The organism is Massilia sp. 01N417, assembly GCF_056399645.1.
Window position 1 is genome coordinate 1 of the sequence record NZ_JBFTRS010000002.1, and the last position, 57065, is coordinate 57065.

At 66.1% G+C, this 57065-nt stretch carries 48 protein-coding genes, 3 tRNA genes and 1 riboswitch (1 of these 52 running past the window's edge); of the genes, 23 read left to right on the forward strand and 28 right to left on the reverse strand.

Features of this window, described 5'->3' with window-relative positions; translation table 11 throughout:
- The 4 genes from tuf to AC1DOQ_RS02130 all read right to left on the reverse strand — a co-directional run.
- A partial coding sequence (gene tuf, locus AC1DOQ_RS02115; protein ID WP_477359834.1) for an elongation factor Tu occupies positions 1-1169 on the reverse strand: 1169 nt, incomplete at its 3' end.
- 82 nt (positions 1170-1251) lie between these two features.
- A tRNA-Thr gene (locus AC1DOQ_RS02120) sits at positions 1252-1326 on the reverse strand.
- Between the two features lie 11 nt (positions 1327-1337).
- A tRNA-Gly gene (locus AC1DOQ_RS02125) sits at positions 1338-1411 on the reverse strand.
- Positions 1412-1466: 55 nt separating this feature from the next.
- Positions 1467-1551 (reverse strand) — tRNA-Tyr (locus tag AC1DOQ_RS02130).
- 197 nt (positions 1552-1748) lie between these two features.
- Here AC1DOQ_RS02130 and AC1DOQ_RS02135 point away from each other — a divergent pair.
- Entirely contained in the window at positions 1749-5006 is a 3258-nt protein-coding gene (locus AC1DOQ_RS02135) for an EAL domain-containing protein (RefSeq protein WP_477359836.1), read from the forward strand.
- Here the strand turns inward: AC1DOQ_RS02135 and AC1DOQ_RS02140 are convergent.
- The 4 genes from AC1DOQ_RS02140 to AC1DOQ_RS02155 form a co-directional block, all read right to left on the reverse strand.
- On the reverse strand, positions 4972-6534 hold the full coding sequence (locus AC1DOQ_RS02140) for an HDOD domain-containing protein (RefSeq protein WP_477359838.1): 1563 nt from the start codon (positions 6532-6534) through the stop codon (positions 4972-4974). The genes AC1DOQ_RS02135 and AC1DOQ_RS02140 overlap by 35 nt on opposite strands.
- Before the next feature lie 6 nt (positions 6535-6540).
- Positions 6541-8184 carry a response regulator gene (locus tag AC1DOQ_RS02145; RefSeq protein ID WP_477359840.1) on the reverse strand — a complete coding sequence of 548 codons (1644 nt, stop codon included), beginning with the start codon at positions 8182-8184 and terminating at the stop codon, positions 6541-6543.
- 141 nt (positions 8185-8325) lie between these two features.
- A complete protein-coding gene (locus AC1DOQ_RS02150; RefSeq protein ID WP_477359842.1) occupies positions 8326-9282 on the reverse strand; it encodes a J domain-containing protein in 957 nt (318 codons plus the stop codon).
- A gap of 72 nt (positions 9283-9354) precedes the next feature.
- Positions 9355-10503 (reverse strand): class I SAM-dependent methyltransferase, encoded by a 1149-nt coding sequence (locus AC1DOQ_RS02155; RefSeq protein WP_477359844.1) that lies wholly within the window; start codon positions 10501-10503, stop codon positions 9355-9357.
- Positions 10504-10533: 30 nt separating this feature from the next.
- Here AC1DOQ_RS02155 and AC1DOQ_RS02160 point away from each other — a divergent pair, with 30 nt between their 5' ends.
- From AC1DOQ_RS02160 to AC1DOQ_RS02175, 4 genes are read left to right on the forward strand one after another with little or no spacing between them, the layout of a single operon-like run.
- A complete protein-coding gene (locus AC1DOQ_RS02160; protein ID WP_477359846.1) occupies positions 10534-11331 on the forward strand; it encodes an SDR family oxidoreductase in 798 nt (265 codons plus the stop codon).
- Between the two features lie 9 nt (positions 11332-11340).
- Positions 11341-11739, forward strand: a complete 399-nt coding sequence (locus tag AC1DOQ_RS02165) for a dihydroneopterin aldolase (RefSeq protein ID WP_442124495.1) — start codon at positions 11341-11343, stop codon at positions 11737-11739.
- A complete protein-coding gene (gene ttcA / locus AC1DOQ_RS02170; protein ID WP_477359848.1) occupies positions 11736-12647 on the forward strand; it encodes a tRNA 2-thiocytidine(32) synthetase TtcA in 912 nt (303 codons plus the stop codon). The genes AC1DOQ_RS02165 and ttcA overlap by 4 nt, the downstream gene beginning before the upstream one ends.
- Before the next feature lie 20 nt (positions 12648-12667).
- Complete coding sequence (locus AC1DOQ_RS02175; RefSeq protein WP_477359850.1) at positions 12668-13165, forward strand: SixA phosphatase family protein; 498 nt, start codon at positions 12668-12670, stop codon at positions 13163-13165.
- Here AC1DOQ_RS02175 and AC1DOQ_RS02180 read toward each other — a convergent pair.
- The 4 genes from AC1DOQ_RS02180 to AC1DOQ_RS02195 are packed head-to-tail and all read right to left on the reverse strand — an operon-like array spanning position 13162 to position 16770.
- Entirely contained in the window at positions 13162-13860 is a 699-nt protein-coding gene (locus tag AC1DOQ_RS02180) for a YoaK family protein (RefSeq protein ID WP_477359852.1), read from the reverse strand. The two genes, AC1DOQ_RS02175 and AC1DOQ_RS02180, sit on opposite strands and share 4 nt — an antisense overlap.
- A gap of 9 nt (positions 13861-13869) precedes the next feature.
- Positions 13870-15753 (reverse strand): amidohydrolase, encoded by a 1884-nt coding sequence (locus AC1DOQ_RS02185; protein ID WP_477359854.1) that lies wholly within the window; start codon positions 15751-15753, stop codon positions 13870-13872.
- Positions 15754-15772: 19 nt separating this feature from the next.
- The gene (locus AC1DOQ_RS02190; RefSeq protein ID WP_477359856.1) at positions 15773-16477 is read right to left on the reverse strand and encodes a hydrolase; all 705 of its coding nucleotides are present in this window, start codon (positions 16475-16477) and stop codon (positions 15773-15775) included.
- 29 nt (positions 16478-16506) lie between these two features.
- Complete coding sequence (locus tag AC1DOQ_RS02195) at positions 16507-16770, reverse strand: XapX domain-containing protein (RefSeq protein WP_477359858.1); 264 nt, start codon at positions 16768-16770, stop codon at positions 16507-16509.
- A gap of 461 nt (positions 16771-17231) precedes the next feature.
- On the opposite strand from AC1DOQ_RS02195, the gene AC1DOQ_RS02200 reads away from it, so the two are divergent.
- Positions 17232-20084, forward strand: a complete 2853-nt coding sequence (locus AC1DOQ_RS02200; protein WP_477359860.1) for a TonB-dependent receptor plug domain-containing protein — start codon at positions 17232-17234, stop codon at positions 20082-20084.
- 66 nt (positions 20085-20150) lie between these two features.
- Here the strand turns inward: AC1DOQ_RS02200 and AC1DOQ_RS02205 are convergent, their stop codons facing one another.
- Positions 20151-20618: a YciI family protein gene (locus AC1DOQ_RS02205; protein ID WP_477359862.1), complete on the reverse strand. Its 468-nt coding sequence runs from the start codon at positions 20616-20618 to the stop codon at positions 20151-20153.
- 143 nt (positions 20619-20761) lie between these two features.
- On the opposite strand from AC1DOQ_RS02205, the gene AC1DOQ_RS02210 reads away from it, so the two are divergent.
- Positions 20762-22045 carry a sugar MFS transporter gene (locus tag AC1DOQ_RS02210; RefSeq protein WP_477359864.1) on the forward strand — a complete coding sequence of 428 codons (1284 nt, stop codon included), beginning with the start codon at positions 20762-20764 and terminating at the stop codon, positions 22043-22045.
- On the opposite strand, the gene AC1DOQ_RS02215 is transcribed toward AC1DOQ_RS02210, so the two are convergent.
- The 5 genes from AC1DOQ_RS02215 to AC1DOQ_RS02235 all read right to left on the reverse strand — a co-directional run bounded on the left by AC1DOQ_RS02215 (position 22046) and on the right by AC1DOQ_RS02235 (position 31206).
- Positions 22046-22918, reverse strand: a complete 873-nt coding sequence (locus AC1DOQ_RS02215) for a glycosyltransferase (RefSeq protein WP_477359866.1) — start codon at positions 22916-22918, stop codon at positions 22046-22048.
- Between the two features lie 149 nt (positions 22919-23067).
- Complete coding sequence (locus AC1DOQ_RS02220) at positions 23068-24828, reverse strand: M14 family metallopeptidase (protein ID WP_477359868.1); 1761 nt, start codon at positions 24826-24828, stop codon at positions 23068-23070.
- A 124-nt stretch (positions 24829-24952) separates the two neighbouring features.
- On the reverse strand, positions 24953-26515 hold the full coding sequence (locus AC1DOQ_RS02225; protein WP_477359870.1) for a S41 family peptidase: 1563 nt from the start codon (positions 26513-26515) through the stop codon (positions 24953-24955).
- A 78-nt stretch (positions 26516-26593) separates the two neighbouring features.
- A complete protein-coding gene (locus AC1DOQ_RS02230) occupies positions 26594-27580 on the reverse strand; it encodes a questin oxidase family protein (RefSeq protein ID WP_477359872.1) in 987 nt (328 codons plus the stop codon).
- Between the two features lie 62 nt (positions 27581-27642).
- Positions 27643-31206 carry an indolepyruvate ferredoxin oxidoreductase family protein gene (locus AC1DOQ_RS02235; protein ID WP_477359874.1) on the reverse strand — a complete coding sequence of 1188 codons (3564 nt, stop codon included), beginning with the start codon at positions 31204-31206 and terminating at the stop codon, positions 27643-27645.
- 213 nt (positions 31207-31419) lie between these two features.
- Here AC1DOQ_RS02235 and AC1DOQ_RS02240 point away from each other — a divergent pair, with 213 nt between their 5' ends.
- On the forward strand, positions 31420-31920 hold the full coding sequence (locus tag AC1DOQ_RS02240; RefSeq protein ID WP_442124480.1) for an Lrp/AsnC family transcriptional regulator: 501 nt from the start codon (positions 31420-31422) through the stop codon (positions 31918-31920).
- 4 nt (positions 31921-31924) lie between these two features.
- On the opposite strand, the gene AC1DOQ_RS02245 is transcribed toward AC1DOQ_RS02240, so the two are convergent.
- The 5 genes from AC1DOQ_RS02245 to AC1DOQ_RS02265 form a co-directional block, all read right to left on the reverse strand.
- Positions 31925-32587 carry an N-acetyltransferase family protein gene (locus tag AC1DOQ_RS02245; protein ID WP_477359876.1) on the reverse strand — a complete coding sequence of 221 codons (663 nt, stop codon included), beginning with the start codon at positions 32585-32587 and terminating at the stop codon, positions 31925-31927.
- A 114-nt stretch (positions 32588-32701) separates the two neighbouring features.
- Entirely contained in the window at positions 32702-33790 is a 1089-nt protein-coding gene (locus AC1DOQ_RS02250) for a tRNA nucleotidyltransferase/poly(A) polymerase-related protein (RefSeq protein ID WP_477359878.1), read from the reverse strand.
- A complete protein-coding gene (locus AC1DOQ_RS02255) occupies positions 33787-34500 on the reverse strand; it encodes a glutathione S-transferase family protein (protein WP_477359880.1) in 714 nt (237 codons plus the stop codon). The genes AC1DOQ_RS02250 and AC1DOQ_RS02255 overlap by 4 nt, the downstream gene beginning before the upstream one ends.
- A 9-nt stretch (positions 34501-34509) precedes the next feature.
- Positions 34510-35499: a complex I NDUFA9 subunit family protein gene (locus AC1DOQ_RS02260; RefSeq protein WP_477359882.1), complete on the reverse strand. Its 990-nt coding sequence runs from the start codon at positions 35497-35499 to the stop codon at positions 34510-34512.
- A 23-nt stretch (positions 35500-35522) separates the two neighbouring features.
- Positions 35523-37532, reverse strand: a complete 2010-nt coding sequence (locus tag AC1DOQ_RS02265; protein ID WP_477359884.1) for a lytic transglycosylase domain-containing protein — start codon at positions 37530-37532, stop codon at positions 35523-35525.
- 94 nt (positions 37533-37626) lie between these two features.
- On the opposite strand from AC1DOQ_RS02265, the gene AC1DOQ_RS02270 reads away from it, so the two are divergent.
- Positions 37627-38190, forward strand: coding sequence for a 5-formyltetrahydrofolate cyclo-ligase (locus AC1DOQ_RS02270; RefSeq protein WP_477359886.1), 564 nt, complete (start codon positions 37627-37629; stop codon positions 38188-38190).
- 52 nt (positions 38191-38242) lie between these two features.
- Here AC1DOQ_RS02270 and metF read toward each other — a convergent pair whose 3' ends face one another.
- The 4 genes from metF to metK form a co-directional block, all read right to left on the reverse strand.
- Entirely contained in the window at positions 38243-39088 is an 846-nt protein-coding gene (gene metF, locus AC1DOQ_RS02275) for a methylenetetrahydrofolate reductase [NAD(P)H] (RefSeq protein ID WP_477359888.1), read from the reverse strand.
- Positions 39075-39428, reverse strand: a complete 354-nt coding sequence (locus AC1DOQ_RS02280; RefSeq protein ID WP_477360415.1) for a phage holin family protein — start codon at positions 39426-39428, stop codon at positions 39075-39077. The genes metF and AC1DOQ_RS02280 overlap by 14 nt, the downstream gene beginning before the upstream one ends.
- An 87-nt stretch (positions 39429-39515) precedes the next feature.
- Complete coding sequence (gene ahcY, locus AC1DOQ_RS02285) at positions 39516-40931, reverse strand: adenosylhomocysteinase (RefSeq protein ID WP_477359890.1); 1416 nt, start codon at positions 40929-40931, stop codon at positions 39516-39518.
- 28 nt (positions 40932-40959) lie between these two features.
- A riboswitch (S-adenosyl-L-homocysteine riboswitch) is annotated at positions 40960-41031 on the reverse strand.
- 76 nt (positions 41032-41107) lie between these two features.
- Complete coding sequence (gene metK / locus AC1DOQ_RS02290) at positions 41108-42277, reverse strand: methionine adenosyltransferase (protein ID WP_477359892.1); 1170 nt, start codon at positions 42275-42277, stop codon at positions 41108-41110.
- A gap of 182 nt (positions 42278-42459) precedes the next feature.
- Between metK and AC1DOQ_RS02295 the strand changes: the two genes are divergently transcribed.
- Genes AC1DOQ_RS02295 through dapF form a run of 3 tightly spaced genes read left to right on the forward strand, consistent with a single transcriptional unit; the run spans position 42460 to position 45047 of the window.
- Positions 42460-43311, forward strand: coding sequence for a lysophospholipid acyltransferase family protein (locus tag AC1DOQ_RS02295; protein ID WP_477359894.1), 852 nt, complete (start codon positions 42460-42462; stop codon positions 43309-43311).
- Positions 43308-44171, forward strand: coding sequence for an LpxL/LpxP family acyltransferase (locus AC1DOQ_RS02300; RefSeq protein ID WP_477359896.1), 864 nt, complete (start codon positions 43308-43310; stop codon positions 44169-44171). Before AC1DOQ_RS02295 ends, AC1DOQ_RS02300 begins: the two co-directional genes overlap by 4 nt.
- Positions 44172-44183: 12 nt before the next feature.
- The gene (gene dapF / locus AC1DOQ_RS02305; RefSeq protein ID WP_477359898.1) at positions 44184-45047 is read left to right on the forward strand and encodes a diaminopimelate epimerase; all 864 of its coding nucleotides are present in this window, start codon (positions 44184-44186) and stop codon (positions 45045-45047) included.
- 21 nt (positions 45048-45068) lie between these two features.
- On the opposite strand, the gene AC1DOQ_RS02310 is transcribed toward dapF, so the two are convergent.
- Positions 45069-46688 (reverse strand): tetratricopeptide repeat protein, encoded by a 1620-nt coding sequence (locus AC1DOQ_RS02310; RefSeq protein ID WP_477359900.1) that lies wholly within the window; start codon positions 46686-46688, stop codon positions 45069-45071.
- Positions 46689-47152: 464 nt separating this feature from the next.
- On the opposite strand from AC1DOQ_RS02310, the gene AC1DOQ_RS02315 reads away from it, so the two are divergent.
- The 11 genes from AC1DOQ_RS02315 to AC1DOQ_RS02365 all read left to right on the forward strand — a co-directional run.
- A complete protein-coding gene (locus AC1DOQ_RS02315) occupies positions 47153-48217 on the forward strand; it encodes a porin (protein WP_477359902.1) in 1065 nt (354 codons plus the stop codon).
- A gap of 189 nt (positions 48218-48406) precedes the next feature.
- Positions 48407-49675 (forward strand): porin, encoded by a 1269-nt coding sequence (locus AC1DOQ_RS02320; protein ID WP_477359903.1) that lies wholly within the window; start codon positions 48407-48409, stop codon positions 49673-49675.
- 100 nt (positions 49676-49775) lie between these two features.
- A complete protein-coding gene (locus AC1DOQ_RS02325) occupies positions 49776-50453 on the forward strand; it encodes a DUF484 family protein (RefSeq protein ID WP_477359905.1) in 678 nt (225 codons plus the stop codon).
- Position 50454: 1 nt separating this feature from the next.
- Positions 50455-51393 carry a tyrosine recombinase XerC gene (gene xerC / locus AC1DOQ_RS02330; RefSeq protein WP_477359907.1) on the forward strand — a complete coding sequence of 313 codons (939 nt, stop codon included), beginning with the start codon at positions 50455-50457 and terminating at the stop codon, positions 51391-51393.
- Between the two features lie 113 nt (positions 51394-51506).
- Complete coding sequence (locus tag AC1DOQ_RS02335) at positions 51507-52562, forward strand: CobW family GTP-binding protein (RefSeq protein WP_477359909.1); 1056 nt, start codon at positions 51507-51509, stop codon at positions 52560-52562.
- A gap of 203 nt (positions 52563-52765) precedes the next feature.
- Positions 52766-53218 (forward strand): RNA polymerase-binding protein DksA, encoded by a 453-nt coding sequence (gene dksA, locus AC1DOQ_RS02340; RefSeq protein WP_442122998.1) that lies wholly within the window; start codon positions 52766-52768, stop codon positions 53216-53218.
- A gap of 193 nt (positions 53219-53411) precedes the next feature.
- Complete coding sequence (locus AC1DOQ_RS02345; RefSeq protein ID WP_477359911.1) at positions 53412-54785, forward strand: STAS domain-containing protein; 1374 nt, start codon at positions 53412-53414, stop codon at positions 54783-54785.
- A 100-nt stretch (positions 54786-54885) separates the two neighbouring features.
- Positions 54886-55422: an ATP-dependent protease subunit HslV gene (gene hslV / locus AC1DOQ_RS02350; protein ID WP_442122996.1), complete on the forward strand. Its 537-nt coding sequence runs from the start codon at positions 54886-54888 to the stop codon at positions 55420-55422.
- 35 nt (positions 55423-55457) lie between these two features.
- Positions 55458-56792, forward strand: coding sequence for an ATP-dependent protease ATPase subunit HslU (gene hslU / locus AC1DOQ_RS02355; protein ID WP_477359913.1), 1335 nt, complete (start codon positions 55458-55460; stop codon positions 56790-56792).
- Positions 56793-56842: 50 nt separating this feature from the next.
- A complete protein-coding gene (locus tag AC1DOQ_RS02360; RefSeq protein WP_477359915.1) occupies positions 56843-57004 on the forward strand; it encodes a hypothetical protein in 162 nt (53 codons plus the stop codon).
- A gap of 18 nt (positions 57005-57022) precedes the next feature.
- Positions 57023-57065: the 5' portion of a helix-turn-helix domain-containing protein gene (locus AC1DOQ_RS02365; protein ID WP_442122993.1), read on the forward strand. The gene runs 689 nt beyond the window's last position; 43 of the gene's 732 nt are visible here — the first part of the coding sequence; its start codon is at positions 57023-57025; its stop codon lies beyond the right edge, outside the window.

Consider the following 57065-nt stretch of genomic DNA (forward strand, 5'->3'; position numbering starts at 1 on the left):
ACGCCGGCGCCGACGGTACGGCCGCCTTCGCGGATTGCGAAGCGCAGACCTTCTTCCATCGCGATCGGGGCGATCAGCTTGACGGTGATCGACACGTTATCGCCCGGCATCACCATTTCTTTGTCGGCCGGCAGAACGATCGAGCCGGTCACGTCGGTGGTGCGGAAGTAGAACTGCGGACGGTAGTTGTTGAAGAACGGGGTGTGACGACCACCTTCGTCCTTCGACAGCACGTACACTTCGCCGGTGAAGTCGGTGTGCGGCTTGATCGAGCCCGGCTTGGCCAGAACCTGRCCACGCTGGACGTCTTCACGCTTGGTACCGCGCAGCAGCAGGCCGACGTTGTCGCCAGCTTGACCCTGGTCCAGCAGCTTGCGGAACATTTCCACGCCGGTGCAGGTGGTCTTCACGGTGTCGACGATACCGACGATTTCGATCTCTTCGCCGACCTTGATGATGCCGCGCTCGACACGACCGGTCACCACGGTACCGCGGCCCGAGATCGAGAACACGTCTTCCACCGGCATCAGGAAGGCGCCGTCGACGGCACGTTCCGGGGTCGGGATGTAGCTGTCCAGCGCGTCAGCCAGTTGCATGATGGCTTCTTCGCCCAGCGGACCAGCCTGGCCTTCCAGCGCCATACGAGCCGAACCCTTGATGATCGGCAGGTCGTCGCCCGGGAACTCGTACTTCGACAGCAGTTCGCGCACTTCCATTTCGACCAGTTCCAGCAGTTCTGCGTCGTCGACCAGGTCGCACTTGTTCAGGAACACGATGATGTAYGGAACGCCAACCTGACGCGCCAGCAGGATGTGCTCGCGGGTCTGCGGCATCGGGCCGTCAGCGGCCGAGCACACCAGGATCGCGCCGTCCATCTGCGCAGCACCGGTAATCATGTTCTTGATGTAGTCGGCGTGGCCCGGGCAGTCAACGTGAGCGTAGTGACGGTTTGCGGTCTCGTACTCGACGTGCGCGGTGTTGATCGTGATGCCGCGTGCTTTCTCTTCCGGAGCCGCGTCGATCTGGTCGTAGGCCTTGGCTTCGCCGCCGAATTTCTTCGACAGAACGGTTGCGATTGCAGCCGTCAGGGTGGTTTTGCCGTGGTCAACGTGACCAATGGTGCCGACGTTGACGTGCGGCTTGGTCCGTTCGAATTTACCTTTTGCCATTCTTGACTCCTAAGATCCTAACGATGTTTGAAATTACCAGGCACGCCTGACGGTCGAAGACTACGACTGCCGTACTAAATTCTGGTGCCCTTGACGTGGATTGAACACGTGGCCTCTCCCTTACCAAGGGAGTGCTCTACCACTGAGCTACAAGGGCTGATTTGAAACTGGAGCGGGTGAAGGGAATCGAACCCTCGTCATAAGCTTGGAAGGCTTCAGCTCTACCATTGAGCTACACCCGCACGAGGCACTTCTCAACTCAACTGCTTTCGATTCACAACACGATCAACGCTTTTTTGGTGGTGGGGGCTGGATTCGAACCAGCGTACTCAGAGAGGGCAGATTTACAGTCTGCTGCCTTTAACCACTCGGCCACCCCACCGCGAAGAACCGCAGAGTATGAAGCACGGACAAACTACTGTCAACTATTGTTTTATCAGTACTGATCTGACTCACATAGTGTCGTTGCTTCGGGGCGTGATTGTAGCGACCCAAGTGCAAGTCTGCAAGGGCTGTTTTGCAAATAAGCGCCCGGCCCTCGTCCACGGCGCTAGACTGGCTTCATCGGCGAGGACGAACATGGCGCGCTCAGCAGCAAGCAAAGCACGGTGGCACTGGCCGCAACTCCTGCTGGCCGGGCTGGTGACCGTCGGTGTGTACGGGGCCGCGCGCTTCCTCACCGACCTGCTCGCCCTTCCGCCCGGCTATGCCACGCCGGTCTTCCTGCCGGCCGGCGTCGGCCTCGCGCTGGCGGTAACCAGCGGCTGGTGGGTGCTGCCGGCCATCGCGCTGGGTGCCGCCCTGCTGCACCTGCCCGGCGGCTGGCTGTCCCCGGATGCGGCGCCGGCCGCCGCATGGACGGCGATGGCGCTCACCACCATCGGCTCGGTGCTGCAGGCCTGGCTCGGCGCGCTCTGGTTCCGGCGCCTGATCCGCCCTGCCCTCGACTCGGCGCGCGACGTCGGCCGCTTCCTGATGCTGGCCCCGGTCATGAGCCTGATCAACGCCACCCTCAGCGTCTCCGCCCTTTATCTGCTGGGCCTGATTCCGCCCGCCGAACGCGCTGCGAACTGGATCAACTGGTGGGCCGGCGACACCATCGGCGTGCTGCTGGCCGCGCCGCTGGTCTGGATCGCCTGCGGACGCCCGCGGCCGCTGTGGCGCCAGCGCGCGCCGCTGGTGGGAATTCCGCTGGTGCTGGCGGCCGGCGCCGTGGTGGCGGTCTACGAGCAGGCCGTGCACTGGGAAACCCAGCAGCACCTGCAGCCCTACCGGGTAAAAGCCCAGGAGGTGGCCGACGGTTTGCAGGCCGAGATGAACGAACACGAGCGCTTCGTCGGCACCTTCGCCCGCACCCTCGGCGCCGACGAAAAATACATGGCGCGCGACAAATTCCTGCGCATCGCCAGCGGCTATGTGGGTGGACGCAACGACATCCTTGCCATCAACTGGATCGTGCCGGTGGTCCGCGCCGAACGCAGCGCCTTCGAAGCCTGGGTGCGCGCCGAGGTCGACCCCGATTTTCCCGGCCTGCGCGACCTCGGCCTGGGACGGACGATGTATCCGGCCGCCGAACGCGACCAGTACCTGCCGGTGCTGTACACCTGGCCGCCCGCCAACAGCTCCTTCCGCGGCGTCGATTACCTGACCGCGCCCGGCCGCGCCGACGCCGCCGAGCGCGCCCTGCACAGCGACCAGGCGGTGGCGACGGCGCCGCTCGAACTGGTCCGCAACGGCGCCCCCGGCATCACCCTGTTCCGTTCGGTGGGGGACCACAGCCGGCCGTCGGTCGGGCTGCTGGCCCTGGTGCTCGACGCGCCCGCCTTCGTTGCGCAGGAGGTGCGGCGCAGCGGCTTCGGCGGCTTCGAGCTCAGCCTGACCGACGTCACCGATCCCATCCCGCACCCGCTGCTGGGCGACATGCGGCGGCCGTTCCGCCCGTTCGACTATCCGGTCAAGCTGAGCTTCGGCGGACGCAGCTACATGCTGCGCTTTTCGCCGACCATCGCCTACCTCGAAGAGCAGCGCGGCCTGGTAAGCTGGACGGTGCTGACCTCGGGCCTGCTGCTGACCGCGCTGCTGGGCGCGCTGCTGCTGCTGACCAGCGGTGAGCGCGCCGCGGTCGAGGCCCAGGTGCGCGACCGCACCACCCGCCTGCGCGACCGCGAGGCGCGCCTGCAGGCGATCCTCGACAACGCCGGCGACGCCATCGTCACGGTCGATGCCGGCGGCGTGGTGGTGTCGGCGAATCCGGCCACGGCGGCGCTGTTCGGCTATCCGCAGACCCACCTGCAGGGCCTGGATTTCACCACCCTCGTGCCCGGTACCGACGGCGAGGACGGCGCCGCGCTGCTGACGCGCCTGGCCCGGGCGCCGTCCGACGAACGCGAACTCGACGGCATCAATGCGCGCGCCGAACCCTTGCCACTGGCGGTCACGGTGTCGCAGGTGGAGCTGCCGGCCGAGCAGCTGTACGTCTGCATCCTGCGCGACCTGACCGAGCAGTACCGCTCGCAGGCCCACATCCACCGCCTGGCCCACCACGACCCGCTCACCGGCCTGGAGAACCGCGCCGCGCTCGGCATGCGGCTGGAGCAGCAGCTGGCCCAGGCGCGCCGCTCGAACCTGCCGCTGGCGGTGCTGTTCATCGACCTCGACCACTTCAAGAAGATCAACGATTCGCTCGGCCACCAGGCCGGCGACCAGCTGCTGGTGGGCGCCAGCGCGCGCATGAAGGACCTGCTGCGCGACGTCGACACCCTGGCCCGCCTGGGCGGCGACGAATTCATCATCGTGCTGGGCGGCCCCCTGAGTCCGGACAGCGTGACGGCGGTGGCGGTGCGCCTGGTCGAATCGCTGCAGCAGCCCTACTACCTGAACGGCATCACCGCGCACAGCGGCGCCAGCGTGGGCGTGGCCCTGTTTCCGGACGACGGCCTGGATGCCGAGACCCTGGTGCGCCACGCCGACATGGCGATGTACGCCGCCAAGCGCGACGGCCGCGGCAATTTCCGCTTCTTCTCGCCGGCCATGAACGCCGCCACCCACGAGCACCTGATGCTGGAAAACCGGATGTGGGCGGCGCTCGAGAATGGCGGCTTCGAGGTCCACCTGCAGGCCCAGGTCGCGCTCGATACCGGCCGCGTGATCGGCGCCGAGGCGCTGCTGCGCTGGCACGATCCGGAGCTGGGCAATATCGAGCCGGGCCGCTTCATCCCGATCGCCGAGGAGTCCGGCCTGATCCTGCCGCTCGGCGACTGGGTGCTGGGGCGCGCCATGGCCCTGCTGACCGAATGGCAGCGCGAGGGCCTGGGCGGGCTGCGCCTGGCGGTCAACCTGTCGGCGCGCCAGTTCGGCGGCGGCGCCCTGCTGGCGCGCCTCGACCAGCTGCTGGCCGAGCACCCGATCGACCCGTCGCGGCTGGAACTGGAGATCACCGAGACGGCCGCCATGCGCGACCCGGAAAACACCCGCGCCCTGCTGCGCCAGCTGCGTGCGCGCGGCTTCAAGCTGGCGATCGACGATTTCGGCACCGGCTATTCCTCGCTGGCCTACCTGAAGCTGTTCGCGATCGACCGCATCAAGATCGACCGCGGCTTCGTGAAGGACATCGAGCACGACCCGAACGACGCCGCGATCGTCGGCGCGACCATCGGGCTGGCGCACTCGCTCGGCTTATCGGTGGTGGCGGAAGGGGTGGAGACGCCGGCGCAATGGGGCTTCCTGCGCGACAAGCGCAGCGACGAAGCCCAGGGTTTCCTGTTCGGGCGGCCGATGCCGGCGCGCGAGTTCGGCGACTTCGTCAGGGCGCAAGCGCAGCCAGTACCTGGCCCTTGAGCGCCTTGATCAGCGAGGTCTCGTCCGGCGGCACGCCTTCCGGCGCGGTCTGGGTGCGGTCGGCATAGAACAGGCCGAGCTGGGCCTGGCCCACCACCAGCGGCAGCACGATGAAGCTCTTCGCATCCGGCAGCAACTGGCGGTGCCAGCTTGGCAGCAGGTCGCGGATCTTCGGACTGGAGGCATCCGAGATCATCAGGTCGGCATCGTTCGCCATCGCCAGGAAGAACAGGTCGCGGCCGGCGTTGCCGGCGGCCGGCGCCGCCGCGAAGGCAAAGCCGGCCTGGGTGGCGGCCTTGTCGGCGCCGAAGGACACGCGGGCGCGGTACTGGCCGCTCCTCACGTCCTTCAGGACCACGGTGGCGAAGCGGAAGCCCAGCGCCGTGTACAGCGTCTCCAGCACGGCCAGGACCACGTCGTTGACCTTGTGCTGGCCGGAGGCGCGCATCTGGGTCACGTCCTGGACCCCGGCCAGCAGCAGCTCGCGCGCATTCTTCGGCTTGCCGCTCGGGTAGCTGCCCAGTTCCTCCTCGCCGGCGCCCAGGGTCGCCAGCAGCAGCACGTTGGGCAGGCCGTCGCCTTCCGGCTCTTCGCGGCGCCGCACCGGCTCCAGGTTCATGCTCTCCAGCAGGCCGGTCATCTCCTGGGCCACCGCGGCGAACAGCTCGCCGAGCTGGGTGGCGTCGATGTTCAGCGCATGGCCGTAGCGCACCAGCAGGGCCTGGGCTTCCGGCGTGCCGGCCGGTTCGGCGGACGCCGCCAGCAGGCGCGCCACGTCCAGGCTGAACGAGGCCACCTGGCGCATCCATTCGCCGCGGTTGAGCGCTACCTTCAGCGTGCCCTCCGGCAGCGGGCGCTGGGCGCGCATGATCACGTCCGGGATCGTCCATTCGCCCAGCACCGCCTCCGTCAGCGCGTCGTAGCTGCAGCCGATGATCATCTGGGCCGCCTGCGCCAGCTTGTGCTTGCCCGAGGCGACCAGGGCCTTGATCTCGCGGTAGCGTTCGTGTTCGTGGGAAGCCACCAGCAGCGGACCCAGGTTCTTGAACAGGGCGCCGATCGAGGCTTCTTCGGCGCCCTGGTAAAAGCTGTGGCGCGCCATCTCGCGTCCGACCAGGCTGGCGCACAGCGAGGCTTCCAGCTCCACCCGCACGCTCCAGGCATGCTCGCTGCTGGCGAGGGCGTCCACCAGCAGCATGGCCAGCGCGGTGGTCTTGACGTTGTCGAAGCCCAGCAGGGAGATGGCGCGCGAGATCGTGGTGACGGCGGTGCCGGACGCGGTGCGGTACTTGACCGTATTCGCCAGCCGCAGGATGCGCTGGGTGAGGGCGACGTCGGACAGCACGTAATAGGCCAGCGCATGGGTGCCTTCGTCGTCCGAGGACGCCATCTGGACCACGCGCGCCACCGAGCTGCCGAGCGCGAACATGTCTTCGTCGCCGCAGACCTTGTTCAGGAGGGCGGCGCGGACCCGGCGGCCATCGGGGATGTCGTCCGGCGCCAGTGGCGCAAGGGGTACTGCTTTCATGGAAACTTATCCGGCTTTCTTTTGCTGCGAGGCGCGCGGCCCCTTGTTGTATTTCCTCAGCACCTGCTGGTGCAGGCCGGCCAGGGCCGGCAGCTTCGGGTTGACCGGATCGAGGCGGCGGACGCCGGCAATGTAGGCGACCGCCTGCTGGCCGAGGCGCTCGTCCCAGCCGCCGTTGTCGAGGCATTTGAGCACCGCCAGCGCCGCGTTGAACACCACCTGCGGATTGTCGGGCAGCTTGGCGACGGCTTCCTGCATCAGCGCCACCGCGCCCTTGAAGTCGCCGTCCTTCGCCTTCGCGGCGCCGCCGGCGACCAGGTCGACCACCTGCTGGCGGCTCTCGCGCGCAAGCTGCTGGGCCAGGTCGGCGCGGCCGGCCTTCTCGAACACCGCCATCGCGCGGCCCATGGCGGCGCCGTTGTGGGTGTTGCGCATCACCTCGCGCATCACCTCGGCCGCGCCCTCTTCCATGTCGTTCTCGATCGCCACCCGCGCCAGTTCCAGCTTCAGGTCGGGCGCCAGCGGGGGCGCGTCCTTGCTGGCGGCCAGCGCGGCCAGCAGCGACTCGTTCAGGCGCGGCTCGTTGCCGGTGTATTCATGCACCATGCTGGACGCGATCGCGCTGCACAGCGCGGTGCCCTTCTGGAAGGCCATCGACTTGTCGAGGTCGCGGATCACGGCCGCCGCCTGCACCGGATCGCCCTTGCGCACCAGGGTCTGCACCAGGCGCACATGGTCCTGGGGGTCGCGGAATTCGGAATACTTGGCCTTGCTGACCACCTGCTTGAGCACCTTCTCGGCGGTGTCGTGGTCGCCCGCCTCGAGGGCCGTCTCGCCCAGCTTGCGCAGGCGCCGCACCGCATGCGGCGACACCGCCACCGCGTCGCTCAGCACCGACTGCGCCTTGTCCAGCGCGCCGACCGCCTCGTGGGTGCGGGCCAGCCAGTCGTAGGCGTCGACGAAGTTCTTGTTGGTCTCGACCAGGTCCTCGAGCAGCGCCTGGGCTTCCTGGAAGCGCTCGCGCAGGAACAGGGTCTTGGCCAGGCCCAGGCGCGCCCAGGCGATCGCCTTGGCCTCGACCAGGCGCCGGTAGATCGGTTCGGCCAGCTCGGCCTCGCCCAGGAACATGTGCAGCTCGGCGCGCAGGCGCATGAAGTCGATCGCGTGGCGCGGATGCTGTTCCTCGCCCTCGATGCAGGCCTCGATTGCCTCGCGCTGGCTGCCGGATTCCATCAGCTCGTACACCGGCAGGAAGACGTTGCGCTTGTCCAGGGCGCGGGCGATGCGCTCGAGCAGGCGGTCGGCGGTGAAGGGTTTGAGGATGTAGTCGGTCGGGCCGAGTTCGGCGGCGCTGACGACCTTGCCGTAGTCGCCCTCGGCGGTCACCATGAAGAACATGGTCGCCAGCGGCATCAGCTTGTGGTGGCGCACGTCTTCGAGCAGCTGCTGGCCGTCCTGGCCGCCCTCCAGCGCGTATTCGCACAGCACCAGGTCGTACTGCTTGAGTCCAAGATGCTTGACCGCCTGGTTGGAGCTGCCAGCGTGGTCGACTTTGGTCAGGCCGCACATTGTCAGCATGTTATGGATCGTCGCGCGCATCCCGGCATGCGGCTCGATGATCAGGGCGGTCAGCCCGTCTAGTTCGTTCATATCCCGGTGTTTTTCCGTGTCTGCCTGCGTTGGGCGGGCGGGCTGCATGGGCCCGCGGTTGTCCGAGTATATTACGTCCAGGGAACAAAATACTTAAATCCACGGCTGAGCAGTCGCATGAACTGTCTCGAAAAACCACACTCAGTGAGTGGCGGCCTGGCGGATCGAGGAACGGCGGCCATTCACGCATTCGGCGCGCGAGCCGCCCACCAGGATGTTCTGGTAGCGCACCTCATACTTGCCGGCCGAGAGCTTGTCGACCAGGAACCTGGCGCGTCCCAGCACATAGGCGTGGCGCACGTTCGAGCGGCGGTCCAGGTCGTAGACCTTGACCAGCACCGGCGAGGGATTGTTGCTGTTGTCGATGAGGATCTGCATTTCCTCACCCTGGTTACCGACCGGGAAACTGTCGATGTACCCGGACTGGGCCGGCCACGGATCGCCGTTCGGCGAGACCTGGCTCTGCAGATCGGTATCGCAGTCGGGCGCGCGCGGCGGTACCACCAGCTGGGTCACGCCGAGGGCCTTGATGTCGGCCGGGGCGTCGGATTGGCCGGCGGGACGGGCCCAGCCGTCGTTGCTGGCATCGGCGCCCAGCGGGTCGGGCGGCGAATTCGGCGTGCCGGCGGCCGCCGCGGGCGGCTTGCCGACCCAGGCCAGGGCCGCAGGCAGCACCTTGGGCGGATCGACCAGCAGCGCGGTCAGCCCGACGCCGGCCGCGAAGAAGGCCAGCATCCCGCCCCACCAGCGCGGCGCCAGCAGGAAGCGCCAGCGCGCCGGCGCCTCGACCTGGCGCGGCTCCCACTGCGCTTCGCCACGCGGCTTGTCGCGGCCGTCGTCGCCATGGCTGCTTTCCAGCCACTCGACTTCCCACTCTTCCGAAGCGATCCAGTCGTCGTGCTCCTTGCGGCGCACGGGGTCGGACAGGATGTTGTAGGCGGTATTGACGATCGCCATGATGCGGGCGGCGCGCTCGTCGCCCGGATTCTTGTCAGGATGGTATTTCTGGCTCAGCGCCTTGTAGGCCGCACGAATGACTTCCTGCGGCGCATGACGCGACACCTTCAGGTTGTCATAGTGTGTGTGGATCTTGGCCATAGGTCGGAGTATGCCAAACAAAGCGGCAGCACAGCATAGCCGGGTTTGTATCCTGCGCGCAAGATGTCTAAATTACAACTTATGCGAGCGGTCGCTGCGGACGATCGCAGGATCCAGCTCCACACCTTTACCGACCAGCAGCACCTTGAACAGTTCACCCATCTCGGCCGGCGACACCAGTTTCTGCACCGCCTTCGACTGCGGCAGGTAGCGCAGCGCGTCTTCGGGATCGGTGCGCAGCAGCAGTTCGCCGATGCCGGCCGCCAGCAGGAAGGAGGCCTGGTTCATGTAGCCGAGCACGTCCAGGCCGGCGTCCTGCGCGGCCAGGGCCATGGCGGTGAAGTCGACGTGGGCGGTGATGTCCTGCAAGCCCGGCAAATAGAAGGGGTCCGGGTGCGCATGGTGGCGGTAGTGGCACATCAGGGTGCCGCCGGTACGCTCGTCGAAATAGTATTCGTGGGCCGGGAAGCCGTAGTCGAACAGCAGCGCCGCGCCCTTCCCGTTCTCGAACATCTGCGCCAGCGAGCGCATGAAGCCGCAGGCGACCGGGTGGATTTCGGTCAGATAGCCGTCCTGCAGCTGCCCGGCATCCGGAATCTGGCGCGCGACCTGCTCCTGCAGCGCGGCATCGATCCGGCCCGGAATCAGGGTGAAGGCGCCGTCGGCGATGGTGACGTACTGGCGGGCCCAGCTTGTGCCCTCCTTCACGACCAGTTCGACCGGCATGGCGTCCAGCACCTCGTTGGCCAGCACCACGCCGTGGAAGGCGTCCGGGAAACCGTTCAGCCAGCGCACCTGGGAGAAGTCCTTCAAGGCTTCCTGCTGGCGCGCCCGCAGCTCGCCGGACAGTTCGACGATCGTATAGCTGTCGACGGCCACGCCCATCTCCGCCAGCGCGGTGAGCACGTCGCGCGCCAGCTTGCCGGTGCCGGCGCCGAATTCGATGATGTTGGGGCCACTTTGGGCCATAATAGCGGCGCTTGCCCGCGCCAGCGTGGCGCCGAACAGCGGACTGATCTCGGGCGCGGTGGTAAAGTCGCCGTCCCTGCCCAGCTTGGCCGCGCCGCCGCTGTAGTAACCCAGGCCGGGCGCATACAGCGCGAGCTCCATGAAACGCGAAAACGGGATGGCGCCGCCTTGTTCGGCGATCTCGGCAGCGATCAGGCGCTGCAGGGCTTGGGACGCGGCCAGCGCGTCGCTATTCGGTGCGGGTAGAGACATCCGGCCATTGTAGGACATATCACGTAGAACATGACAGACACCGCTTCCAAGGACCTCCCGCCCCACGCCGGCCGCGCCCGCGTGGCCCTGGTGACGGGCGCCGGACGCCGCATCGGGCGCGAAATCGCGCTCGGCATGGCACGGGCCGGCTGGGACGTGGCCGTCCATTACCGCGCTTCGCAGGCCGAGGCCGAAGAAGTCGTGCACGCGATCCGCGCGCTGGGCCGGCGTGCCGTGGCGCTGCATGCCGACCTGGCGAACGAGCACGCCGTGCGCGAACTGCCGCGCGAAACGGTCCACCTGCTGGGCGGCCTGGATTGCATCGTGAACAACGCTTCGTTGTTCGAATACGACAAGCCCGACGCCTTCTCGCCAAGCCTGCTGGCCGTCCACATGCAGTGCAACGTGGCCGCGCCGCTGCTGCTGGCGCAGGAACTGCACGCGCTGGTGCCGGAAGGCGGCCAGGCCGTGGTGGTCAACCTGCTCGACCAGAAACTGTACAATCTCAACCCGGATTTTTTGTCGTACACGCTGTCCAAATCGGCACTGCTCACGGCGACGACGATGCTGGCCCAGGCCCTGGCGCCGAAGCTGCGCGTGGTCGGCGTCGCCCCCGGCATCACGATGGTGTCCGGCGACCAGACCGAGGACGGCTTCGAGCGCGCCCATACCGTCACGCCGCTGGGGCGCTCGTCCACCCCGCAGGACATCGTCGACGCCGTCTGCTATGCGGCGAATGCGCGCGCCCTGACCGGCACCACCCTGCTGGTCGATGGCGGCCAGCACCTGATGCCGCTGAACCGCGACGTGATGTTTTTAACTAAATAAAAGGTTTCTATGTTGTCCGCCCTGTCCCACCCGCAGCTGCGCGATTGCCGCCGCCTGTTCCTGCGCAATTACGAAGTCATGATCAACATCGGCGTGCACGACTTCGAGAAGAAGGGCGAGCAGCGCGTCCTGATCAACGTCGAGCTGTACATCCCGCTGGCGATGTCGACCCCGAAGGACGACCAGCTGCACGAAGTGGTCGACTACGACTTCATGCGCGAAACCATCGCCAGGCGCATCGCGCAAGGCCACGTCCACCTGCAGGAAACCCTGTGCGACGACGTGGTCAAGGCCATGCTGGCCCACCCGCGCGTGCGCGCCGCCGGCGTGTCGACGATGAAGCCCGACGTGTACCCCGACTGCGAAGGCGTCGGCGTCGAAGTATTCCAGATCAAGGATGAAGCATGAGTGAAGTTTTAGAAGTGGCCGACAAGCAGGCCGAGAAAGCCGCGTACGAGAACAACAAGCTGCACAAGCGCCTGTGCCGCCTGGTCGGCCAGGCGATCGGCGATTTCAACATGATCGAGGACGGCGACAAAGTGATGGTCTGCCTGTCCGGCGGCAAGGACAGCTACGCCCTGCTCGACATCCTGATGACCCTGCGCGAGCGCGCGCCGATCCATTTCGAGATCGTCGCGGTGAACCTCGACCAGAAGCAGCCGAACTTCCCGGCCGAGGTGCTGCCGGCCTACCTGGACAAGCTGGGCGTTCCGTACCACATCGAGAACCAGGACACCTACAGCATCGTCAAGCGCCTGATCCCGGAAGGCAAGACCACCTGCTCGCTGTGCTCGCGCCTGCGGCGCGGCATCCTGTATCGCGTCGCGGACGAGCTCGGCTGCAACAAGATCGCCCTCGGCCACCACCGCGACGACATCCTCGAAACCTTCTTCCTGAACATGTTCTTCGGCGCGAAGATCAAGGGCATGCCGGCCAAGCTGGTCTCCGACGACGGCAAGCACATGGTGATCCGTCCGCTGGCCTACGTGAAGGAAGCGGACACCGAGCGCTACGCCGAAGTGAAGGGCTTCCCGATCATCCCGTGCGACCTGTGCGGCTCGCAGGAAAACCTGCAGCGCAAGCAGATCAAGGCCATGCTGCGCGAGTGGGAAAAGAAGCATCCGGGCCGGGTCGAGAACATCTTCTCGTCGCTGAGCACGGTGGTGCCGTCGCACCTGATGGACAGGGACCTGTTCGGCTTCGTCGACCTGAAGACCGACGGCATCGCCAATCCGGACGGCGACATCGCCTTCGACGAGGAGCCGTGCTCGACGCCGTCCAGCCTTCCCGGCATCATTCCGCTGCAGCCTTTATAAAATTAAAGAAAGCGCTCACCATGCCCATGTTCCGCCGTTTGCTGTGCGCCGCGCTGGCGGCCATGTCCCTGCTGCCCGGCCTGGCGGCGGCGGAACCCAGCGCCATCTATCTGGTGCGCCATGCCGAGAAGATGGCTGAGGGCAAGGATCCCGACCTGACGCCGCAAGGCCGGGTGCGTGCGCAACACATCGCCGCCATCCTGCGCCACGCCGGCATCACGGCCATCTTCAGCACCCCCACCGCACGCACCCGGCAGACCGCGGCGCCGCTGGCGCAGCAGACCGGCCTGGCGGTTCAACTCTATGATCCGCGCACACCCAGCGCGCTGGTCGAGAAGGTGCGCGCCCTGAACGGCGCGGTGCTGGTGGTCGGCCACTCGAACACTCTGCCGGAACTGGTGAAGCTGTTCGGCGGCGCGCCCGGCAGCGACATCCTCGATGACGAATTCGACCGGCTGTACCAGCTGCTGCCCGGCGCCGATGGACAGGCCAGAACCATCCTGTTAGGCACGCCCTAAGCCGCCTTCTGCGCCGCCGCCGCCTCCGGCTCCGGCAGCCACAGGTGCAGGCAGAGAATCGCCACCGGCGCGATCAGGGCCATGAATCCCACCGCCAGGTAGGCGAATGCGGCGAGGCAGCAGCCGAGCGCAAAGGCCAGGATGGTCCAGAAGAACTTGGCGCAGCGCGTACGGACCGTGGCGTCGGCGGCGCCGCGCAGCCAGTCCACCGCGTCGATCGTCAACTGGGTCACGTTCCCGGTCATCATCGAGGTCGGCGCCAGGTGGGTCAGCAGCAGCTTGCTGGCGGCGCTGTGGGCGCCCATCGCCGCGGCGCCGAGCAGGCCCGCCGCCATCGCCAGCGCACCGACGCTCCTGCCGACCGGCTCCGCCAGTATCCCGCACACCATGAAACCCAGCAGCAGCACCAGCTGCAGCAGGTAGACCGGCCTGGTAGCGCCGGTGCCGCGGCGCTCGCAGCGCGCCACCAGCAGCCTGGCGGCGGCCACGCCCAGAATGAAGGCCGGGAAGGCCAGCAGCTTCAATAGCGAAGGCGTCTGCCGGGTGTCGGCCAGCGATACCGCGATCAGCACGAAGTTGCCGGTGACGTGGGCGGTGAAGAGGCCGAACAGGGCGATGAAGCCGAGGGTATCGACATAGCCCGCCAGGAAGCCAAGGCTGGCGCCCTGCAGGCGCTGGAATTGCGGGGTTTTCATGGCGATTCCTCAGAACGCGAAGCAGCTGCAGCCGAAGGCGCCCCAGAAGCCGCCGACATCCGACACCGGTACAGTCGACTTGCGCGCCTTGTCGTGCTGGTGGGCGTGCACGCCGCAGGGACCGCTGCACTGGTGGGCCAGTGCAGCGTGCGATTGCTGCGGCTGGGGCGCGGCACGGCGCCAGTGGCCGGCCACCTTCCGTACCGGCGACCACTCGGGCAGTACGGGAATCGGCGGCGGGCCCAGGCGCGTGAACTCGGCGGCGCCATACACGACCTTGCCGCCGACCACGGTCAGCACCGATTCGATCGCCTTGATGTCCTCTTCCGGCACGCTGAAGAAATCGTCCGACAAGGCCACCAGGTCGGCCAGCATGCCTTCCCGGATCCTGCCCTTGCGCCCCTGCTCGTTCGAGAACCAGGCGCTGCCCGCGGTCCACAGTTCGAGCGCGACCTCGCGCGGCAGCTGGCCCTCGGGACCGTAGAGCTGCAGGCCGCCCACGGTGCGCCCCGACACCAGCCAGTACAAGGCCGTCCACGGGTTGTAGCTGGCGACGCGGGTCGCATCGGTGCCGGCGCCCACCGGCACGCCCGTCTCCAGCATCTGCCTCACCGGCGGCGTGGCTTTCGCCGCCTCGCTGCCGTAGCGGTCGACGAAGTACTCGCCCTGGAAGGCCATGCGGTGCTGGATCGCGATGCCGCCGCCCAGCGCCTTTACACGCTCGATGTTCTTCCGGCTGATGGTCTCGCAATGGTCGAACATCCAGTGCAGGCCGTCGAAGGGAATCTCGCGGTCCACCTTCTCGAACACGTCCAGCATGCGGGTGATCGATTCGTCATAGGTCGCGTGCAGGCGGAAGGGCCAGCGGCTCGCCACCAGGTGGCGCACCACTTTTTCGAGTTCGTCTTCCATGCCGGCCGCCAGTTCCGGGCGCGGTTCCAGGAAGTCCTCGAAGTCGGCCGCCGAAAACACCAGCATCTCGCCGGCGCCGTTGTGGCGGTAGTAGTCGCTGCCCTGGCCCGGCGTCACCATCTTCGTCCAGCGCTGGAAGTCTTCCAGCTCCGCGCCCTTGTTCTGGGTKAACAGGTTATAGGCGATGCGGATGGTGAGCTGCTCGTTGCGGTCGAGTTCCTCGATGACGGAATAATCCTCGGGGTAGTTCTGGAAGCCGCCGCCGGCGTCGATCGCGCTGGTGATGCCGAGGCGGTTCAGCTCGCGCATGAACTGGCGCGTCGAATTCACCTGCAGGTCGTAGGGCAGCTTCGGCCCCTTGGCCAGGGTCGCGTACAGGATCATCGCGTTCGGGCGCGCGATCAGCATGCCGGTCGGGTTGCCGGCGGCATCAACCTGGATCTCGCCGCCCGGCGGGTTCGGCGTGTCCTTCGTATAGCCGACAGCGCGCAGGGCGGCGCGGTTCAGCAGCGCGCGGTCATACAGGTGCAGGATGAACACCGGCGTATCCGGCGCGGCGGCGTTGATCTCGTCGAGGGTCGGCATGCGGCGCTCGGCAAACTGGAATTCGCTCCAGCCGCCCACCACCCGCACCCACTGCGGATTCGGGGTGCGCCCGGCCTGCTCCTTCAGCATCCGCAGCGCGTCGGCCACCGACGGCACGCCTTCCCAGCGCAGCTCGAGGTTGTAGTTCAGTCCACCACGGATCAGGTGCAGGTGCGAATCGTTCAAGCCGGGGATCACGGTGCGGCCGTTCAGGTCGATCACCTGGCTGTCCTCTTCGCGGTAGCGCATCACGTGTTCGGCATCGCCGACGGCCAGGAAGCGGCCGTCGCGGATCGCCACCGCGCTGGCCCGGGGCCGTTCGCGGTCGAGGGTGGCGAAGCTGCCGTTGACGAGGATGAGCGCCGGCGCCTTGCGGGTGGTGGACTGTGCTTGCATGCTTCTTCTCCCGAATGAATCAGCGGACCGGTGCCGAGGTGGGGGCAGCCGCGGGCGCCAGCACTTCGTTGCGGCCCTGGTTGCGCGCCGGCGCCTTGTGCACCATGGTGTAGGCATAGTCGACGCCCATGCCGTAGGCACCCGAGTGCTCGGTGACGATCTTCATGACCGCATCATAGCTGTCGCGGCGGGCCCAGTCGCGCTGCCATTCCAGCAGTACCTGCTGCCACGTCACCGGGACCACGCCGGCCTGCACCATGCGCTGCATGGCGAAGTCGTGGGCATCCTTCGAGGTGCCGCCCGAGGCATCGGCCACCATGTAGATCTCGTAGTCGCCTTCCAGCATGGCGGACAGGGCGAAGGTGGTGTTGCAGACTTCGGTCCACAGGCCGGCCACGATGATCTTCCTGCGGCCATTGGCCTTCAGGGCGTCGCGCACTTTCTGGTCGTCCCAGGAATTCATCGAGCTGCGCTCGAGGATGGGGTGGTCCGGGAACACGTCCAGGATTTCCGGATAGGTCTTGCCGGAGAAGGAATCGGATTCGACGGTGGTGATCACGGTCGGGATGCCGAAGGCCTTGGCCGCCTTGGCCAGGCCGACCACGTTGTTCTTGAGGGTCTGGCGGTCGATCGACTGCACGCCGAAGGCCATCTGCGGCTGGTGGTCGATGATGATCAGTTGCGAGTTTTGCGGGGTCAGGACTTCCAGTTTCGGGTTGTTCATGGTGTTCTCCTTTATGTATGAATGATGGTTCAGGCCTGGCGGGATTCGCCGTCGGCATGCTTGTCGGCGCCGGGATTCAGGCCGGTAATCCTTGGCTGGCATTCGCTGGCAAACCAGGCACGCGTCAGCGGTGCGCCTTCGATCACGCGCTTGGCGACCGGCACGATCTGTTCGCCGACCAGCATGCCCAGCAGGCCGATCAGGGCGATGGCCGGCGGCGCCGGCGAACGCACATTGATCAAACCGTAAAGCACGCTTGCCAGGATGCCGGCGCCCAGGGAAATCAGGTACATGGCTCGCTCCTCCTTGTTGATCATCGACTGCGTCGATATATCGGCCCTCGCGTCGCTACCGCCTGGCTGCTGCGTTTCCGATGCGATGGAGTGAGTATGCGTGTTTAGATGGGCAATGAAAAACGGATAATTTACGGATTTTTGATCGAAATTTTCGAACATTGGCGAGGGGTGTCGCTGACATACCCTCGGCGCGGCTGTCTCGGCGGCAGTCGTTGCCCAGCCAAATGATCGCGACATGGGCGGGGAGTGGCCTTACTGTCGCTAAAAGTGCGCATTTTGCCGACACTAGATTACATCTTGGTAATAAGCCTTTCCTCGTGTTGACGCTTATATATGCATATGTTCAGATGCCTTCCACTTCCGTTTCTACCCGGAACGGATGTTCACTGCATTGAGCCCGGTGCTCGTATACGTGCTGGTGCTCGCGCAGATCTTCATACAAAAAAGAAAGGAACAATATGTTCAAGGAGACAATGCTCGCGCGCTCGCTGCGAGTCATCTATTCGGGCGGTATCGCCGCCGGCGTCGGCCTGCTGGCCTTGCCGGCAGCGGCGCAGGATGCGTCGGTCGGCACTCCCGCACCGGCCATGCAGCGCGTGGAAGTCACCGGCTCGGCGATCAAGCGTACCGAATCCGAGACCGCCCTGCCGATCTCGGTGCTGACCCATGCCGACCTCGAGCGTACCGGCGCCACGACGGCCCAGGACCTCGTCAGCCTGATCCCGTCGAACTTCGGCGGCGGCGTGCTGGCGCAGAACGTCGGCTCGACCGGCAACCCCTCGACCGCCAACCTGCGCGGCCTCGGCCCGCAATACACCCTGGTGCTGCTCAACGGCCGCCGCGTGGCCAACTACGCCTTCGGCAGCAACCCGGTCGACCTGAACTCGATTCCGCTGTCGGCGATCGAACGCGTCGAGGTGCTGCGCGACGGCGCCTCGGCAATCTATGGCGCCGATGCGGTCGCCGGCGTGATCAACTTCATCCTCAAGAAGGACTACCAGGGCGCGGAAGTCTCGGCCTACGACACCAAGGTCCAGAAAGGCGGCGGCAACACGCGCAGCTTCAATTTCACCGGCGGCTACGGCGACCTGTCGACCCAGGGCTTCAACATCCTGCTGAGCGCGAACCACGAGAACGACGAGGCGCTCAAGGCCACCCAGCGCGATTACGCCAGCACCGGCGTGCGTCCGGACCTCGGCCTGATCAAGAATTCGCCGCGCAATGGCATCCCCAACTTCAACTTCACGGATTCCAACGGTAACCACTACACCACCGTCAACCCCTTCCGTTACAAGAACTGCGACAACGCCGCCTTCGCGCTGATCCCGATCGGCAGCCCGACCACCTGTGGCACCGATTACGTCCGCTTCATCGACCTGATCCCGAAAGCCAAGCACGACAACGTCGTCGCACGCGGCGTGCTGCAGCTGAACGACGACAACCAGCTGTACGCCGAAGCCATCCGCACGAAGGACGAGACCACGGCCCACTACTCGCCGGCGCCCTACACCAAGCCGATGATCTACCCGGCGAACGGCCGCTTCTATCCGAAGAGCATCACGCTGCCGAAAGGCATGACCATGCCGGACGGCTCGGTGCTCGCCGCCGACACCGCCGTCACCCCGGTCGGTCCGATGAGCGGCACCTGGCGTACCGTGGCCGGCGGCGGCCGTGCCGACATCACCGACACCACCAATACCCGTTTCCTGGTTGGCGCGCGCGGCACCATCGCCGGCTGGGACTACGACACCGCCATCTCGTACTCCAGGAACGAAGGCGTGATCTCGTTCGGCGACGGCCAGTACAGCTATGCCAAGCTGACCCCGCTGATCGCCGCCGGCTCCATCAATGTGTTCGGCGACCAGGACGCGAACAGCCTGTCGGCGCTGCAGGGCGCGCGCCTGACCGGCATGGAAAACAGCGCGACCTCGACCGCCCAGGAATTCGATGCCCGCGTGTCCAAGGAACTGATGCAATTGCCGTACGGCGCGCTCGGTTTCGCGGTCGGCGTCGACATGCGCCACGAAAAGCTGGAGCAGGTGTCGTCCGATGCCCTCGCTTCCGGCGACCAGGTCGGCGGCAACGGCCCGGTGCCGGGCGTGACCGGCAGCCGCAAGGTCTACTCGGCCTACTCCGAAGTGTCGGTGCCGCTGTACACCCATCTCGACCTCGACATGGCGGCGCGCTACGACAAGTACAAGAACGACTTCGGCACCTCGTTCTCCCAGGTCAGCCCGAAGGTCTCGCTGCGCTGGCAGCCGATCAAGGAAGTCATGGTGCGCAGTTCCTTCGCCGAAGGCTTCCGCGCGCCGACCCTGTACCAGAACCTGCTGCCGTACTCGTACGGCCAGAACACCAACGGCAGCTTCAGCGACCCGGTGCGCTGCCCGGGCGGCAAGCCGATCAATAGCGTCAACCCGGTCGGCGCGCTCGAGGACGAGTGCAACGTGCAGCTGAGCGCCGCACGCGGCGGCAATGCGAAGCTGCAGCCGGAAAAATCGAAGCAGTACTCGCTGGGCATGGTGTTCCAGCCGACGAAGTACATCAGCGGCTCGCTCGACTACTGGAACATCAAGATCAACAATTCGATCGTCCAGACCTCGGAGATCGGCGTGCTCGGCAATCCGGCGGTGTACCAGGCCAATTACTGGCGCGTCGATCCGAAAACCCTGCCGCTGGATTCGATCGGCAAGCCTTTCCTCGATCCGACCTTGCTCAACAAGACCAACACGATCCAGGGCAGCACCAATCCTGACTTCCCGCTGGCCTTCGTCGATCTGCCTTATGCCAACTCGTCGCGCTTCTTCGCCTCGGGCCTGGACCTGAACCTGAACTACAAGCAGAACTTCGCCGACATCGGTGCCGTCGGCGTCAACATGGATGGCACCTACTATCTGAAGCACGGTTACCAGTATGCGGGCGTGGCCAGTGTCAGCGATCTCGGCAAGTATGAGGACTTCGGCGCGACGCCGCGCTGGCGCCACATCCTGACCTTCAGCCTGAAGCACGGCGCATGGACCGCGTCCCTGACGCACAACTACACGGCCGGCTACCAGGACTATACGAACGCCGACCTGATCGGTCCGGACTACCCCCCGATCCGCCACGTGTCGTCGAGCAGCACCTTCGACACCCAGCTGGTCTGGAGCCCGATCAAGGCCGTGGACGTGGCGTTCGGCATCAAGAACCTGCTGAACCGGGACCCGTCAAGCTCGCGTAACGACCAGGGCTTCCAGGTCGGCTACGACCCGCAGTACGGCAATCCGCTGGGCCGCATGTTCTACCTGCGCGCCAAATACAAGTTCCTGTAATTCGCATCCGCGGAACGCGTACGCAAGCGCCGGCCGGGCCAGTCCCGCCGGCGCTTTTTCATGGCTTCAGTCCTTCGGTTTCTGGATCTTCGCGTGGAGTTCGTTCACCGCCATCAGCGCCGCCGAGGCGAAGAACTTGTGGTACTCCGCCACCATCTCGCCATTCACGATCACCGGATCGGTGGCGACGAATTTCTTCGCTTCCTCGATATCCGGCGTATTGAACACAAAGATGCCGCGCCGTCCCTCGACGCCGTCCAGCGGTCCGGCCAGCACCAGCTTCTTCTCGAGCCCGAGGCGGCGCATGTTCGCGAAGTGCCCTTCGAACATCTGCTTGCGCCCTTCCCCGTCGGGCATCCGGTTCGGTCCGGTCTTCAGGATCACGAGCACGTAGTTGCGCATGCCCATGTCGTTGGCGCCGAGCGATTTCGCCAGTTCGGCATCGTAGGCCACGGCGGGCTTGTCCTGGGCGGCCGCGGGGCCCAGGGCGCCCATCAGGGCGGCGGCAAGGAAAAGGCGCTTCATTATGAACATGACATTCTCCGACATTAAGATTGTCAGATTAGCACGCGATCCAGATGAAGGAAACCTGTAGCTTTCATACGCCCAGGCGGGTTTTTCGCGCGAATGCGATGTAATATTCCTACCTGCCGCATCAACCCACCTGGACTACTCTCATGCAAATCGGCCATCCTGCCGGCGCTGCGCACAGCGACGCCCCCGTCAACTCGAATGTCGCCAGCCTGCGCGTCTTCGTGTTCGCCCTGTTCTTCATCTTCGGCGGCATCACCAGCCTGAACGACGTCATCATCCCGAAACTGAAAGACCTGTTCACCCTCAGCTACGCCCAGGCGATGCTGGTGCAGTCGGCCTTCTTTGCCGCCTACTTCATCGTCTCGCTGCCGGCGGCGGCGATCGTGCGCCGCATCGGCTATATGCGCACCGCCGTGGTCGGCCTGCTGACCATGACGGCCGGCTGCCTGCTGTTCATTCCGGCGGCATCGTCGAGCCTGTTCGGCGCCTTCCTGCTGGCCCTGTTCGTACTGGCTTCCGGCATCACCATCGTGCAGGTGGTGGCCAATCCGCTGATCTCGATGCTGGGCGCGCCGCAGACGGCGAGCAGCCGCCTGACCTTCGCCCAGGCCTTCAACTCGCTCGGCACCACCGTCTTCCCCTACGTCGGCGCGATCCTGATCCTCGGTTCGCTGGCCAAGGTCGACCAGGCGACCCTGTCCGCCATCCAGCTGGCGGCCTACCGCGCGGCCGAGAGCCAGGTCGTGGTCCACACCTATATCGGCCTGGCGATCGCGCTGGCCATCGTGGCGGCCATGGTCTGGGCCAACCGCAAGAAGCTGGTCGAGCACACCAGCCCGCAAGGCAGCATCCTGAACGCCTTCGGCCTGCTGCAGCGTCCGCGTTTCGCCTTCGGCACCCTGTGCATCTTCCTCTACGTCGGCGCCGAAGTGGCGGTCGGCTCGCTGATCGTCAACTACCTGATGCAGGCCGACGTGCTGGGCCTGGGCGCCGAAGCCGCCGGCAAGCACGTGCCGCTGTACTGGGGCGGTGCGATGGTCGGCCGCTTCCTGGGCGCCTACGTACTGCGTATCTGCTCGCCGGGCAAGGTGCTGGCGGTGGCCGGCGGCCTGGCCGCCCTGCTGCTGCTGGTGTCCGCCGGCAGCACCGGCGCGGTCTCGGGCTGGGCCCTGCTGGCGATCGGCCTGGTCAATTCGATCATGTTCCCGACCATCTTCACCCTGGCCTCCGAAGGCCTGGGCGAGCGCACCGCCGAAGGTTCGGGCCTGATCTGCATGGCCATCGTCGGCGGCGCCGTCGTGCCCTTGATTACCGGCTTCGCGGCCGACATGTCGAGCCTGCGCCTGTCGCTGGCCGTGCCCGCCGTCTGTTACCTGCTGATCCTGGGCTTCGGCTGGTACGCCCGCCGTCCGCTGCAGAACTGCTGATCACGGGTGCAAGTCCGTGCCGGCCGGGCGCCCGCCTGGCTGGCCGGCGCGCTCCGGGCAGGCGGCGCGCAGCGTGCGCGCGTTGACCCGGGCGCGCTCCTCGTCGCGCAGCCAGCCCCATTTGTTGAAGTAGCGCGCCGCCGACACCAGGTGGTGCCCGAACAGCCGCCAGTCGCGGTACGACCCTCTCCCGCAATCGTGCACCACCGCCACGTGCGGCACGAACACCGTGCGCGCCACGCGGCCGACCCGGCGCGACAGGTCGACATCCTCGAAATACAGGAAGAAGCGCTCGTCGAACAGGCCGATGCGCCGCAGGGTCTCGACCCGCATCAGCAGGAAGCAGCCGGACAGCGCCGGCACGTCCATCACCCGGGTATAGCCGCTGCCATGCAGCTCGTAGCGCGCCAGCCGCCCGCTGGAACTGTGCAGCAGCGGAAAGAAGCGGCGCACCAGCAGTTCGAGCGGATGCGGCAGCAGCTTGCACAGCGGCTGCAGGCGGCCGTCCGGATAGTGCACGCGCGGCGCCAGCAGGCCGACGTCGGGATGCTGTTCCATCCAGGCCAGCAGCTTGCCGATGGCGTCGAGCGGGATCTGGATGTCCGCATGCAGCACGAAGTGGTAGGCGCTGCCGGCGGCGATGGCGTCGCGCAGCGCCAGGTTGTGGGCGCGGGCATGACCGGGATTGTCGGGCCGGTGGCGGTAGTGCACGCCGAAGCGCCCGGCCAGCGCGCGCAATGTGTCGGCCGGCGAGTTATCGACCAGGTAGACCAGCAAGTCCGGCCTGGCGGTGGTGACGCCGGCCAGCAGCCGTTCGAGCTGGTCGGGCCGGCTGCGGTAGCAGACGATGGAGCAACTGGCCGGCGGATTCACGATCGCCGCGCCCGCCAGCCTGCGACCCGATAGCGCTTCATGCCATTGCCCATTGCCGCCTCCCGTATCGATGACTCGTCCATACAGGGTCAGAGCGGCTGCGCCGGCCGCGGTTGCAGGGCAATGGCCGGCGCTTGCGGCAGATCAGATCACAGAACGGTATCGCTACGCATCACCGGGTAGAGGTTCAGGCGCTCGTCCCAGGACGGATGGCGGCGCGCAAAGAACTCCAGGCGCGCGTGCGGATTCCCGGCGAAGGCGGCGTCGCTCTCGACCTTGCGGCGGAATTCCGCGGCCAGCGCCGGATCCTTGGCCATCTGTTCGCGCGCGACGTCCTCGGCCACGTACTCTTCCATGTATTCCTTGCGCTCGAAGGCGTTGTTGAACTCGCCCCAGGCCAGCAGCGAATCCGGCGCCTGCGGTTCGAACAGGGCCATCACCAGGCGCGCCTTGGGCTGGGCGATGGGCACGAACAGGGACCCCTTGGCGACCGCGCGCGGCTCCTGTTTCCAGGTCCCCTGCACCGTCAGGCGCTGGTGCGATTCGAAGGAGCCGGCGGAGAAGCTTGCCTTGTCGGCGCGGAAGGTTTCGACCTTCGCCTGGTCGAGCGTCCTGTCCAGCTTGCGGTAAGCGATGCCGTGCAGGGCCAGCTTGGCCGCCACCATCTGCGCGAACGCGGCCGGCACCACATAGCCGGCGCCCGGCGCCTTCACCTGCAGGTCGTCGACCACCTCGTCGCGCAGCGGCACGTGCCAGACCTGCGGCCTGGTCTCGTCGTAATGCGTCATCATCATGCCGGACACGTCGGACATGGTGCGGGTATAGGCATAGCCCTGGAAGTCGACCATCGTGGTCTTGTCGGTGGTCTTATAGCTCAGCGCCACCGGCTGGCCGGCAATGCGGCTGGCGCGCGCGTCGGCATCGAGGGCCAGTTGCTGCCATTCCTTGCCGTGGGCCGCGACCTGGTTCAGGATCGAGACGATGGCATTGTGGGTGATCCGCACGCGGGTCGGATAATCCTTCCACGAATGGGTCTCGACCAGCAGGGACATCCGGTTACGCAGCAGGAAATAGCCGGTCGAAAAACGCGGCTCGTAGACGGTGTTGCGGAAGCCCGAGGCCGGGTTGTCGTTTTCCACGAAGGACATGTAATAGGACTGCGGCGAGGAGCCCTCCTTCGTGATGTCGGCGATGACATTCGTGCGCAGCGCCAGGCCGGCCTTGCGGAATTCCAGGTCGCCGGAATTGACCGGCTCGACCTGGATCGAGACGTCGTGCTGGAACATGGCGCCGTCGGTCACGTGCAGGTCGACATAGGTCAGCGGATCCCAGTCGTTCACCAGCTTCAGCATGGCCTGCATCTCGGGCGCGTCGGCCTTCATGTAGTCGCGGTTCAGGTTGAAGTTCTGGGCGGTGGTGCGCCAGCCCATCTCGACCGGACCGCGCTGGTTCGGGCGGTTCCATTTGGCGAAGCGCTCGTGGCCGTCGACGTTAAACACCGGCACGAAGACCAGCACCTGCTTGTCGAGCGCACCCTGGGCGTTGCGGTTTTCCAGCATCTCGCGCAGGGCCAGGAAGCCGGCGTCCTTGCCGTCGATCTCGCCGGCGTGGATGCCGCCCTGGATCAGGGTCACCGGCAGCTTCTGCTTGCGCACGGCCTCGGGCGTGAAAGCGTTTGCCCGGGTGACGGCCAGCGCCATCATCGGCCGGCCTTCCGGGGTGGTGCCGAACTGGAAGCACTTGACCTGCTTCGGGTACGCCTGCTGGAAAGCGCCGCACAGCTTGATGACTTCGTCGTAGCGGCCGGTGGCCGTGAAGCCCGAGCGCTCCGACACGGTGGCCAGGTCGGGAGCGGCATGGGCAAGGGGAACGGCAGCCAGCGTAGCCAGCAGTAACGCAGAACGAATCATCTAGTGCTCCGGCAGAGTTGGGAAAAATTCAATCCGGAAATTATAGACGTGGAATGCGTCGCGCTGCTATCCACGTCGTCCCCGCGCAGGCGGGGAATGACGATGCAAGCGCAGCGTGTCGGCGTCAGCGCTGCCGCGGCGGATAAATCGAAATCTCCTTGACCTGCGGCCGCACCAGCTCCATCGGCACCGCGCTCGCGCGTCCGGTACCGGATGCCGGGCAGGCATTCGTGGCGCGGTAGGCCAGGGCTGCGGACAGCAGGCTCTCGGCCGTGTCGCCGAGGGCGTGGTTGAGGTCGTCGGCCACGTTGCAGGTCGGTGCGAAGCCGTCCGCGAAGTCGCCGAAGCCCTTGGCGTTCACGCCCTGGAATTCGATCGAGAAATAGGTCGTGCCGCAGTTGTCGACCGGGGTGAAGCCGTAGGGCTTGCCGCAGGTCTGGCCGCCGATGATGTCGACCTGGACGTCGACGCCGCGCAGGCCGTTGATCACGGCTTCGCTGGCCGAGCAGGTGCCCGCGGTGGTCAGCACGGTCACGCGCTTCAGGCCCAGGTAAGGCAGCGCCGCGCCCGCCGGCGCCGGGTTCGGCGAGGAGAAGCCGTAGGCCGTGTTGCGGAAGGGAATCGGTGCGTCCGGCGCGGTCTTGTTGTTGTAGACCGGGCGCTCGAAGGTCTTGCCGGCAGCGTCCGGACCCGCGACCATGTAGGCCAGTTCGCTGGCGACGTACAGCAGGCCGCCGCCGTTGTAGCGCATGTCCAGCACCAGGTCGCTCACGCCCTGGCTCTTGAACAGGTTGAAGGCGTCGATCAGCTGCTTCTCGGCCACCGCGTTGTGGTCGTCGAAGGTCAGGTAGCCGACCTTGCCGGTCGGGGTATCGATCACCTTGGTGTTCTTCACGGACGCGCTGGCGACCACCTGCGAGACCAGGGTCACCTCGAAGCTGGTGCCGCCGCGCTGGACCTTCAGGCGGTGCGATTCGCCCGCATTGTCCGGGAACAGCCCGGCATTGATGGTGGCGACGCCGGTGGTGCCGGTGGTATTGATGAAGTCGACACCGTCGACCGCCACCAGCATGTCGCCGCGCTGCAGGCCCGCGCTCGCCGCCGGCGAACCCGGCTCGACGATGGACGCCAGCCAAGTGCGCGGCGCGGAGGCGGAATTGCGCGACCAGGTCAGGCCGTAGCCGACTTCCTCGCCGGCCGTGCTCAAGGCATCCCACTCGGCGGTGGTATAGGTGAAGTGGAAACGGTCCTTCGGCTTGCCGGATGCCGTCAGCGCCGGCGTCTTCAGCGCCGCGAAATAGTCGAGCGTGTTGCCGTAGTCGGCCATCCGCACCGTCGACGGGATCTCGTCGTACCACAGGTAGTAGCGGTCGGCCCAGCCGCGCAGGAATTTCATTTCGTCCTGCAGGGTTCCCTGGCGATCCGGGAAGGCCAGGCCCTGCGCATCCACGCCCGTGCGCGGCTTGGCGCACATGTTGGCGTAGTTCATGAAATCGGTCGGGATCGGATCCGCCGGCGTGCCCGGGTTCGTCGGGGTGGTCGGCGTGCCGCCGACCGGGGTGCTCAGCGATGCGCCACCGCCGCCGCCACCTCCGCAACCGGACAGCAGGGCGAGGGCCGCGAGGGCAGAGGCAAGGAAGCGGGAGACGATGGCCGGACGGCCGGTGCATGCATATGACGAGCTCATGCGCCCGATTATAGACGCGCCGGGCCCGTCAATTGCAAGCAACTGTAACAGTTGGGGCGGCGCGACATTCGCTGCGATCTAACTGTCCAGCGCCAGCTTGCGGGCGGCTGCGCGGAGATAGGCGGGGTCGCCGTACTCCCGGTATTCGCACAGCGCGGAATAGCAGAGCTTGATGACGTGGTCGTCGCTGGACAGCAGCGCCCTTTCCGCGATCGCCTGCTCGCCGAGCTCGGACCAGCTGTCGCCGGACGCCCGCCGGCTTGCCGGAGCGACCACGACCGTGAGCCAGGCCGCCAGCGCCGCCTGCCACAGGTAGCGCAGGGCCAGCGCCTTGTCGTTGGCATAGCGCTGCACGATGCGGAAGGCGTGGCAGCCGGTGACGATGTGCAGCAAGGTGAAATCTTCGCGCTGTAGGTAGGCCTGCAAGGCGAAGCCCGCCACCTCGCGCAGGGTGGGCGCAGCAAGCGGCTGCACCACCGCGCCCGCCAGCGCCGGGTCCCAGGCGATCTCGAGCATCCTGTCGATGATGATGCCCGGCTTGAACACGTGCCTGTCCAGTTTCAGGCGCAGCCTGTCGGCGATCTGTTCGAGTCGGCCCTCGGCCGGCTCCAGCGACAGCGGCAGGGTGACGTATTCGCTGGCCCAGTACGCCAGCGCCAGCGCGATCTCGTCCTCGAGTCCGCCCTCGATGGCGTAGGCCAGGCGGATCATGGCGTGGAAGGCGGACGCCGCCAGGCCCGGAATCAGGGTCGGCACCCAGTCGTGCAGCACGGCGTCGACGCCCGACTCGCGGATGCGGTCCTGGAAGAAGCACACGAAGCGCGGGTAGTCGCCGGCGCTGCCCAGGTAGTCGTGGGGATCGAGTTCGCTGCTGGACGCCGCGCCGGGCAGCAGCTTGCGCGCATAGCCGTCGGCGAAGCGGCGCAGGGTGCCGGCATCGGCGCCGAGGCGGTCCAGTGCCAGCAGGGCCATCGGCAGGTGGTTGGCGAGCCGGTTGCCGTACAGGGGGGCGTGCTGGTGCGACTGTAGCAGCAGTTCGTGGCAGGCGGTCGACATGGTGCTCATGGCGTCAATGTAGCACCAAGCCGGCCGAACCATCATTCCCGCGCAGGCGGAATGACGGTATCTCAAGCAGCGCGTGAAGTAATGCCACCCGCATGAAACCCCGCCACCAGCTCAGCCTCCTTGCGCTTGGCCGCAGCCAGGTTGCGCTCCTTCACGTGACCGAAGCCGCGGATATCTTCCGGGATGCTGGCGATCGCCACGGCCTGGGCCAGGTTCTCGGCGGTCAGCTTGGGCAGCAGGGCCTCGACCGTGCGGCGGTATTCCTGGATGAGGGCGCGCTCCATCTTGCGCTCCTCGGTGTAGCCGAACACGTCGAAGGCGGTGCCGCGCAGGCCTTTCAGTTTCGCCAGCACGCCGAAGGCCTTCATCATCCACGGACCGAATTCCTGCTTCATCAGCCGGCCCTGCTTGTCCTTCCTGGCCAGCAGCGGCGGCGCCAGGTGGAACTTCAGTTTCACGTCGCCCTCGAACATGCCTTCGATCTTCTGCATGAAGGCGGGGTCGGTGTACAGGCGCGCGACTTCGTACTCGTCCTTGTAGGCCATCAGCTTGTGCAGGTAACGCGCCACGGCTTCGCTCAGGCGGGTGCCCTTGCCGATCTTCGCTTCGGCGGCCAGGACCTGGTCCACGAAGGCCTTGTACTGGGCGGCATACGATGCGTTCTGGTAGGCGCTCAAGAGTTCGACGCGGCGCTTGACGATGTCCTCGAGCGACTGGGTGCGCTTGAACTCGATCACCTTGGCCGGGGTGGTCAGCCTGGTGACGGAAGCGAGATCGTGGGCGGCGGTGCGGCCCCAGTTGAAGGCGGCCTTGTTGAACGGGATCGACACGCCGTTCAGTTCGATCGCCTTCATGATCGAAGCTTCCTGCAGCGGCACCTGGCCCTTCTGGAAGGCGTAGCCGAGCATGAACATATTGGTGGCGATGGCATCGCCCATCAGCGCGGTGGCGATCTGGCCGGCATCGACGAAATCGACGTTGTCCTTGCCGCATGCCTGGACGATGGCGCCCTTCGAGCCTTCGGCCGGGAACTGCCAGTCCGGGTTCTTGATGAAGGCCGCGGTGGTGGCGCCGCTGTTGTTGACGAAGGCGCGGGTGCGGCCTTCTCCCATGCGCGACAGGGCGTCGCGGCTGGCGGTGACGATCTGGTCGCAGCCGATCACGAGGTCGGCGCTGCCGGTGCCGACGCGGGTCGAATGCAGGTCGGACTGTTTATCGGCCAGGCGCACGTGCGACATCACCGGACCGCCCTTCTGGGCCAGGCCGCTCATGTCCAGCACCAGCGCGCCCTTGCCCTCGACGTGGGCGGCGACGGCCAGGATCTGGCCGACCGTCACCACGCCGGTGCCGCCGATGCCGGTCACCAGGATGCCGAAGGGTTCGATCGTGGCCGGGATGTGCGGCGCCGGCAGGCTAGGGGGCGTCGCTTCGGCGGACGATGCCTTCTTCGGCTTCTTCAAACCGCCGCCTTCGACGGTGACGAAGCTCGGGCAGAAACCGGTGACGCACGAAAAATCCTTGTTGCACGAGGACTGGTTGATCTGGCGCTTGCGGCCCAGTTCCGTTTCCAGCGGCTCGACCGACAGGCAGTTCGACTGCTTCGAGCAATCGCCGCAACCTTCGCAGACGGCTTCGTTGATCACGGCGCGCTTGGCCGGGTCGGGGAATTCGCCCTTCTTGCGGCGCCGGCGTTTTTCGGAGGCGCAGGTCTGGTCGTAGATCATCGCGCTCACGCCGGTGGTCTCGCGCAGCTCGCGCTGCACGTCCATCAGTTCCGCGCGGTGGCGCACGGTGACGCCTTCGGCCCAGGGATAATCCGCCGGGTATTTTTCCGGCTCGTCGGTGACGACGATGATGGGCTTGACGCCTTCGGCGGCCAGCTGGCGGCTGATCTTGGCCGGGTCCAGCGGACCGTCGTGGGTCTGGCCGCCGGTCATCGCGACCGCATCGTTATACAGGATCTTGTAGGTGATGTTGACCTTGGCCGCGACCGAGGCGCGGATCGCCAGCACGCCCGAGTGGAAATAGGTGCCGTCGCCCAGGTTGGCGAACACGTGTTTTTCATCCGTGAACGGGGCCTGGCCGATCCAGGTCGTGCCCTCCGCACCCATGTGGGTGAAGGTGGAGGTTTCGCGGTCCATCCACAGCACCATGTAGTGGCAGCCGATGCCCGCCAGGGCGCGCGAACCCTCCGGCACCTTGGTCGAGCTGTTGTGCGGGCAGCCCGAGCAGAAGAAGGGAATGCGGTCGGTTTCCGGATTGGCCTTGACGGGAATCGCCTTCAGCACGGCTTCCTTCGCTTCCAGGTAGGCGATGCGCTGGGCGACACGCTCGGCCACCGGGTGGCCGGCGCAGTAGTGCCCGATGCGCGAAGCGATGGCGCGCGCGATCTGGGCCGGGTTCAGCTCGTAGGTGCCCGGCAGCAGCCAGTCGCCCTGGCCGGAGCGGTTCTGGATGCTCCATTCGCCGCTGTCGTCGAACTTGCCGACCACGCGCGGACGCTCGCCGTCCGGCAGGTTGTACAGCTCTTCCTTCAGCGCGTACTCCAGCACCTGGCGCTTCTCTTCGACCACGATGATCTCGTCCAGGCCTTGCGCGAACTCGTGCACGCCGACGGAGTCGAGCGGCCAGGTCATGCCGACCTTGTAGACGCGCAGGCCGATGTCTGCCGCCGCCTGCTCGTCGATGCCGAGGTCGGCCAGGGCCTGGCGGGTGTCCAGGTAGCTCTTGCCGGCGGTGATGATGCCGATCTTCGGCTTCGGGCTGTCCCAGACAATCCGGTTTAATTTGTTCGCACGCGCATAGGCCAGCGCCGCGTACCACTTGTAATTGTTCATCCGCACTTCCTGGTCCAGCACGGCGTCCGGCCAACGGATGTTCAGGCCGCCCGGCGGCATCTCGAAGTCGGTCGGGATCACGGGCTGCACGCGGTCCGGATCGAGGTCGACCACGGCGCCGGATTCGATGATGTCGGTCACGCACTTCATCGACACCCACAGGCCGCTGTAGCGGCTCATCGCCCAGGCGTGCAGGCCGTAGTCGATGTATTCCTGGACGGACGACGGGAACAGCACCGGCATGCCGACGTGGTGCAGGATGTGGTCGGACTGGTGGGCGGTCGAGGAGGATTTGGCCGCGTGGTCGTCGCCGGCCAGCACCAGCACGCCGCCATGTCGGGCGGAGCCGGCGTTGTTGCCGTGCTTGAAGACGTCGCCGCAGCGGTCCACGCCGGGCCCCTTGCCATACCACATGGAGAACACGCCGTCGTACTTGGCGTTTTCGAACAGATTGGTCTGCTGGGTGCCCCAGACGGCGGTCGCCGCCAGGTCTTCGTTCATGCCCGGGTGGAAGTGCACGTTGTGCGCCTGCAGGTGCTTCTTCGCCTTCATGGCGGTCTGGTCGACCGCGGTGACGGGCGAACCGCGGTAGCCGGTGATGTAGCCGGCAGTGTTCAGGCCGGCGGCCACGTCGCGCTCGTGCTGCAGCATCGGCAGGCGGATCAGGGCCTGGGTGCCGGTCATGAAGGCGCGGCCGCGTTCGAGCGTCCATTTGTCGTCCAGCGTGATCTCGTGGGCAGGCGATGGCTGCGCCGGCTCCAGCTGGGAGCGGTCCAGGGGTGCGTTCATTGTGTCTCCAGTATTGTCTTTTGGTAGGGTGGGCTCTCTGAGCCCACGTACAAGATTTGCGTTGCGCCGACGCTTTGCGTGGGCTCGGAGAGCCCACCCTACGTTCTGCCGCCAGTATAGGCCTGAGCCCTCGCCATAAAATTTCAATCAATTCCCCCCGCCGAGTGATTTGCGCAATAAAATTGCGGAACATCCGAAGACCAAGGGAAATTCATGTCAAAGATCGAGCTGGATAAAACCGATCGGAAGATTCTTGCCATTCTGCAAGCCGATGGCCGCCTGTCGAACCAGGACGTGGCCGAGCGCGTCAACCTGTCGCCATCGCCTTGCCTGCGCCGCATCAAGCGGCTCGAAGAGGCCGGGGTGATCCGACAGTACGTGGCCCTGCTCGATGCCGACAAGCTGGGCCTGGGCCTGCTGGCCTATGTGAACGTGCGCCTGGAAAAGCACGCCGAGGGCGCGCCGAACGCACGCGTGCCGGCGACCTCGCCGCGCTTCGAGTTCGCCCAGGCCGTGTCGACCTGGCCGGAAGTCGTGGATTGCTATGCGATGACGGGAGAGATGGATTTCCTGCTGCGCGTCCATGTGGAAGACATGGAACACTTCTCGCGCTTCATGATGGCGACGCTGCTGCGCCACCCGGCGGTGCTGGACGTGAAATCCAGCTTTGCGCTGCAAAAAATCAAAGAGACGACGGCGCTGCCCATCGTTTGATTGCCTATTTTTTAGGCGATAACCATTTGAGCGCGGCGCGTGTATTCCGCTTGACCGCGTAATCGATCTTCGCCACCTGCTCTTCCAGCGCCTCGGCCAGCACGCTCGAGGGGCTGGGCGGCGGCAGGTGCAGGTGGGCGTCCGCCTCGCCGTATTCCCGCTGGATTTCCATGCCGGCCTTCCTGGCGATGTGCATCATGGTGCGGTTCGAGGACAGGCATTGCATGTACAGGGTGTCGACGTCCGAATTACGGCAATGCATGGCGGCGCGCTCGAACAGCCGGGTGCCGACGCCCTGCCCGCGCGCCGATGCCGACACCGAGACCCCGAACTCGGCCACTTTTTCCTTGTCGGTGTAATTGATGCTGTCCGGATGCGCCTCGCGCGAGGTGAAGGCCAGGTGGCCGACGCCGACCAGCTGGAACATGCGGTTGACCACGCCGAACACGATGTCGTTCGAGAAATCGATCTTGTTGACGTAGGCAATGACCTGCTCATCCCGCAACATGCTGCCGAAGCGCAGCAGGCGGTCGTTGCTGTCGAGGGCCAGGAAATGCCGCAGCACGCGACGGTGGTCGCGCTTGCTCAAGGCCTTGACCAGTACCGGCTGGCGGCCGTGCTTGCCGGTCAGGTTGCTGAGCCAGCGGCGTAGGGGATTGTCCTGCATCGTTTATTCGCTTTTGTGCACTGCACCAATTCCAGTATTGTAGCGGATTGAGCGGATACACCCCCGTCCTCATCCCCGCGAAAGCGGGAACGACGGGCTGGCGGGTCCTGACGGCTAGTGGCTCAGCGCCGCTTCCACCGCACCCACCCGCGCCGCGTGCACCGCCGCCGGAATCCCCGCCTTGTTCTCCACAAGACGCCCGGCAATCTCCCCGGCATTCACCCCGCGCGCCGCCTCCAGCGCCTTCAGCAGGCGCGGTGCGTGCGTCTCATGGCCAGGCGCCGCGCATCCGGCGGCCAGCAGCATCTGGGCGAAGCGCTCCGGCTTGCGGAAGCCATCGCTGCGTTCGAACAGGGTGACGATGGCTTCCGGGTCCAGGGCCGGCGCGCGGCCAACGATGTCCTGCTCGCGCGCCGTCATGACGGCCAGGTCGCGGCAGTCGACAGGCACGCGCAGGCGCTTGCAAACGTCGGGAATCTCCCTGCCGAGGCCGTGCATCAGGACGGCAAACCGCACCGGCAGCTCGAGCCCGCGTGCGGCGGCATGGTCGATGGCCTGCATCAGCGGGGCTCCGGCATCGAGCTCCGGCAGGATCCGAGACAAGGCGCCGCAGTCGCCCAGCACGGCGAACATACGCGAGGGTTTCTGCTCCATCAGCCCGCGCGAGAGTTCCTGCCACACGCGCTCCGGCACCAGGGCGTCGACCTCGCCTTCTTCGACCATCCTGCGCATCAGCGCATTGGTGGCCTCGGCCACGCGGAATGCCGGGAAGCGCGCGGCAAAACGGGCCAACCTGAGGATTCGCACCGGGTCTTCGGCGAAGGCCTCCGACACGTGGCGGAAGATGCGGTTTTCCAGGTCCTGCCGGCCGCCGTAAGGGTCGACGATGCTGCCGTCGGCGGCGCGCGCCATCGCGTTGATGGTCAGGTCGCGCCGGATCAGGTCGTCTTCCAGCTTGACGTCGGGCGAGGTGTGGAAGACGAAGCCGTGGTAGCCGGGCGCCGTCTTGCGCTCGGTGCGGGCCAGCGCGTATTCCTCGTGGGTGTCGGGATGCAGGAAGACGGGGAAATCCTTGCCGACCGGACGGAAGCCTTGCGCCACCATCTGCTCGGGCGTGGCGCCGACCACGACCCAGTCATGGTCCTGCACCGGCAGCCCCAGCAGTTCATCGCGCACGGCGCCGCCGACGACATAGGCTTTCACGGCAGCTCGGCTTCGTGGATGGCGGCGATTTCCGTTTCCGCCATCGCTTCCTCGACCCAGCGCGCCACCGCCGGGTGGGCCAGCATGCGGTCGCAATAGGCTTGCAGGGCCGGCGCCAGCGCCACGCCATAGGTTTTAAATCGCATCACCACCGGCGTGTAGAAGGCGTCGGCGATGGAGAAATCGCCGAACAGGAAGCGGTGGTGGCCGAAGCGCGCCAGGCACTCTTCCCAGATCTCGCAGATGCGGCCGATGTCGGCCTGGGTGCCCGGCGTGCGGCCGCGGCCCGGCAGGCGCGCCTTGATGTTCATCGACATCGAGGTGCGCAGGTCGCCGAAGCCCGAATGCATCTCGGCGGCCACCGAGCGCGCCATCGCGCGCGCCGCCACGTCCTGCGGCCACAGGTGTTTATCGGGGAACTGCTCGGCCAGGTATTCGCAGATGGCGAGGCTGTCCCAGATCGTCATCTCGCCGGCCAGCAGCACGGGCACGCGGCCGGCGTGCGAAAAGCGCGCGATGTTGGCGGCGGTGTCCGGCTGGTCGAGCAGCACGCGGACTTCGGTGAACGGGATCCCGGCCGCGACCGCAGCCACCCAGGGCCGCATCGACCACGACGAATAATTCTTGTTGCCGATGACGAGGGTCAGGCCGGCCTGGCGCGCCTGGTCGAGGGTCTGGGAGAGCGTGGGATCGAGTTCGATGGTCTGCATGGTCTCTTTCTATTTCGGATGGGGGTGTTCCGTGTGAGCATGCCGCGCCCGGGAGCGCAGCTCGTCGAGTTGTCCGGGGGGCGCCAGGTAGGACGGCGCGACGGACTCGAGCGCCGTGAGCTTGATTCCGAGCGCTTCCGCTGTCAAGACCTGGTGGGACGGATTGACAACATTATCGACTTTCATGGAATCGAGGTTGTCGCGGGTGATCAGCGGCGTGCCGGGCAGGAGCTCGAAGAAGCCGGCCTGCAGCCGCGCCAGGGCGTCGGGCAGCCTGAGCACCGGGCGCGGATGGCCGGACCAGCGTCCCGCCAGCCTGACCAGCTCGGCCAGGGTATAGATGCCGGGGCCGCCCAGCTCGAAGGTCTGCCTGCGGGTGGCCTCGTCGAACAGGGCGCGCACATAGGCTTCGGCGACGTCGCCGACGTACACCGGCTGGAAGCGCGCATCGGCGCCGGCCAGCGGCACCACCGGCAAATGGCGCTGCAGGCGCGCGAACATGTTCATGAAATTGTCGCCCGGTCCGAACACCACCGAGGGACGGAAGACGGTCGCCGCCACACCCGCCTCGCTGGCGGCCGCCAGTTCGCCGTCGGCCTTCGAACGCTGGTACATCGAGGGGCCGTCGCGGGCCGCGCCCAGCGCGCTCATGTGCAGCAGGCGCGGCACGCCCGCGGCGGCGCAGGCACTGGCGATGCGGCGCGGCAGCTCGACGTGGACGTGGCGGAACTGCGGCCCGTAGGGCATGCCATGGCGCGAATGCAGGATGCCGACCAGGTTGATGACGGCATCGCGGCCCGCCACCAGGCGCCGCAGGACGGCATCGTCGTGAATATCCGCCTGCACGATATCGACGCCCGGCAGCGGCATCAGGTGCATGGCATGCGCTTCGTGGCGGGTCGGCACGACGATGGTCATGTCGTGCTCGGGCAGCCGCGCTGCGAGATGGCTGCCGATGAATCCTGTTCCTCCGAACAACACTACCGACAGATCGCGCATGGCAATCTCCTAAGGCAGGCCGATCATGGCAAGCCCATGCTAGCACCACGCGGCATGATCGTCCCCAGGCGGGCCTTGAGCGACTGCGGACGCTTCTCGAACAGTGCGGCGTAGTTCGTTGCGTTCGACATCACGTTGCGCACGTAGTTGCGCGTTTCTTCGAAAGGAATGGTTTCGACGAACACCGCCCCTTCCATCGGCGCATTCAGCAGCCCGCGCCAGGTACGGGTGCGGCCGGGGCCGGCGTTATACGAAGCGGTGGCCAGCACCTGCGAGCCTTCCGCATGGTTCAGCACCATGTTCAGGTAATTGGTGCCGAGCAGGATGTTGGTGCGGATATCGCTCAGCATGCCGTGGCCGTAATCGGTCATGCCGATCTTCTCGGCCACCCACTTGCCGGTCGAGGGCATCACCTGCATCAGGCCGGAAGCACCGACGCCGGACTGGGCATCGGAAATGAAGCGCGATTCCTGGCGGATCAGGCCGTAGACCCAGGCCTGGTCCAGGCCCAGCCCCTGCGCGGTCGGCTGCAGGATGTCGTCGTGCGGAGCCGGGAAGCGCTGGGTATAGTCGAACTCGGTGCGGGTGCGCTCCGAGGTATTCACCATGCGGTCCAGGATCTCGTTCTGGCGCGCATACTCGGCCGCGACCAGCAGCTTGCGGTCGGAAAAATCGCGCAGCGCCCAATTCCATTCGCGCGTGCCCTCGAAGCGCAGGCGCATGCCGAAGAATTTCAGGGCGCGCCTGAAGCCAGGATTGGCAGCCATCTGCGCCAGCTCGGCCGCGGTGGGCGCGATCGGCCCCACTGCGCTGGGCGGGATCGTGATCTGCTGGCCGATTTCCTCGAGCGCAAGTTGCCCATAAAAACTGTTCTGGTCGGCGATGCGGCGGAACAGCGCCTGCGCATCCTCCTTGCGGCCCTGGGCCAGGTCGGCGCGGCCGCGCCAGTAGACCCAGGCCGGCTCGGCGCGCTGGTCTGGCGGCATGGCGTCGATGGTCGCCTTCACCATCTTCCAGTCGCCGCGGCGCAGCGCGATCCGGGTCTTCCACTCGGCCTGGAACTCGGACAGGGGCGCGCCGGCGGCACGCTGCCAGTAATCGTAGGCTTCCGGCGCCAGCACCAGCGAAGCGGCCAGGGCGATGTTCGACCAGCCGATCGCCTTTTCCTCGGCGGACAATTTGGATGCGTTCTTGTTCAGGGCGACCGTTGCCAGCTTGAGGCTGGTTCGCGCCATGCGGCCGACCGCGACCAGGTAGATCTCGTGATCGGCGCGGCTGCTGCCGATGCCGCGCGCCATCGCCAGCGCCGGCACGTCCACCGCCTGGGCGGCGCGGGTGTCGGAGGCGCCCAGCAGCAGCGCGGTGCGGCGCGAGGGGCCGGTGGCGTGCATCTCGCCGGCCAGGCGCAGCTGGGCCAGCAGGTCCGCGTTCGTGAACTGGCCGGACTGCGCCAGCTGGGCGACCAGGGCGGCGCAGGCTTCGCCGTACAGCGGCGGATTGTCGAGCAGGGCGCGCGCCTCGCCGGCCACGTTCTGGCCTTTCACGGCGCGCGACAGCAGCGCATAGCACTTGACCTGGTAGTCGTCGTTCTTCACGAACAGCGGCAGTTCGCGGTCGAAATTCACCCAGTCGCGCTTGCGGCCGAGTTCCAGCAGCCAGTCGTTGCGCAAGCGGTCGGCGATGGCGCTGCCCTCGTAACGCTTCAGGAAATCCAGGACTTCCTCGTTCGATGCGTCCTTCAGACGCGGTTTGAGCCGATAATAGTCGACATACGAGGGAATTGTGTAGTTGGGCAGGCGCGCCGCCAGCTCGGCCGCCTTGACCGCATCGTTCTGGCGCGCGGCCTCGCGCAACTGCAGGAAGATGGCATCCTGCTCGCGGGCGGCGTCGGTCGCGGCCTGCGGCAGCGCGGCCACGGGAGCGATCGCGGGTGCGGCGGCAGGCGGCGGAGCCGTTTGGGCGGACGCCGTCGCGAACGACAGCAGGGTCGTGGCGGCAATACTTGCGCCGGCTAACAATTTCAAAAGAAACATCAAACCAACCTTCAATGTACGCTTCATTTAACTCATGACCGGCGATCCAAGAATAACACGCCCCCTCTCGAGCTTGCCAGATGACGCCTCAAGCGTGGCAGGCGACAGCCAGGCGGCCAAGGCGGCGCTGCGCAAGGCGCTCAGGACTGCACGTGGGGCGCTCGACCCGGCAATCAAGGTCCAATGGGATGCACACATCGGCGCCCAGGTGATTGCCTGGTGGCGCCTGCGCCAGATCGATACCCTCGGGGTGTACTGGCCGCTGGCCGGCGAACCCGACCTGCGCGCAGCCTATGCGGAGCTGGCGCTGGCCGGCGTGCGCCTGGCCCTGCCCGTGGTGATGGAACGCAACGCTCCCCTCACGTTCACGGAATGGACGCCGGGCGAGCCGATGATCGCGGACGAGATGGGCGTCGCGGTGCCGGCCCAGCTGCGCTTCATCGAGCGCCCTCCCGCCCTCCTGGTTCCCTGCCTGGGCTTCAATGCCGACGGCTATCGGCTGGGCTATGGCGGCGGCTACTACGACCGCACCCTGGAACTGCCGCCGCGTCCGCGCACCCTGGGCATTGCCTACAGCAACCAGCAAGCGCAGTTCGGCCATGCGCCGCACGACGTGCCGCTGGACGTGATCGTGACCGAGATCAGCAAGGTGACCTAAAGAAAATGCCCGCGGCTTTGCGGCGCGCGGGCATGCGATCGGCGGGCGAGGATCAGGCCGCCGTCTGCGTTCCCTGCAGGCGCTGGCAGATGGCGGTGGTGGCCGCCGCCTGGTTCATGCTGTAGAAATGCAGGCCGGGCGCGCCGCCCGCCAGCAGGCGTTCGCACAGCTGGCTGACCACGTCCAGGCCGAAGGCCTTGATCGAAGCGCTGTCGTCGCCGAAGCTGGCCAGCTTCAGGCGGATCCAGCGCGGGATCTCGGCGCCGCACATATCCGAGAAACGCATCAGCTGGGTAAAGTTGGTGATCGGCATGATGCCGGCCACGACCGGGATGTCCAGGCCCATCTTCTGCGCGTTGTCGACGAACTGGAAATAGGCGTCGGCGTTGTAGAAGTACTGGGTGATGGCCGCATTGGCGCCGGCCTGCACCTTGCGGGCGAAGGCTTGCAGGTCGTCCTGCGGCGAACGCGCCTGCGGATGCATCTCCGGATAGGCGGCGACTTCGATGTGGAACCAGTCGCCCGTCTCGGCACGGATGAACTCGACCAGGTCGCTGGCATAGCGCAGCTCGCCGGCGCCGCCATAACCGCTCGGCAGGTCGCCGCGCAGGGCGACCAGGCGGCGGATGCCGTGCGACTGGAACTCGCGCAGGATGGTGCGGATCGATTCGCGGGTGCCGCCGACGCAGGACAGGTGGGGCGCCGCGGCGTGGCCTTCGGACTGGATCTCGAGCACGGTGTCGAGCGTGCCCTGCTGGGTACTGCCGCCGGCGCCGAAGGTCACCGAAAAGTATTTCGGCTGCAGCGCCGCCAGCTTCTGGCGCGCCGCGCGCAGTTTTTCCGCACCCTCGGGGGTCTTGGGCGGGAAAAACTCGATGCTGATATTAGGGGTTTCCATCTTTGTTCACGAGTAAGGTAGAAAGCGCCCACGAAATCACGCTGTACAGGATGGCCGCCAGGAAGGCCGACCAGAATCCGGCGACATGGAAGCCCTCGACCAGGTGCGCCACCAGCAAGAACAGCAGCGCGTTGATCACCAGGATGAACAGTCCGAGCGACACCAGGGTCACCGGCAGGGTCAGGACAACCAGCACCGGACGGATGATGGTGTTGACCAGGCCGAGGATCAGCGCGGCCACGAGGGCGGTGCCGATGCTGGTGACGGTCACGGAATGCATCAGGTAAGGCAGCGCCATCAGGGCTGCGGCGTTGATCAACCAGGTCAGGAGCAGGCGCATATCGGTGTCTTTCGTGAAGGCGTAGGAATCCGGGGCGCCACCCGATTTGGGCGGCGCCATGTCACCGAAGAGATTACCAGTTATTAATTAATAACGGTAATGGTCGGGCTTGTACGGACCTTCCTTGCTGACGGAGATGTAGGCAGCCTGCTCCTCGGTCAGCGTGGTCAGCTGGGCGTTCAGCTTCTTGAGCTGCAGGCGCGCGACCTTTTCGTCCAGGTGCTTCGGCAGCGTGTACACGCCGACCGGGTACTTGTCGGTGTTGGCGAACAGCTCGATCTGGGCGATGGTCTGGTTCGCGAACGACGAGCTCATCACGTAGGACGGGTGACCGGTGCCGCAGCCCAGGTTCACCAGGCGGCCTTCGGCCAGCAGGATGATGCGCTTGCCATCCGGGAAAATAATATGGTCGACCTGGGGCTTGATGTTCTCCCACTGATATTTCTTCAGTGCGGCAACTTCGATTTCGTTGTCGAAGTGACCGATGTTGCAGACGATCGCCTGGTCCTTCATCTTGAGCATGTGCTGCTCGGTGATGACGTGATAGTTGCCGGTGCAGGTGACGAAGATGTCGCCGTGTTCGGCGGCGTAGTCCATGGTCACGACGCGGTAGCCTTCCATCGCCGCCTGCAGGGCGCAGATCGGGTCGATCTCGGTAACCCAGACCTGGGCCGACAGCGCGCGCATGGCTTGCGCCGAGCCTTTACCCACGTCGCCGTAGCCGGCGATCACGGCGATCTTGCCGGCGATCATGACGTCGGTCGCGCGCTTGATGCCGTCCACCAGCGATTCGCGGCAGCCGTACAGGTTGTCGAACTTCGACTTGGTGACGGAGTCGTTGACGTTGATTGCCGGGAAAGCCAGCTTGCCTTCCTGGTGCATCTGGTACAGGCGGTGCACGCCGGTGGTGGTCTCTTCGGTCACGCCCTTGATTTCCGGCAGGCGCTTCGAGTACCACTGCGGATCGACGGCCAGGCGGCCCTTGATCGCGTTGAACAGGCAGATCTCTTCTTCCGAACCCGGCTTGTCCAGCACCGAGATGTCTTTCTCGGCACGCACGCCCAGGTGCAGCAGCAGGGTGGCGTCGCCGCCGTCGTCCAGGATCATGTTGGCGTGGTTGTCACCCGGCCATTCGAAGATGCGGTGGGTGTATTCCCAGTACTCGTCCAGGGTTTCGCCCTTGATGGCGAACACCGGGGTGCCGACCGAAGCGATGGCGGCGGCGGCGTGGTCCTGGGTCGAGTAGATATTGCACGAGGCCCAGCGCACTTGCGCGCCGAGGGCTTCCAACGTGCGGATCAGCACGGCGGTCTGGATGGTCATGTGCAGCGAACCGGCAATGCGCGCGCCCTTCAGCGGCTGGCTGGCGGCGTATTCCTCGCGGATGGCCATCAGGCCCGGCATTTCGGTTTCGGCAATGCGGATTTCCTTCTCGCCCCACGAGGCAAGACCGATGTCGGCAACGAGGTAATCCTGGGAAGTGTCTTTGAGTACGGCGCTCATCACGCCCTCCTTTCAAGTTAAGAAAAAAGTAACGTGAGCGCGGTGTTGATATCCGAGCCTGGCGAAAGTGGACACTTTCGTCGCAACGCTCCTCGGAATTCCTTAGTTTAGCATGGGTGATGCTGGCAGTGTACTGAGGCATGCAGGGTGGGCCCGGAGAGCCCACCCTGCGCTATTTATGCCAAACCAGCCGCGGCGCGCAGTGCCGCCGCCTTGTCGGTGCGTTCCCAGGTGAACTCCGGCTCTTCGCGGCCGAAGTGGCCGTAGGCGGCCGACTTCTGGTAGATCGGGCGCAGCAGGTCCAGCATCTGCACGATGCCTTTCGGGCGCAGGTCGAAGTGTTCCATCACCAGTTCGGCGATCTTCTCGTCGGAGATCACGCCGGTACCTTCGGTGTAGACGGTGATGTTGATCGGCTTGGCCACGCCGATCGCGTAGCTGACCTGCACCTGGCACTGGCGCGCCAGGCCGGCGGCGACCACGTTCTTGGCCACGTAGCGGGCGGCGTAGGCGGCCGAGCGGTCGACCTTGGACGGATCCTTGCCCGAGAAGGCGCCGCCGCCGTGCGGGGCTGCGCCGCCGTAGGTGTCGACGATGATCTTGCGGCCGGTCAGGCCGCAGTCACCCTGCGGGCCGCCGATGACGAAGCGGCCGGTCGGGTTGACCAGGTAGCGGGTGTCCTGCAGCCATTCTTTCGGCAGCACCGGCTTGATGATCTCTTCGATGACCGCTTCTTCGATCTGGCTATGGCTGATTTCCGGCGCGTGCTGGGTCGACAGCACCACGGTGTTGACCGAGACCGGGCGGCCGTTCACGTAGCGCAGCGTGACCTGGGACTTGGCGTCCGGACGCAGCCACGGCAGGCGGCCGTCCTTGCGCAGCTGCGACTGGCGCTCGACCAGGCGGTGGGCGTAATAGATCGCGGCCGGCATCAGTTCCGGGGTTTCGTCGCAGGCGTAGCCGAACATCAGGCCCTGGTCGCCGGCGCCCTGGTCGAGGTCGATACCGGCGCCTTCGTCGACGCCCTGGGCGATGTCCGGCGACTGCTTGTCATAGGCGACCAGCACGGCGCAGCCCTTGTAGTCGATGCCGAAATCGGTGTTGTCGTAACCGATGCGCTTGATGGTATTGCGCGCAACTTGAATATAATCGACGTTTGCGTGCGTCGTGATCTCTCCGGCCAGCACCACCAGACCCGTGTTGCACAGGGTTTCGGCGGCCACGCGCGCGCGCGGATCCTGCTCGAGGATGGCGTCGAGGATGGCGTCGGAAATCTGGTCGGCAACTTTGTCCGGATGGCCTTCCGAGACGGATTCGGAAGTGAAGAGGTAGTCATTGGAAGACATTGAGGCTCCTGATACTGTTGAGATGAATGCCGCAGTACCAAGGCCCTGCGACGCTTTAGCGATATTTATATTCCGCTTCGCAAGTTGTCATTAACTCCGCGGATCCTGCCCAAAGTGGTATTTTACGCTCCTTAAAAAATTTTGGTGAAGCAAGCCGCATCACCTCTACCCTGAATCAATAAATGCTCGTTTTCCTGTTCCGCTTCCTGTCCGTGTTTCCCCTCCCCGTGCTGCACGCACTGGGAGCCGCGCTCGGCTGGCTGGTTTACCTCATTTCTCCCTCTTACCGGCGGCGTTTGCGCAGCAATCTCGAGCTGGCCGGCTACGGCGCCCATCTGCGCAGCGCCGTCGCCGAGTCCGGCAAAGCCATCGTCGAACTGCCGTTCGTATGGTGCGCGCCACAGGAGCGCGTCACCCGCCACGTCACGATGGAAAACTGGGAACTGGTCCAGCGCCAGCTCGATTCCGGACGCGGGATTGTGTTCCTGACGCCACACCTCGGCTGTTTCGAGCTGACCGCCCAGCAGGTGTCGCTGCGCCAGGAGTTGACGGTCATGTACCGCCCGCCGCGCAAGAGCGCGCTGAAACCCCTGGTCGAAGGCGCGCGCGCCCGCCAGAACATGCACCTGGCCCCGGCCAACCTGTCGGGCGTGCGCATGCTGGTCAAGGCGCTGCGCGGCGGCCAGCCGGTCGGCGTGCTGCCGGACCAGGTGCCGCAGGAAGGCGAAGGCGTATGGGCGCCCTTCTTCGGCCGCCCGGCCTACACGATGACCTTGCCGGCCAAGCTGGCCCAGCTGGGCAAGGCCGACATCCTGCTGACCTATGCGGAGCGCCTGCCGGGCGGACGCGGCTACGTGATCCGCTTCGTGCCCTTCGAGGGCGAGCTGTCCGGCACCGCGACCGAGCAGGCCGCCAGCATCAACCGCGCGATGGAAGCGCTGATCGCGCGTTGCCCGTCCCAGTATGTCTGGAGTTATAACCGCTACAAGCGTCCCCAGGGCGTGGCGGCCCCGGAAGCCGAGGCGGTCGCATGAGGGTCCTGATTGCTTTTCTGTGGCTGCTGCATTTCCTGCCGCTGCCGATCCTGGGCCGCATCGGCAACGCCGTCGGCTGGCTGATGTACTACGCGATCCCGAAGCGCCGCAAGATCGCCCTGACCAATCTGCGCCTGTGCATGCCCGAGCTGAGCGAAGCGGAACGGGTCGCCATCGCCAAGCGCCACTTCCAGGGTTATTCTCGCAGCATCCTGGAGCGCTCGCTGATCTGGTGGGCGCCGATTCCGCGCCTGCGCCGCCTGATCCACATCGAGCCGTCGGTGCCCCAGGCCGAGATGGAAAGCGGCCCGACCATCCTGCTGTGCCCGCACTTCGTCTGCCTCGACGTGGCCGGCGTGGCGGCGCGCGTGATCCCGGTGTCGACGATTTATTCGCCGCAGAAGAACGAGGCCTTCGACCGCCTGCTGCGCTACGGCCGCGAGCGCTTCGGCCCGGTGCGCCTGTTCACCCGCGAAGACGGCATCAAGCCGATCCTGCGCGCGCTGCGCGATGGCCTGCCCTATTTCATGCTGCCGGACATGGATTTCGGCGAGAAGGATGCCGCCTTCGTGCCCTTCTTCGGCATCCCGGCGGCGACGCTCACCGCCCTGCCGCGGCTGGCGGCGGCCACCAGGGCGAAAGTGATCCCGGTGATCGCCACCTTCCTGCCCGACTACAAGGGCTACCGCGTGGTCTTCTATCCGTCCTGGGAAAACTACCCGGGCGACGACATGATCGACGCCACCCGCCGCATGAACGAATTCATCGAGGAACGGGTGCGCGAAAGCCCGGCCGAGTATTTCTGGACCCATAAACGCTTCAAGACCCGGCCGAACGGCGAACCGTCGTTCTACGAGTAGACAGGAACCATCATGAAACTGAAATTCACCAAGATGCACGGCGCCGGCAACGATTTCATCGTCATCGACGCCGTCAACCAGCAGGTCGAGCTGAGCCCCGCGCAGTGGGCCCGCCTGGCCGACCGCCGCTTCGGCATCGGCGCCGACCAGATCCTGATCGTCGAACGCCCCACCGAGGAAGGCTGCGATTTCCGCTACCGCATCTTCAACAACGATGGCGGCGAGGTCGAACAGTGCGGCAACGGCTCGCGCGCCTTCGTGCGCTTCGTCAGCGACAAGGGCCTGACCGGCAAGCGCAGCATCCGCGTGCAGACCATGGCCGGCATCATCACGCCGCACCTGGAAGAGGACGGCAGCGTGACGGTCGACATGGGCGCGCCCGTGCTGGAACCGGCAAACGTTCCCTTCGACGCCGGCGGCCTGGACGGCGTGGCCCAGGGCCGCGACACCCTGTGGCCGCTGACGGTCCGCGCGCGCGGCGCCGAGCAGACCGTGCAGGTATCGGTCGTCTCGATGGGCAATCCGCACGCGGTGCAGGTGGTCGACGACGTCGACAATGCGCCGGTCGCGGAGACCGGCCCGCAGATCGAGCACCATCCGCGCTTCCCGAAACGGGTCAACGCCGGCTACCTGCAGGTGCTGGACCGCGGCCACGTGAAGCTGCGCGTGTTCGAGCGCGGCGCCGGCGAAACCCTGGCCTGCGGCACCGGCGCCTGTGCGGCGGTCGTGGCCGGCATCCGGCGCGGCCTGCTGGACTCGCCAGTCCAGGTCGACGCGCGCGGCGGCCGCCTCAGCATCGCCTGGGCCGGCGAAGGCCAGCCGGTCTACCTGAGCGGCCCCGCCGAGACCGTATTCGAAGGCGAGATCACGCTTTGACCACCGGCGTCTGACGCTTCTTCAGGCGGCGAGGTCGAGGTCGAGGGAAGTCTCCGGCAGCAGGGTCCGCAGACGATAAAGGCGCTGGCGATAGTTCCCTTCCGGCCCGCCCGGGCCGCAGTCGACGTTCTCGAACAGGCGGCCGATGCGGTCGAGCAACTGGCGCTCCTGGGCGCTTTCCACCGTCACCAGGCGGCGCCGGCTGCGGCCGTAGCTGGCGCGGATGTCGATCACCAGGCAATGGCCGCGGTCCGCATGCCGGACGTCGAGCAACAGCGCCTCCGCGCGGCTCAGGCCGAAGGCCAGCGCCAGCTCGAGGCGCGCCGCCAGCAGCGGAAAGTCCGACAGGTCGCGTCCCGCCAGCATCGCATCGAGGTCCTGCCAGGCGCCCGGGCTGCGCGGCGCGATCTTGTGCAGCATGGCGGCCGCCCTGGCGCAGCCCTGCACGGCCGCCTTCTGCAGCCAGAACACGGCGCGCACATCGTTACCCTCGTTCTCGCGGCGTGCGCGCCAGGCGGCGTTGCCGCATTCCAGCTGGGCGTCGCGGTAGCCCATCCCGGCGGCCCGCTCGAGGTATTTCTGGGCCTCGACCACATTCCGCTGGGAAAACTCCGGCTTCACATAGATGCGCGACAGCGCATACCAGGCTTCGGCCAGGCCCTGCTCGCCGGCCTGCAGCAGCCAGCGCACCGCCTTCTTGAAGTTGGCCGCGCCGCTGCTGCCCGCGCCGCTCGCCGCAACGCGGCGGCCGTCGATGCGCATGCGCGCGGACCACAGGCCCAGCGCGAACTGGGCGTGGCGGTCCTGCTCGGCGGCGGCCAGTTCCCAGAACGCGTGCAATTCGTCGGGCTCGACGTCGTGGGCGACGGCGCCCTCGTCGACCAGGCGGGCGCAGCGCGACAGCAGCGTGACCTCGTCCGGGGCCAGGCGCGCGCAGGCCCGGTCCTGCGCCACCTCGGAATGGGCCAGGGACCGCGCCAGCGGCAGCGCACGCGCGAGATAGGCCTGGTGCCTGCCGGCCTCCCACTCCTGTTCCAGCAAGGCGAACTGGGCCGCGGTGACGCCATTGTCGGCGGCGCGCCGCAGCCAGCGCTGCCCGTTGCGGTCCGGCGCGCCGCTGCGTGGCACTGCCGCGGTACTCCGCTCCATGGCGCCGGCGGCGGGTACGGCTGCCGCCAAGCCGCCGGCCGGGATGCCGCGCTCCAGTCCGCCCGCGCGCGGCGTGGCCCCATGTTCGCGCGCCAGCAGCCACTGCGCTTCGGGGAAGCCGCCGCGGCCGGCGTCCTCGAGCGCACGCAGGGCCTTGGCGCGCTGCCCCGGTGCTGCCCGTTCGCCGCCCAGCACCAACTGTGCATAGACGAGCCCGGCCCGCGCCAGGCCGCCGTCGTAGGCGCGCTCGTACCAGCCGGTAACGGATTCGGTACTCTGCCGGGCGAGGTCGAGGGGAATATGGTTGCCGATCAGCTGCCATGCCTCGGCACAACCTTGCCTTGCAGCACGATCCAACCAGTGCAGGGCGGTGGGCAGGCTCTTCGGCAGACCGGTACTGCCGAACAGGTAGAGCCGGCCCAGCTCCAGCTGGGCCTCGGCCCGGCCGGCGCGCGCGCCACGGATGATTGCTAGCTCTTCACGGTTTGCCATCGCTTGTCTTACTACGTATCGGTAATGGAAACGCCGCCGCAGATGCGTACAGAAGCATGCAAATCACGGTGAATACGTGACGGATCAGTTCGCCAAGCTGTGCGATCCGGTGTGCGGTTGACGGATGGGCCAGAGTCTATAGCCGGCTCAGGGGCGATTCGTTTGCGATTCCATGTGCATTTGAGGCTGCACAAATGTTAATACTTGTGCCCGGCTGACATGATGACGCCCGGAAACTTAAACAATGCTTAAGATTTCCCTACTGCATGAACCCAGACGTTTCGAAAATACAACAGCACGATTGGATTTATTGGCTTTCGACCAAGTGGAGCCGTCATAATTGACCAATCCGACAATCTTGACGCATTGAGAAATTACAGTTCACACATCCGAGTGTTCAGCTACAAGAATAAGTCTCAATGCTCTCTGGATTCCTGCGATTCACTTTATAAGGATACAAATAGATGAAAAAATCACTCTTGGCAGTCGCTCTGCTGGGCGCATTCGCCGGTGTGGCGCAAGCTCAAACCGCTGTGACGATCTACGGTAACATCGACGCTGGCCTGATCAAGCGTACCGATCAGACCCTGGCCATCGGCAAGCGTGCATCGAACACCCTGGGCTTCAAAGGTACCGAAGACCTGGGCAACGGCCTGAAGGCACTGTTCCAGATCGAAATGCGTTACGAGCCGGACACCGGCACCACCGAGAACAACGGCCGTCCGCTGTTCCAGGGCCAGTCGCGCGTCGGCCTGCAGGGTGACTTCGGTATGGTCCGTCTGGGCCGTGGCCTGACCCCGTTCCAGGAAGTCGTCGGTTCGTTCGAACCGTGGCACGGCCTGCCGACCCCGGCCGGCTTCTACACCGACATCTCGGTCGCCGGCTTCAACTCGGCTCCGCTGGACACCAACACCAGCGGCGGTTCGCCGAACAACAACCGCATCTCGAACGCGATCTTCTATAACTCGCCGGTCGCCAATGGCTTCCAGGTGAACGCTTCGTGGGCAACCAAGGAATCGACCGGCGGCTCGCTGACCGGTATCGGCGCCGGCGCTGCTTCGTACGGCGTGAACGCCGAAGGCACCGTGAACCCGTTCTCGGTCGCTGCGACCTACAACAACGGTCCGGCAGCCGCGATGGTCGCTTACGAGCGTAACGCCGTCGAAAGCAAGGTGTGGTCGGTCGCAGGTTCGGTCGCCGCTACCCCGGAACTGAAGCTGATGGCAACCTACACCCATCAAGACCAGGAACACACCAACACCCTGCGTCCGACGACCAAGGCATGGCTGGTCGGTGCAACCTACGCCGTCGGCCCGGGCAAGCTGCTGGCTGGTTACGGCCGCAAGCACATCGACAACACTGCTTCGACCAAGCAGTACTCGCTGGGCTACGAATACAACCTGTCGAAGCGTACCTACCTGTACGTGGACGCATCGCGTAAGAAAGACATCGTCAACGCCGCCACCGGCAACCTGGCTGGCACCCCGACTGTCAACCACTACGACGTGGGCGTGAACCACTCGTTCTAAGCCAAACCGGGAGCTTGCTCCCGTTTAGCTGAACTCCGCAAGGGCGGGCCTGGGCAACCAGGTCCGCCCTTGTTGCATCCAGGCCTTGTGCGATTCGCGCAACGCTTACGCGGCTGAGCAGTATCGGCCGGCGCGAATTGATGGGCATCCTAGTTTGTCGATGCGGTCCGATTTGCCATGGGAGATGCGATGAAGAAGATCCTGCTGGGGGCGCTCGCCGGCGCCTGTGTCCCGACCCTCGTGCTGGCCCAGACCAGCGTCCAGTTCTACGGTATCGCCGATGCCGGCCTGATGTGGCAGCGCGGCTCCCACCCCAAGATCATCAGCGGCGGCGAAGACGGCTCGCGGCTCGGCTTCAAGGGCAGCGAAGACCTCGGCGGCGGCATGAAAGCCGTGTTCAACCTGGAGGCGCGGGTCGAACTCGATACCGGCAAGCAGCAGCCGGTCCTGGTCAACGAGAACCAGGGCTATTACCTGACGCGCGGCATGGGCGCCCTGCCTCCCAACCTGCTGGCCGCCGTGCGCCGTGCGCTGCAGCCGCCCGGCGGCCCGGCCGTCAATCCGGAAAACGCGCTGTTCGACCGCACCGCCATGGTCGGCATGATCACGCCGCTGGGTGCGGTGCTGGTCGGGCGCATGTACACGCCAGGCTACGAAGTCTTCGCCGCCGCCGACACCTTCGAGGTCGGCACCGGCGGCACCTGGGGCAGCATCACCGGCGGCACCGCCGGCTTCCAGGCGCTGGGCGCCGACATCCGCTCCCAGCGCTCCCTGCAATACCGGATCGCCCTGCCCTCCGGCATCGGCGCCTCGGTCATGATCGCCGGCCGGGGTTCCGGCTACTACGGCCTGTACAACAAGTTCTGGGGCGCGGCCGTCACTTACAAGGCGAACGGCTGGGATGTCGGCATCGGCCACAACCACGGCTACGACCCGAACGGCGCGCCCAGCCTGCGCAGTTCGACGATCGGCGGTTCGTACGCCTGGAACGACTGGAAATTCTTCGCCGGCTGGCACGACCAGCGCAACCGTCATTCGACCCTGCTGCCCACCTATATCGCCGGCTGGGATGCCCAGATCGCGCCCCAGCTCGCGCCGCTCGGCCCGGCCGCCGCCGCCCTGCGCACCGTGTTCATCGACAACATCAGTTTCAACAGCCAGATCGATGCGGTGGGCTACCAGGCCGGGCTGCACTACCGCATCGGACCGGGCCGCATCCTGGCCTCGGTCGCGCACCAGAACGACCGCACGGTGTCCGACAGCGATGCCACCCTGTTCGCGCTCGGCTACAACTACTTCCTGTCGAAGCGCACCGACATCTACGCGGTGGCCGCCTTCATCCGCAACCGGAACGAGGCCCAGTACAGTCCGGCCACGGCGGGGGCGCCGGGCGGCTTCACGCCCCAGCCGGGCGAGGACGGACGCGCCTTCCAGCTCGGGATGCGCTACCGCTTCTGACGCCGGCGCCACGGCGGCGGGCGGAACGGCGATGTTTATCTGCTTACGGCGTTTGCAGTCAGGTAAAATGAGCGGTCCACCTTTTTCGCAAGACCGTGCAATGACCGTAACGCTGGATCCCGCTGCCATCGCCCAATACCTGGTCGACCATCCGCAGTTTTTTGAAGAATACGCCGGCCTGCTGGGCGAGGTAAAACTGTCGAGCCCGCTGACCGGCCGTGCCGTCTCGCTGCAGGAACGCCAGATGGAAGTGATGCGCGACAAGTACAAGGCGCTCGAGCTGCGCATGTCGCAACTGGTGCGCCATGCCGAGGAAAACGCGGCGATCGCCAACCGTTTCCACGGCTGGACCCGCCAGCTGCTGGAAGCCGGCGCCCCCGACGAAGCGCCGGCCGCCATGCCGCGCGCCGTGGTCGACGGCCTGATCAAGCATTTCGTGGTGCCGCAGGCGACCCTGCGCCTGTGGGGCTTGGGTGCGGGCCATGCCGACGAGTGGTATGCGAGCGACGTGTCCGACGACGTCCGCCTGTTCGCCAACGGCCTGCGCGCGCCGTATTGCGGCCCGAACCGCGATTTCGACGCCGTGCGCTGGCTCGAGGACAGCAGCTCGGTACGCTCGACCGTGCTGGTGCCGCTGCGCGCCGGCGGCTCGGCCTTCGGCCTGCTGGTGCTCGGTTCGCCGGATGCCGAACGCTTCAGCGCCAGCATGGCGACCGATTTCCTGGTCCACATCGGCGAGACGGCCAGCGCCGCCCTCAGCCCGCTGCGCGCTGCCTGAGATGGACAGCCCGGCCGCCGACGACTGGACCGGCCGCTACCTGGACGAGCTGCGCACCCAGCGCAAGCTCTCCAGCCATACCATCGCCGCCTATGGGCGCGACCTGGCCGAGCTGTCCGCATTGGCCGGCCACAGCGACTGGACCAGGCTGAGCCATTTCGAGATCCGCCGCTTCGCCGCCAAACTGCACGCCGAGGGCCAGAGTCCGACCTCGATCGCGCGCAAGCTGTCCGGCTGGCGCGGCTTCTTCAACTGGCTGGCCCGCCACACGGCCTTGCCCGCCAACCCCGTCGAGGGCGTGCGCGCGCCGCGCCGCGCCAGGCGCTTGCCGAAAGCCCTGCCGGTCGACGATGCCGTGCGCCTGATGGAAGCGAACCGCCGCGGCCACCCCGAACCGGCCGAACTGTGCGATCGCGCGATGTTCGAGCTGCTGTATTCGAGCGGCCTGCGGGTCTCGGAACTGGCGGGACTGGATCTCGGCTTCGTCGCCGCCAGGGATGGCACGCCGGCCTCGCTCGGCTGGCTGGAGCCGGAGGCGCGCGAAGTCGTGGTCACCGGCAAGGGCAACAAGATGCGGCGGGTGCCGGTCGGCGGCCCGGCGCTGGACGCGATCGCGGCCTGGCTGGCGGTGCGCCCGCCCAGCAGCGACGGCAGCCAGGCCCTGTTCCTGTCGGCGCGCGGCGCACGCGTCACGCCGCGCGTGGTCCAGCACCGCCTGAAAGCCCATGCGCTGAAGGCCGGCCTGCCGGTCCACGTGCATCCCCACGTGCTGCGCCACTCCTTCGCCTCGCACCTGCTGCAATCCTCGGGCGACCTGCGCGCGGTCCAGGAGCTGCTGGGCCACGCCAGCATCACCTCGACCCAGATCTATACCTCGCTCGATTTCCAGCACCTGGCGGCGGTCTACGACAAGGCGCATCCGCGCGCCAAAGCCAAGTAAAGTACCAAGCGGGCGCACGCAAGGCCGTGCTCGGTGGTGACATTCGATAAATTCCGGCATAATCCCCCGATTCTCGGCGGCCGTCCGGCCCCACTTTGATCGGATAGCGAAATATGGAATTGATCCCCAGCACCATCCTGACCGGCTTCCTCGGCGCCGGCAAAACCACGCTGCTCAACCGCATCCTGCAGGAAAACCATGGCCTGCGGATCGCCGTGATCGAAAACGAATTCGGCCAGGAAAACATCGACAACGAAATCCTGGTGCAGGATTCGGGCGAGCAGATCGTCGAGATGAACAACGGCTGCATCTGCTGCACGGTGCGCGGGGACCTGATCGTCGCCCTCGGCAACCTGGCGCGCAAGCGCGACGCCGGCGAACTGCAGTTCGACCGCGTGGTGATCGAGACCACCGGCCTGGCAAATCCCGGTCCGGTGGCCCAGACCTTCTTCGTCGACGAGGAAGTCGGCGCTCACTATCTGCTCGACGCCGTGGTGACCGTGGTCGACGCCCGCCACGGCATGGACCAGCTGGACCGCCACGAGGAGGCCCAGCGCCAGGTCGGCTTCGCGGACAAGATCCTGCTGTCGAAAACCGACCTGGTCGACGCCGCCGCCGTCGAGGAACTCAAGGCGCGCATCCGCCGCATCAATCCGCGTGCGCCGATCTCCACCTCCGACTTCGGCCGGGCGCCGATCCAGGAAGTGCTCGACCTGCGCGGCTTCAACCTGAACGACAAGCTGGAACTCGACCCGGCCTTCCTGACCGCCGACGAAGCCCATGAGCATGCACATGAGCACGACCACGATCACGAGTACGTCCACACCGAAGCCTGCGACCACAGCCACGACCATCACCACAGCCACCACAGCGACGACATCGCCGCCTTCGTGTTCAAGAGCGAGCGCGCCTTCGATCCGGAACGCCTCGACCAGTTCCTCGGCAGCATGGTGCAGGTGTTCGGCCCGAATATGCTGCGCTATAAAGGCGTGCTGTCGATGGCCGGCGCGGATCGCAAGGTCGTATTCCAAGGCGTGCATCAAATCATGGGCAGCGACCTGGGTGCAAAGTGGGGCGATCACGAGCCGCGCGGGAGCAAAATGGTCTTTATTGGTAAAAATTTACCAAAAGACGTCTTTATCCGCGGATTAGAACAATGTTTGGTATAAACTACTCCGGTTCTGTATTGCGGGTCAGCCAGGCTGACTGTGCAAGCCGGTAGTTGAACGACTGAACAGTCCCGTCAGGCAGCGGGACAGGCGGGGCAGCAGGCCCTGCCGTCACGGCAGCGAAACAGCGCGCACACTGTAATAAGTACCGCTGAGTAAGCTGATAAAATGGAAACTCTGTCGTATCGAAGGTAAGTGAAGTCATGACTAAAACAACCAAACCGAATACCGTGGCGCAGCCCGAAGACCGCCTCCTGACGGAAGAGGAAATTCGGGCCATGAGCGACGACGACTACATGAACCCGGCCCAGCTGGCGTTCTTCAAGAACCGCCTGCAGGAACTCGAGAAGGAACTGCTGAAGAACGCCGGCGAGACGACTGAGCACCTGCGTGAAACGGTCCTGGTGCCGGATCCGGCCGACCGCGCCACGATCGAGGAGGAACACGCGCTCGAACTGCGCACCCGCGACCGCGAACGCAAGCTGCTCAAGAAAGTGCAGCAGTCGCTGGCTTCCATCGAAGCAGGCGAATACGGCTGGTGCGAGGAAACCGGCGAGCCGATCGGCATTCCGCGCCTGATCGCCCGCCCGACCGCCACGCTGTCGCTGGAAGCCCAGCAGCGCCGCGAACTGAAGCAGAAACTGTACGGTGATTGAACCGTGACGGTTTGCCCTGAAAAAAGCATGCGCCCATCGCATGCTTTTTTTATTTGGACGCCAGATAAATTTCCCATGGGATACACTAGCGTCGGCTAGCCTGTCGATTGACGCAGCTCAGGCGTGCGCGCCACGTGCCGCAGGCCCTCATGCTACTGTCTCGACCGGTGAAAAACGGTAGACGAGGACCGACGTGGGATTCTTTTCCTTCCTGAAGAAAAAGGACGATGTGCCCGAGGCGCAGGCGGGCGCACACCCGCGCGCCGCCGTCGACGGCGCCGGTCCCGCCAGCGCCTGCGCGCCGACCACCCGCATGCGGCTCGACACCGAAGCCGAGCGCGAACGCCAGCGCGAGATCGCGCGCGCCACCGCCGCCAAGATCGACGAGATCGAACTCGAGATGGCTTCCGACATCTTCGACGACCAGGCCTGGGCCGGCAACCGCCGCACGCCGGCGGTTGCCGCGGGCGTGCCGGGCGCCGCCCTGCTCGAACTGAACACGGAAGGCCTGCTGGCCGAGGAAGGCACGCCGGACCCCGCCGTGGCGCCCTCCAGCGCGCCGGCGGTCGAGGAAGCGGCCATCCTGTATGCCAACGGCCAGGGCGATGCTGCCGAAGTGGCCCTGCGCGCCTGCCTCGACAGCCCCTGCCGCAATGAGCGCCAGCCCTGGTGGATGCTGTTCGACCTCTACCAGGCCACCGGCCGCGAGGCCGAGTTCGAGAGCATCGCGATCGATTACGCCAGCCATTTCGAGACCTCGCCGCCGGCCTGGCTGCCGCCGAACGCACCGCCGGCGGCGCAGGCGGCCGGCCAGCCCTTCGCCGGCGTGACCCCGACCGCCACTCTGCCCGGCCGGCTCGACGCCACTGCCGGCGTCCAGCTGGCGCGGGTGCTGGCGCCCGCCGCCGGCCCGCTGGTGCGCCTCGAATTCAGCGCCGTCGCCAGCGCGACCGCGGAAGGCTGCGCGGTCCTGCTCGATGCCCTGCAGACCCTGCGCCGCAGCGGCCGCGAACTGGCCGTGGCCGGCGCCGACCACCTGATCGCCGTGCTGCGCCCGATGCTGGCGATCGGCGAACGCGGCGCCGGCGAAGCGCCCTGGCTGCTGCTGCTCGAACTGCTGCTGCTGCTGAACCGCGAAAAGGATTTCGAAGAAACGGCCATGGATTATTGCGTCACCTTCGAGGTGTCGCCGCCCTCCTTCGAGGCGCCGGCGCGGGCCGCCGTCAGCGTCGGCGCCACCACGGACGGCAGCACGGCCGCCGGCGACCGTTTCCTGCTGCCGGGCCTGATCGAGGGCGACAGCGCGGCGCTGCTGGCGGCGATCGATGCCTATGCCGCCCAGCATGCCTCCCTGGTGCTGGACTGCTCGCGCCTGGCGCGCATGGACTACGTGGCGGCCACCGTGTTCGGCGCCCGCCTGCGCCGGCTGGCCGCGCATGACAAGGGCAGCGGCAACGCCGATGCAACGCGCAGCATCGAGCTGCGCGACCTGAACCACCTCGTGGCCGCCCTGCTGCGCCTGCTCGGCGTGGGTGAAGTCGCGCGCCTGTACGCACACAAATACTGAACAATATCGAACGGTAAATCGGCCGCCGGACCCGGCAGTTTCACCTTGTAATTGTATGAAGTAACCCCACTTGCGGTTGGCAATCAACCACGAGGCAACTATGGAACAATTTCACGGCACGACCATTCTGAGCGTGCGGCGCGGCGAACAAGTCGCGCTCGGCGGCGACGGCCAGGTCACCCTGGGCAATGTCGTCATGAAGGGCTCTGCGCGCAAGGTGCGCAAGCTGTACCAGGGCAAGGTATTGTGCGGCTTCGCGGGCGGTACCGCGGACGCTTTCACCCTGCTCGACCGCTTCGAGGCCAAACTGGAAAAACACCAGGGCAACCTGCTGCGCGCCTCGGTTGAACTGGCCAAGGATTGGCGCACCGACCGCATCCTGCGCCGCCTGGAGGCGATGCTGCTGGTCGCCGACCGCGAGAAGACCCTGATCATCACCGGCAACGGCGACGTGCTCGAGCCCGAGGACGGCATCGGCGCGATCGGCTCGGGCGGCGTGTACGCGCAGTCGGCCGCCAAGGCCCTGCAGGAAAACACGGACCTGTCCCCGGCGGACGTCGTCAAGAAGGCGCTCACCATCGCCGGCGAGCTGTGCATTTATACGAACCTGTCCCACATCGTCGAGACGCTGGACTGAGCCCTGCAATGAACAACCATCACATTAATACGAACATGAGCATGACCCCCGCCGAAATCGTTTCGGAACTCGACAAGCACGTGGTCGGCCAGGGCAAGGCCAAGCGCGCGGTGGCGATCGCCCTGCGTAACCGCTGGCGCCGCCAGCAGGTGGACGAGCCCCTGCGCCACGAGATCACCCCGAAGAACATCCTCATGATCGGCCCGACCGGCGTCGGCAAGACCGAGATCGCGCGCCGCCTGGCCAAGCTGGCCGATGCGCCCTTCATCAAGGTCGAGGCGACCAAGTTCACCGAGGTCGGCTATGTCGGCCGCGACGTCGACACCATCATCCGCGACCTGATCGACATCGGCGTCAAGCAGACCCGCGCCAGCGAGATGAAGAAGAACCGCCAGCGCGCCGAAGACGCCGCCGAGGACCGCGTGATCGACATCCTGGTGCCGCCGGCGCGCGACTTCGGCTTCAACGTCGCCAGCACCGAATCGAAGGACGGCGACACCACCCGCCAGACCTTCCGCAAGCGCCTGCGCGAAGGCGCCCTCGACGACAAGGAAGTCGAGATCGAAGTGGCCGACGCCGCGCCCCAGGTCGACATCATGGCGCCGCCGGGCATGGAAGAAATGACCGAACAGATCAAGTCGATGTTCGCCGGCGTCGGCGCAGCCCGCAAAAAGGCGCGCAAGATGAAGGTCAAGGACGCGATGAAGATCCTGATCGACGAGGAAGCCGCCAAGCTCGTCAACGAAGACGAGATGAAGCAGAAGGCAATCCAGAACGTCGAGCAGAACGGCATCGTATTCCTGGACGAGGTCGACAAGATCGCCTCGCGCTCCGAGCAGGGCGGGGCCGACGTCTCGCGCGCCGGCGTGCAGCGCGACCTGCTGCCGCTGGTCGAGGGCACGACGGTGAACACGAAATATGGCATGATCAAGACCGACCACATCCTGTTCATCGCCTCGGGCGCCTTCCACCTGTCCAAGCCTTCCGACCTGATCCCGGAGCTGCAGGGCCGCTTCCCGATCCGCGTCGAACTGGAAGCGCTGTCGGTCGAAGACTTCAAGAGCATCCTGACCTCCACCGACGCCAGCCTGACCAAGCAGTACGAGGCCCTGCTGGCGACCGAGGGCGTGAGCCTGGAATTCGCAGCGGAAGGCATCCACCGCCTGGCCGAGATCGCGTATTCTGTCAACGAGCGCACCGAGAACATCGGCGCGCGCCGCCTGTACACGGTGATGGAAAAGCTGCTCGAGGAGATCTCGTACTCGGCCAGCGACAGGTCGGGCCAGACCCTGGTCATCGACGCCGCCTACGTGAACGAGCGGCTCGACAAGCTGGCGGTCAACGAAGACCTGTCGCGTTACGTGTTGTAATCAAAGGAGCGAAGATGGCGAACAAGGCGCTTGCAACCCGGCAGAAAATGATGCTGCGTGTCCAACCGGCACCGCCGCTCAAGCCGCGCAACCCCTTCGCCGGCTTCGCCAAGCAGCGCTCGGCCGGCTCCCACGCGAAGCCGGTCGCCAGCGAAAGGCTGGCCGCCAAGCGTGCGCTGAAGAAGGTCAAGCTGGAAGCCGACGACGAGTAAGCACACCACATCACGCCCATGAGCTCACCCGACATGCTGCTGGACGTCCTGCGCGCCGAGC

What these genes read in the sequence shown, in the direction of transcription:
- AC1DOQ_RS02135 (WP_477359836.1), top strand. Translation starts at nt 1,749, where the DNA reads ATGGCGCGCTCAGCAGCAAGCAAAGCACGGTGGCACTGGCCGCAACTC.
- AC1DOQ_RS02140 (WP_477359838.1), bottom strand. Translation starts at nt 6,534, where the DNA reads ATGAAAGCAGTACCCCTTGCGCCACTGGCGCCGGACGACATCCCCGAT.
- AC1DOQ_RS02145 (WP_477359840.1), bottom strand. Translation starts at nt 8,184, where the DNA reads ATGAACGAACTAGACGGGCTGACCGCCCTGATCATCGAGCCGCATGCC.
- AC1DOQ_RS02150 (WP_477359842.1), bottom strand. Translation starts at nt 9,282, where the DNA reads ATGGCCAAGATCCACACACACTATGACAACCTGAAGGTGTCGCGTCAT.
- AC1DOQ_RS02155 (WP_477359844.1), bottom strand. Translation starts at nt 10,503, where the DNA reads ATGTCTCTACCCGCACCGAATAGCGACGCGCTGGCCGCGTCCCAAGCC.
- AC1DOQ_RS02160 (WP_477359846.1), top strand. Translation starts at nt 10,534, where the DNA reads ATGACAGACACCGCTTCCAAGGACCTCCCGCCCCACGCCGGCCGCGCC.
- AC1DOQ_RS02165 (WP_442124495.1), top strand. Translation starts at nt 11,341, where the DNA reads ATGTTGTCCGCCCTGTCCCACCCGCAGCTGCGCGATTGCCGCCGCCTG.
- ttcA (WP_477359848.1), top strand. Translation starts at nt 11,736, where the DNA reads ATGAGTGAAGTTTTAGAAGTGGCCGACAAGCAGGCCGAGAAAGCCGCG.
- AC1DOQ_RS02175 (WP_477359850.1), top strand. Translation starts at nt 12,668, where the DNA reads ATGCCCATGTTCCGCCGTTTGCTGTGCGCCGCGCTGGCGGCCATGTCC.
- AC1DOQ_RS02180 (WP_477359852.1), bottom strand. Translation starts at nt 13,860, where the DNA reads ATGAAAACCCCGCAATTCCAGCGCCTGCAGGGCGCCAGCCTTGGCTTC.
- AC1DOQ_RS02190 (WP_477359856.1), bottom strand. Translation starts at nt 16,477, where the DNA reads ATGAACAACCCGAAACTGGAAGTCCTGACCCCGCAAAACTCGCAACTG.
- AC1DOQ_RS02195 (WP_477359858.1), bottom strand. Translation starts at nt 16,770, where the DNA reads ATGTACCTGATTTCCCTGGGCGCCGGCATCCTGGCAAGCGTGCTTTAC.
- AC1DOQ_RS02200 (WP_477359860.1), top strand. Translation starts at nt 17,232, where the DNA reads ATGTTCAAGGAGACAATGCTCGCGCGCTCGCTGCGAGTCATCTATTCG.
- AC1DOQ_RS02205 (WP_477359862.1), bottom strand. Translation starts at nt 20,618, where the DNA reads ATGTTCATAATGAAGCGCCTTTTCCTTGCCGCCGCCCTGATGGGCGCC.
- AC1DOQ_RS02210 (WP_477359864.1), top strand. Translation starts at nt 20,762, where the DNA reads ATGCAAATCGGCCATCCTGCCGGCGCTGCGCACAGCGACGCCCCCGTC.
- AC1DOQ_RS02220 (WP_477359868.1), bottom strand. Translation starts at nt 24,828, where the DNA reads ATGATTCGTTCTGCGTTACTGCTGGCTACGCTGGCTGCCGTTCCCCTT.
- AC1DOQ_RS02225 (WP_477359870.1), bottom strand. Translation starts at nt 26,515, where the DNA reads ATGAGCTCGTCATATGCATGCACCGGCCGTCCGGCCATCGTCTCCCGC.
- AC1DOQ_RS02230 (WP_477359872.1), bottom strand. Translation starts at nt 27,580, where the DNA reads ATGAGCACCATGTCGACCGCCTGCCACGAACTGCTGCTACAGTCGCAC.
- AC1DOQ_RS02235 (WP_477359874.1), bottom strand. Translation starts at nt 31,206, where the DNA reads ATGAACGCACCCCTGGACCGCTCCCAGCTGGAGCCGGCGCAGCCATCG.
- AC1DOQ_RS02240 (WP_442124480.1), top strand. Translation starts at nt 31,420, where the DNA reads ATGTCAAAGATCGAGCTGGATAAAACCGATCGGAAGATTCTTGCCATT.
- AC1DOQ_RS02245 (WP_477359876.1), bottom strand. Translation starts at nt 32,587, where the DNA reads ATGCAGGACAATCCCCTACGCCGCTGGCTCAGCAACCTGACCGGCAAG.
- AC1DOQ_RS02255 (WP_477359880.1), bottom strand. Translation starts at nt 34,500, where the DNA reads ATGCAGACCATCGAACTCGATCCCACGCTCTCCCAGACCCTCGACCAG.
- AC1DOQ_RS02260 (WP_477359882.1), bottom strand. Translation starts at nt 35,499, where the DNA reads ATGCGCGATCTGTCGGTAGTGTTGTTCGGAGGAACAGGATTCATCGGC.
- AC1DOQ_RS02265 (WP_477359884.1), bottom strand. Translation starts at nt 37,532, where the DNA reads ATGTTTCTTTTGAAATTGTTAGCCGGCGCAAGTATTGCCGCCACGACC.
- metF (WP_477359888.1), bottom strand. Translation starts at nt 39,088, where the DNA reads ATGGAAACCCCTAATATCAGCATCGAGTTTTTCCCGCCCAAGACCCCC.
- AC1DOQ_RS02280 (WP_477360415.1), bottom strand. Translation starts at nt 39,428, where the DNA reads ATGCGCCTGCTCCTGACCTGGTTGATCAACGCCGCAGCCCTGATGGCG.
- ahcY (WP_477359890.1), bottom strand. Translation starts at nt 40,931, where the DNA reads ATGAGCGCCGTACTCAAAGACACTTCCCAGGATTACCTCGTTGCCGAC.
- metK (WP_477359892.1), bottom strand. Translation starts at nt 42,277, where the DNA reads ATGTCTTCCAATGACTACCTCTTCACTTCCGAATCCGTCTCGGAAGGC.
- AC1DOQ_RS02295 (WP_477359894.1), top strand. Translation starts at nt 42,460, where the DNA reads ATGCTCGTTTTCCTGTTCCGCTTCCTGTCCGTGTTTCCCCTCCCCGTG.
- AC1DOQ_RS02300 (WP_477359896.1), top strand. Translation starts at nt 43,308, where the DNA reads ATGAGGGTCCTGATTGCTTTTCTGTGGCTGCTGCATTTCCTGCCGCTG.
- dapF (WP_477359898.1), top strand. Translation starts at nt 44,184, where the DNA reads ATGAAACTGAAATTCACCAAGATGCACGGCGCCGGCAACGATTTCATC.
- AC1DOQ_RS02310 (WP_477359900.1), bottom strand. Translation starts at nt 46,688, where the DNA reads ATGGCAAACCGTGAAGAGCTAGCAATCATCCGTGGCGCGCGCGCCGGC.
- AC1DOQ_RS02315 (WP_477359902.1), top strand. Translation starts at nt 47,153, where the DNA reads ATGAAAAAATCACTCTTGGCAGTCGCTCTGCTGGGCGCATTCGCCGGT.
- AC1DOQ_RS02320 (WP_477359903.1), top strand. Translation starts at nt 48,407, where the DNA reads ATGAAGAAGATCCTGCTGGGGGCGCTCGCCGGCGCCTGTGTCCCGACC.
- AC1DOQ_RS02325 (WP_477359905.1), top strand. Translation starts at nt 49,776, where the DNA reads ATGACCGTAACGCTGGATCCCGCTGCCATCGCCCAATACCTGGTCGAC.
- xerC (WP_477359907.1), top strand. Translation starts at nt 50,455, where the DNA reads ATGGACAGCCCGGCCGCCGACGACTGGACCGGCCGCTACCTGGACGAG.
- AC1DOQ_RS02335 (WP_477359909.1), top strand. Translation starts at nt 51,507, where the DNA reads ATGGAATTGATCCCCAGCACCATCCTGACCGGCTTCCTCGGCGCCGGC.
- dksA (WP_442122998.1), top strand. Translation starts at nt 52,766, where the DNA reads ATGACTAAAACAACCAAACCGAATACCGTGGCGCAGCCCGAAGACCGC.
- hslV (WP_442122996.1), top strand. Translation starts at nt 54,886, where the DNA reads ATGGAACAATTTCACGGCACGACCATTCTGAGCGTGCGGCGCGGCGAA.
- hslU (WP_477359913.1), top strand. Translation starts at nt 55,458, where the DNA reads ATGAGCATGACCCCCGCCGAAATCGTTTCGGAACTCGACAAGCACGTG.
- AC1DOQ_RS02360 (WP_477359915.1), top strand. Translation starts at nt 56,843, where the DNA reads ATGCTGCGTGTCCAACCGGCACCGCCGCTCAAGCCGCGCAACCCCTTC.